This window comes from Pseudomonas sp. (genome assembly GCF_032058845.1).
Classification (GTDB): domain Bacteria; phylum Pseudomonadota; class Gammaproteobacteria; order Pseudomonadales; family Pseudomonadaceae; genus Aquipseudomonas.
The window spans coordinates 1-56543 of sequence record NZ_DAMCCR010000009.1 but is presented as its reverse complement, the minus strand read 5'-3'; the positions used below and the strand labels follow the sequence as shown (position 1 = coordinate 56543).

Genomic DNA, 56543 nt, shown 5'->3' with positions numbered 1-56543 from the left:
AGCACCTGGACATCGCCCACATCGTGTCGATCAGCGACGTGCCCAATGTGTGCGCCGTGGTGCCGGCACGCATGACCTACGACGACTCGCAGGGCCACCGCCACGTTTTGGAATACCGGGTCATGGGCAACGGCTGCTCCAACGGCTGACACGCTGCTGCAAAAGGCCGCCTGGCGGCCTTTCGGCTTTACCCTTTATTCGCGCCATATTCGCGCAACTTATTGGCAATCGTGGTGTGCGAAACACCCAGGCGCTTACCCAAGGCTCGACTGGTTGAATGTTCTGCCGAGAGCCGCTGCAATACCGCCTTTTCAAAGCGCCCGACAATATCGGCCAAACTTCCCTCCAGCGAAAACTCACCCAACGGCTGGCGCCCGCCATAGTCCGGCAAACGGATGTGCTCGGCTTTGACTGTGCTGCCGTCACATAATGAAACTGCCTGAAAGATAACGTTCTCAAGTTGCCGGACATTGCCCGGCCATTGATAGTGCGCCAACTTTTCCATGGTACTGGGCGCTATTTCAGGCAAGGCGCAACCAATCTGTCGGCTGGCCTGATCGAGAAAATGCCCGACCAGGCCGCCAAGCCCATCCATGCACTCACGCAGCGGCGGAATGTGCAGGGACAAAACGTTCAGCCGGTGGTACAGGTCCTGGCGGAATTCGCCACGGGCGCACAATTCCGACAGGTCCACCTGGGTCGCGCAGATCACCCGTACATCGAGGTACACCTCGTCATCGCTGCCCACCCGGCGAAAGCAGCCATCCTGCAGGAAGCGCAGCAGCTTGGCCTGCAGCCGGGCGCTCATCTCGTCGACGCCGTCGAGGAACAGCGTGCCACCGGCGGTCAGTTCCAGCAGGCCCAGCTTGCCTTCGGCACGCGCGCCCTCGAACGCACCCGGGCCATAACCGAACAGCTCGGTTTCGGCCATGGATTCGGGCAGGCCGGCGCAGTTGAGCGCCATCAGCGGTGACGCGCCGCGCGGGCTGGCCAGGTGGCAGGCACGGGCCAGCAGCTCCTTGCCCGTGCCGGTCTCGCCTTCGATCAGCAACGGCGCATCCAGAGGCGCCATGCGCCGGGCTTCGCGGACCACCGCCGCCATCAGCCGTGAGCTCTGGAAGATGCTGTCGAAGCCGCGCAGCTCCTGCTTGCGCACGTTGTAGATGCGCTCGCCGATGCGGTCGGCGCGGTGCAGGGTGAGCACCGCGCCCGCCAGCGCTTCGCTGTCATCATGTTCCGATTGCAGGGGGGCGATGTCGGCCAGGAACACATCGCCCTTGAGCTGGACGCGCAGGCCGTTGACCCGCGACTTGTGCGCCCGCACCAGGGCTGGCAGGTCGAAGTCCTCGACGTAGCGCGACAGCGGCAGGCCCGGCACCTCATCGACGCGCACCCCGAGCAGCTGTGCGGCGCTGCGGTTGGCCGCCACGATGCTGCCGGCCATGTCGATGGACAGCACCGGGAACTCCAGCGCACCGAGCAGCGCATTGAGCTCCATGTGCCGACGCTCGCTGGGCATCAGCCCGACACGCTTGACGCCAAACACCCCGCCAATGGCTTCGAACTTGGGGCGCAGGGCCTGGAACTGCAGGTTCATCAGGTTCGGGCAATGCAGGTAGATGGCGTTGCCATGGTCACCGCCGACCTCGCCACGCAGCACGTTGATGCCGTACTCGACCAGCAGGTTGAGGATGTCCCGCAGGATGCCGATGCGGTTCTGGCAGTGGACTTTGATACGCATGATTGCTCTCACTGCGTCGGGTAAACACCTGAGACGCGAAAAAGTTGTAAAGAAAAGCTGACAAATAGAGTCGACAAGGCGCCTTCAAGCCGATGATTTTCCGCTGCCGGCATCGACTTGTAAAACATACGTTACGAACAGCGATTTTCATGGCGCCTTGGCGCGTGCCCACCCGCGTGCAGCCTCTGCGAACCCACGCTACAACTGAGCACCATGGATGCAGCCCACAACAATAAAAGCCCTCACTCAGGAGAGCGCCATGAAACAAACCCGTTACCTGGCCCGTGAGCCCGATGCACAAGGGTTCATCGAGTACCCCGAATCAGAACACGAGGTCTGGAACACCCTGATCACTCGCCAGATGAACGTGATCGAGGGCCGCGCCTGCGATGCCTTCTTCGACGGCCTGGCGCAGCTGGCGCTGCCCACCGAGCGAATTCCCCAGCTGAGCGAGATCAACCACGTGCTGGCCGCCACCACGGGCTGGCAGGTTGCCCGGGTGCCCGCGCTGATTCCGTTCCAGACCTTCTTCGAGCTGCTGGCCAGCAAACGCTTCCCGGTCGCCACCTTCATTCGCACCCCTGAAGAGCTCGACTACCTGCAAGAGCCGGATATTTTCCACGAGATCTTTGGCCACTGCCCGCTGCTGACCAACCCCTGGTTCGCTGAATTCACCCATGCCTATGGCAAGCTTGGCCTGGCTGCGAGCAAGGAGCAGCGGGTGTACCTGGCGCGGCTGTACTGGATGACCATCGAATTCGGCTTGCTCGACACCCCGCAAGGCACGCGTATCTATGGCGGGGGCATTCTCTCGTCACCGAAAGAAACCGTGTACGCGCTGTCGGACGCGCCGGAGCATCAGGCGTTCGATCCGGTCGAAGCCATGCGCACACCGTATCGCATCGATATCCTGCAACCGGTGTACTTCAAGCTGCCAAGCCTCAAACGCCTGTTCGACCTGGCCCACGAAGACGTCATGAGCATGGTCACCCAGGCCACGCAGCTTGGCCTGCATGCGCCGAAATTCGCGCCCAGGGCGGCCTGAGCCGCTCATCCCTTTTTCTATTCAAGGAACTGTACTGATGACCACGCTGAACCAGACCCACTGCGTCGCCTGCAGCGCCGATGCGCCGAAAGTCAGTGAGCAAGAGCTGGCAGAACTGATTCGCGAGATTCCCGACTGGGGCATCGAGGTGCGCGACGGCCACATGGAGCTCGAGCGGGTGTTCCTGTTCAAGAACTTCAAGCATGCCCTGGCCTTTACCAACGCCGTGGGCGCTATCGCCGAGGCCGAGGGTCATCACCCGGGCCTGCTGACTGAATGGGGCAAAGTGACCGTGACCTGGTGGAGCCATTCGATCAAAGGGCTGCACCGCAATGACTTCATCATGTGCGCGCGTACGGATGAAGTGGCGAAAGGGGCCGAAGGCCGCAAATAGACCTGCCTGCACCCATCTCCGTAGAAGCGGCCGATCCGGCGCGCCTACCCGGACCGCGCTTGTGCAGCGACCGTTACGCGCAGCTTGACCCCGTAGGAGCGATCGGTCCGGCGCTCCGGTCAGCCGCGATGGGCGGCGTAGCCGAGCCTCGGGGGTGCGATCTGCTTTTACGCGCTGTTGCGCGGCGGCTGGGGCAGGCCGGCTGCGCCGGCCATCGCGACTAAAGTCGCTCCTACAGGCGTGATCTCTGTCTGCAGGCACTCTTTTCTGCAGGAGTCGCGAGGGGCGGTTCAGCCGCCCCCAGGCTAGGACTTGGTGACCCAACCGAGCTGTCCTTCCACGGCCTTAAATCCCGATTTCACACGAACTGTCACACACAGTCCTGTATCCTGCGCGAGCTGCGGTGTGCTTGGGGCGCACCGGAAGCTGCCTTTTCACTCACACTTGCGAGGAACCTCGAGATGCATGAAATCCCGAACTTTCCCTTCCCAAGCCTGAACCCCGAAGAGCCCACCGTGACCGTCCATGCCGAGCCGATGCCTGCCGTCGACCAGGACGAAAACGATTCCCCCTGCGCCGACCAGGACTGACCGCGCACCCACAGGCAGTGTGAAAACGGCTGAGTCGCAGACGTCGACCCCAGCGCGTTTTCACACCGTTTTGCCGCCCCCCGGCAGATCGACACGCCTCTGCCTGATTCCAGCACCACGCTGATCGGGGGCGACCACGCCGCAAACTCCCTGACGCCGTCATGTGCCGATCTCACGCCCTGCTTACCTGAACGAACAGGTCTCCCTACAGCGCACAGGTTCGCCCCCACCCTAGAGCGATCCAACCTGATACCCTGTCGCGCGCGCCGACTGGCGCGATGCCATCCTCTTCCTCTTCGATTTGCCCCGGGCTTACGCGCATCTGTGACGACTGCCCTCAAGGAGCCCACATGCTTTCGCGTTCCCCTCGCCTGCCGTTGAGCCTGCTCGCGCTGAGCATCGCCCTGCCCGCCAGCAGCCTGGCTGCGCAGGAGGTGATACTGGCGCCGGTGCAGATCTCGGAGGTGGCCGGCAGCGAGGGCTACCAGGTTCGCCAAGCGCAGGTGACCGGCCCCTACAGTGCACCGCTGATCGACACCCCCGCCTCGGTCAGCGTGTTCAGCCAGGCGCTGCTGCAGGACCGTCAGGCGCGTCAGCTCAGTGAAGTGCTGCACAGCGACGCCTCGGTGGGCGAAAGCTATGCGCCCATCGGTTACTACGAAAATTTCAATGTGCGCGGCTTTGCGCTGAATGCGGCCAGCAGCTATCGCCTGAACGGCCAGACCCTGGCCGGTGAACAGAACGTGGCCCTGGAAAACAAGCAACAGGTCGAATTGCTCAAGGGCTTGTCGGGCCTGTACAGCGGCGTGTCGGCACCCGGCGGGCTGATCAACTACGTGAGCAAGCGCCCGGAGGATGTGCGCAGCGTCAGCGTGGCCAGTAACGAACAGGGCGAGCGCTACCTGGCCACGGACCTGGGCGGCTGGTTCGGCAGCGAACGCCAGTTCGGCCTGCGCGCCAACCTTGCCCATGAAGACATCCGCAGCTATGTCGAGCATGCCGACGGCCGCCGTGATTTCGCCTCGTTGGCCTTCGACTGGCAGCTCAGCCCCGACGCCACCTTGCAGCTCGATGCCGAGTACCAGCAGCGCCAGCAGCGCTCAGTGCCGGGTTACCAATTGCTGGGTAACAGCGCCCTGCCCCATCACGTCGACCCGACCGATCGCCTGGCAGACCAGGACTGGGCCAAGCCCGTGCAGAGCGATTCGCTGAACCTCGGCGGGCGTTTCGAGTACCGCTTCAACGACGCCTGGACCGGGGCTTTGAGCGCGTCGCGCAGCCAGGTCGTGATCGATGACTACAGCGCCTTCGCCTGGGGCTGCTATGGCGCGGCGAGCTGCGAGAATTCCGCAGTACCGAATCACTTCAGCCCGGAAGGCGAATACGACATCTATGATTTCCGCAGCCCCGACGACACCCGCCGGGTGGTCGAGACCCAGGCCACGCTCAACGGCCGCTTTCAGGCCCTGGGCATCGAGCATGACCTGACCCTGGGCAGCAGCGCTCAGCGGCGCACGCTGGATCAGCGGCCGACCTACAACGAATTCGTCGGCAGCGGCATCATCGGCCGCGATGCGCCGCAGTGGCCGGCTGCCGATCTGCCCTTGAACAGCAGCGAGCGCCGACTCGACAGCCGCCAGTACGGGGTGTTCTTCAGCGACACCCTGACGTTCGACGCGCACTGGCAGAGCATTCTCGGCGCGCGCCAGGTGCGCCTGGACGAACGTACCTGGGGCGAAGACGGCACGGCCGGCCGACATACCCAGCGCTATGAGCTGCTGCCCAATGCCGCCCTGCTCTACAAGCCCGAGCCCGACACCACCTTCTACCTCAGCTATGCCAAAGGGCTGTCCACCGGCGGCACCGCGCCCTGGTACGCCAGCAACGCGTCGGAGATTCTCGCCCCGACCCTTTCGCACCAGCTCGAACTCGGCGTCAAGCACGACTGGCAAGGCGTCAGCTTCACGGCGGCAGTGTTCCAGTTGCGCCAAGCGAATCAGTACACCCGGCCCAACGGCGACGACAGCTTCACCTACGTGCAGGCCGGCCAGCAGAAGAACACCGGCCTGGAGCTCGGCGCCAGCGGCCAGGCCACCTCGCGCCTGCAACTGCACGCCAGCGCCGCAGCGATTCGCGCCCGCGTGAGCGGCAGTGACAGCCCCGAGTACGAGGGCCACCAGGCGCTCAACGTGCCCACCCTGCGGGCAGCCTTGCAGGCCGATTACAGCCTGCCCGTTCCCGGCCTGGCGCTGCTCGGCGGCGCGCGCTACAGCGCCAGCAAGTACGCCGACCGCTCGGGGGATGTGTCGGTGGGGGGGTTATACGGTGTTCGACGTCGGCAGCCGCTACCAGACCCGTATCAATGGCTATGACACGGTGCTGCGGCTGACCGTCGACAACCTGTTCGACAAGCGTTACTGGCGGGATGTGGGGGATTATTTCGGCGACAACTATCTGTTCCAGGGTGCGCCGCGCACTGCTCGGGTGTCGGCCTCGGTGAGTTTCTGATCGGAGGGCGGTTTGGCTCGCAGGATCGAGGCTGTTCGTGTCAGGTTCTGGTTCGTCGTTGGTGGATCAGGGGTCGAGGCCTTGGGTGCGCCGCCGCAACTCTGTTAGCTGTTCTGTCGGCTTGGTGAAACCCGGGGCTATGTGTTTCTGAGGATGTGGCCCGATTTTCTGTGATTCATGCAGCAGATTGATGGGCAGTCAGGCACCTTTTCGCCTTTACGGCGACTTACTTTTGCACGGGCGCAAAAGTAAGCAAAAGGCCCCGGGCTCCACCAGCCGGCCCTCCGCTGCGCTACGGGTGCCCTGCGTTCCGGGGCTCTACGGGGCTGCGCGGCCTACGGTTTGCTGCGCAAACCTACATCTCGCGACTTCGGCTACGCCTCAGCGGCGCTACGCGCCGGCCCCTTCGAGCCCCTGCACTTCGGCCGACTGAAGTCGCGATCTCGGGTGTGTGGGCTGGCCAGTCATGAAGAGCAAGAGCGAGAGCATCGGCTATGGCGAAGGCGACAGGATGCGTAGGCCACCGATGAACCCGCAATCGCTACTGGCTCTACACAAAAAACCACGCCTCCCCACCCTGCGTGGAGGTGGGGAGGCGTGAACGGTGCCGAACGCCGTCAGAACAGCACCGGTGTTGCTCGGTTTACGACGCGTTGATCCAGATGGTCTTCAGCTCCGTGTACTGATCGTGCGCCCAGATGGACTTGTCGCGACCACCGAAGCCCGACTCCTTGTAGCCACCGAACGGTGTGCTGACATCCCCTTCACCGAAGCAGTTGACCGTCACCACACCGGCGCGGATTTCCCGCGACAGGCGCAGCGCATTGCGCAGGCTGCCGGTGTAGGCCGATGCGGCGAGGCCGTACACCGTGTCGTTGGCTAGCTCGATCGCTTCATCGATCGTCTCGAAGCTGGTCACGCTCAGCACTGGGCCGAAGATTTCCTCGATGAACAGCTTGCTGTCGCGGGTCACGCCATCGACGATGGTCGGCTGCACGCGCAAGCCCTCTTCGGTCTGGCCGCCCTGCACCACGTTCAGCTTGTGCTCGGCGGCGTAGTCCAGGTACGACTTGACCTTCTCGAAGTGCGACTTGCTGACCATGGCCCCCAGACGGTTGTCCGGATCGAGCGGGTCGCCCAGTTTCCAGTCCTTCAGGTGCTGGCCGATCAGGCCCAGCAGCTCGTCCTTCACGTCCTTGTGCACGATCAGGCGCGAAGAGGCCGAGCAGTTCTCGCCCATGTTCCAGAACGCACCCGCGGTGACGAATTCGGCGACCTCGTTCAGGTCTTCGCAGTCGTTCATGACCACGGCCGGGTTCTTGCCACCCAGTTCCAGGACGATGCGCTTGAGGTTCGACTCGGCCGCATATTTGAGGAACAGGCGGCCGGTGTCGGTGGAGCCGGTGAAGCTGACCATCGGGATGTCCATGTGGCGGCCGATGGCCTCGCCCACTTCACGGCCACCGCCAGGCACCAGGTTGAACACGCCAGGTGGAATCCCGGCTTCATGGCCCAGCTCGGCCACGCGCAGGGCGCTCAAGGTGGTTTCCTTGGCCGGTTTGACCACGATCGAGCACCCGGCGGCCAGCGACGGCGCGATCTTCCAGGCCAGCATCAGCAGCGGGAAGTTCCACGGCAGCACCAGGCCGACCACGCCGATGGCTTCACGCACCACCATGGTCACGGCAGCGTTGCCGGTCGGGGCGGTGGCGTCGTAGATCTTGTCGATCAGCTCGGCGTGCCAACGAATGGTGTGGATGGTTTCCGGCACGTCGACGTTCTGGCACTCGCTGACCGGCTTGCCGCTGTCCAGCGCTTCGAGCACCGCCAGTTCATGGGCGTTGTCTTCGAGCAGCTGGGCGAACTTCTGCAGCACGTGCTTGCGGTCGTTGGGCTGCATCTTCGACCAGGTGCCGGCTTCGAACACGCGCTTGGCGGCGGCCACGGCGACGTCGACGTCCTGCACGTCGCAGGCGGCGACTTCGGCCAGCTGCTTGCCGGTGGCCGGGTTGGTGGTGACGAAGGTGCGGCCCGAAATCGCGTCGCGGAACTCACCGTCGATGAACGCCTTGGTAGGCATTTGCAGTTCGGCGGCGATGGCCGCGTATTGGTCCTTGCTCAGTAATTCAGCCATGGTCGAGCCTCCTTATTTGATGCCGGCGATGGTGGCTTTGAGGGTGCTGACCACGTCCTTGAGCGCCGCTTTCTCGGCGTCGTCCAGATCATGCAGCGGCTGACGTACACCACCGGTGCTCAGGCCATTGAGGGCGCAACCGTACTTGATCGACTGCACGAACTTGCCACCTTCGAGGAAATCCATCAGCGGCATCATGGCCGCCATGATCTTGCGGCCCTTGGCGAAGTCCTTCTCGACCACGCAGGCCTCGTACAGCGCCACGTGCTCGCGCGGGATGAAGTTGGAACCGGCGCAGACCCAGCTCTTGGCGCCCCAGGCGAAGAACTCCAGGGCCTGGTCGTCCCAACCGCACGACAGCTGGATGTGCGGGCGGTGAATGGCCAGGCGGTGCAGCTGCGCCATGTCGCCGGAGCTTTCCTTGATGGCGACGACGTTCTTGACGTCGCTGATGGCATCGAAGAACGCCTCGCCCATGCTCACGCCCATGCGGCCCGGGTAGTTGTAGAGCATGATCGGCAGACCGGCGGCGGCGTCCACGGCTTTGACGTGGTGCGCGATTTCTTCCTGGGTCGGCAGCGCGTAGGGCGGCGTGCCGACCAGCAGCGCATCGGCGCCGATTTCCTTGGCGTGCCCGGCAAAGGCCACGGCGTCTTCGGTGCGGATGCCACCGGTGCCGACGATCAGCGGCAGGCGGCCGTTCAGCACGTCCTTGGCCTGGGCGGCGAGCTCGAGGCGCTCCTGCGTGGTGTGGGCGTAGTACTCGCCGGTGGAGCCGCCAATGATGATGCCGTGGACCTTGGCTTCGACCAGGGACTCGAGCACCTGGGCAAAGGCCGCCTTGTCGATGGCGCCGTCAGCGGTCAGGGGGGTGATGGCCGGGGTGTAGATGCCTTCGAATTTCACAGTAGAGCCTCCAGGGGTGTGATCAGCGCGGTCTGGCCGCGCTGTAACGTCATGAGTGTCAGGCCAGGGACGCGGCCTGTTGCAGGTTCATCGAGCGGGTTTCAGGGGCGAGGAAGAAGGAAAACGCCAGGCCGACGAAGGTCACCACGGCCGCGGCGTACATGGTCGCGGCAATGCCGTAGCTGTCCAGGGCGATGGGCACCAGCCAGGTGCCGACAGCCGCGCCGATGCGTGACATGGACGTGCCGACGCCCACGGCGCAGGCGCGAATTTCCGTGGGAAAGAGTTCGTTGGGGTAGACCAGTTGCAGCACCTGAGCGCCACCGATGAACAGCGCATAGGCGCCGAACAAGGCCAGGATCAGCACTTCCGAGCCCGAGCTGAAAGCACCCAGCCCGAGCAGCGCAAGCCCAGACCAGAGAAAGCTGTGCAGCAAGGTGGTACGCCGGCCCAGGCCGTTGAGCAGGCGTGTGGCGATCACGCAGCCGACCACGAACAGGCAGGTAATGGCCACCGAGCCGATGGAGGCCCACTCACCCTTGAGGTTGAGCGCGCCCAGCACTTTCGGTGCAAAGGCATAGACCGCAAACACCGGAATGACCGAGCACATCCAGAACATGGTGACGAACAGCATGCGTTTGCCGTAGCCCGAATGCAGCAAGCTCATGAACGACAGGTTGCAGGTCTTGGGCGCCTCCGGGAGGTTGCGCAGGCCAAAGTCGGGGCCGTAGACCCGTTGAATCACCCGTTCAGCCTCGGCATTGCGTCCCTTGCTGATCAGCCAGCGGGGCGACTCCGGCGTGCCCAGGCGCAGCACGAACAGCACACCGCCCACCACCGCTGCACTGGCCAGGACCAGGCGCCAGGCATCTGGCCCGCCGACGTTGAGAATCGCCTCGCCGACCATGTACGCCATTGCCGCACCGGCGAACCACAGCACGGTCAGGGTGGCCAGCCGCGGACCGCGGTTTTTCTTCGGCAGGAATTCGACCAGCAGCGAGGTCGCGACCGGGTATTCGATGCCGACCGCAATGCCGATGGCAAAGCGCAGTAGAAACAGTGCCAGCGCCGACTCCACCCAGAACTGCGCGATGGACGAGACGATGAACAGAACCGGGCCGATGAAGAACACCCGTTTGCGGCCAAACCGGTCGGTCAGCCAACCCCCGAAGAACCCCCCGAAAAAGATTCCGATCAGGGCCGAGGCCGCAATCATGCCTTGCCAGAAACTGCTGAGGCCGAGACCCACCGACATCTGCGCCATGGCCACGCCGATGATGCTCAGCACATAGCCGTCAACGAACGAGCCGCCACCAGACCGCGCCGTGAGCAGTTGATGAAAGCGGTTAATCGGCACGTCTTCAATTGATACGTTCAAGCTTGTCATTCTTGTACCTGAAGTTGCTTTTGAAATGGATCGTGCGGGCCCTTGCACACAAGGCCTTCAAGCGGTTCAACCTCGAGCCGGTCCGCGCGGACCGGCAGGGTTGGGGAATCAGTGCGCCAGGTTGTGGCAACAGACGCGGGCGGCAATCAGGCAGGCCCGTCATCACGCCAGCCTGATCGTCGCGCTGGCAGTGGGCGGACACAGCCCCAGGGCAGGCTCAGCCTTCCAGGCCGGCCCGGTACTGGCCCCACTTCAGATTGATGTTCACCCCCACGCTCACCAGGGGGCGCGGTGGGTTGGCGCTGGGCCCCGCCGCGCGCAGCAGGAAATCGATCAGCTCGGACTGCTCGCCCGCCAGCCAGTCGGCCATGAATTTTCCGGTGGCCGTGCCCCGGGTGACGCCCAGACCGTTACAGCACAGCGCGCCATACACGTTCGGGCGCAGCGCGCCAAAGAAGCCCTGGTGATTGCGTGACAACGCCAGCGCTCCACCCCAGGTGTATTCGAACGGCAGGCCCGCGAGCATGGGGAAGCGCCGTTCGAAGGCATCACGGTGGCGCGGTGCGCAGCGGGCCAGGTACTTCTGCTTGGCGCGGCCGTCGGGGTTGAAGCTGAAGCTGTTGCGCACCAGGATGCGATTGTCGGGCGTGCGCCGTACCGTGGTGCCGAACGGGTCGGCCGGAATCACGCCCCAATACGGCTTGCCGCCCAGTCGGGCCTGCTCGGCTTCGGTCAGCGGCCGCGTCAAGCTGGCGTAGGTGAACACCGGCAACATGCGCCCCTTGAGGAAGCCGAAGCTCATGCCAAAGGCGTTGTTGGTGAGGATGACCTTGTCGGCGGTGATCGAGCCGCGGGCATGCTTGAGCACGGTCTTGTCGCCGTACTCCACCTCGGTGATCGCCGTGTTTTCATACAGGGTCACGTTGGCCGGCAGGCTGTCGGCCAGGCCCTTGACCAAGGCCGAAGGCTGGATCAGCGAAGTACCCGGGGTGAACAGCCCCTGGCGGTAGAAGCGCGTGCCGATCTGCTCGGCCAGTGGCTCGGCGGCAAGCATTTCATAGGGCTGACCGAGCTTGTCGAGGCCGCGACGGTACGCGTCGAGCACGGCGATTCCGCGAGGTTCGACGGCTGCCTGGTATTTGCCGCAGTGCTTCATCTGGCAATCGATGTCGAACTGCTCGACCAGCGCCTTGAGGTAGCTCTGCCCACTCACGCTCAGCCCCATGGACATCCTGGCAATGGCGATGTCGCCGATGTAGTCCTCGGCACCGATGTCATGGGGCAAGTCGATGGCGAAGCCGGCATTGCGGCCGGAGGTGCCAAAACCGACTTCCTGGGCATCGAGCAGCACGATGTCGTCGCCGGGAAAGTGTTCGGCCAGTTGCCGCGCTGCAGCCAGCCCGGTGTACCCGGCACCGACGATGACCCAACGTGCACTGCTGTGCCCGGCATGCGCCGGCTTGACCACACGGCCTTTGCTCAGGTGATACCAACCACAGGAATCATCATCACCGGGTAAATACGCTACTTTTGCCATTTTTTTTATTCCGCCTAAAACCATTCGCCCTGGATCATTCACAACTTCAGTCACTTCGACGGCGGTTGAAACCGCGATAAACTGCTATCCATCAACACGGCGCTCATGCGACGGCGGATATCCGTACAGCGCTTTATAGTTGCGACTGAAGTGATTGGGCGAAACAAACCCGCAGGCCAACGCAACATCAAGTACCTTGGCCCGGGTATTGCGCAGCAGGCGACGCGCCTTACTGATGCGTACTTGCAGATAGTAACTTTGCGGTGTTGTATCCAGATGCTGTTTGAACAAGCGCTGTATTTGTCGAGGCGAGACGCCGACAGACGCGGCCAGTTGCGCCAGCGCCATCGGTTTCTCGACATTGCGCTGCATCAACTTGAGCGCCTTGCGCGTCGTGTAGCAGTACGGCGCGTGGCTCGCAGGCGCCTGACGCACACTCGATGAAGGCGCGGCGCGGCGCTCGTCGAGCCGGTCTGCCACAGCAGCGCAATAAGGGAAATTCTGGCCGGCCAGCGGCGCGGTTCGTACAGATAACGTGTCATTGATCATCTTGCCACCACCGATTTGGCGACCCGCCGTTTAATACTGGCGTGGGTACTTGTCTTATTGTCGCAGCGCGGCGCTGGCGCTACAGGTTATAGCTATTATCTTCGATCAGCCGCCAGGCACAGTCCAACGACATTTGCCGGGGCCTATGGATAACATGGGGTTATCCGTTAATCAGCAAATGCACTGTTTCAAACAAGCGCCCGACGCTCACCGGGCGCTCGTCCGAATAACTATCTAACCGAGCGCTTATTGATCGGCCTTGGCCGCTGCACGCGATTCATCCAGCCACTTGTCGAACTGCTGACGGTGCGCCGCCACCCAGTCCTTGGCATGTTTGGTGATATCAGCCGGCTTCTTCTCACCGTTCTGCATCTTCAGGTTCTGCGCACTTTCATCCGCGGTACTGATCTGCATGACCGAGAGGAATTTCAGGGCCGCCGGATTCTCTTCGGCAAAGTCCTTGTTCAACACGGCCTTGACCTGATCGACGGCAAAGCCGAGGTTCTTGCCTTGGTAGAGGGTATCGACCGTGTTGTTGCCATCCGGCAGATCGGTCTTCGGCACTTCCAGCCACACCACGTCCTTGCCCTCGACCAGTACCGTGGCGATCCACTGCGGCACCCAGGTGAAGTAGAGGATCGGCTTGCCTTCCTTGTAGCGGGCGATGGTGTCGGCCATGAGGGCGAAGTAGGAGCCCTGGTTGACCTTGACCCTGTCCTTCAGGCCGTAGGCTTTCATGTGGTGGTCGATGATCAGCTCGCAGCCCCAGCCTGGGTTGCAGCCGGTCATGTCGGCCTTGCCGTCGCCGTCGGTGTCGAACAGCTTGGCGATTTCGGGCTTCTTCAGGTCGGAGAGGTTGGTGATGTGATAGGCGTCGGCGGTTTTCTTGTCGATCAGGTAGCCCTGCAGCACGCCGGGCATGATCGAGCCGGTCTTGACCATCACGCTGTCACCGCCGGCCTGCTGGTAGAACTTGTCGTGAAGCTTGTCCCACAGGTGCACGGTGAAGTCGGCGTCACCATTGGCCAGCGCCATCATCATCACGCCGTATTCGGTTTCCTTCGGCTCCTGGACCTTGTAGCCCAGCTCGCGCAGGCCTTCCATGGCGATCTCGCCACGGAAGCGCTCTTCGGCGATGGACGGGAAGATCGGCGTTACCTTGACACCTTCACCGGGCATTTGCGCCGATGCATGGCTGTACAGGGCGGTGGTGGCGAGCGAGAACGCTGCCAGACATTGCACGATACGGCGAGAGAACAGGGGGTGGGCCATCGTCACATACCTTTTATTGGAGTGGCATTTCACAGGACGTCGCTTGATTTCAATGTGCAGCGGTATTGCGTGGCGCGGGCGCCGAGGACAGCCGGGTGACCCGCAGGAACATGCCCAGCGGCCCGGTGTGGAACCAGCGCCGGCCAGGTTCGGCGGCCGAGCGATCGCCCATCGCCTGGGTCAGGCGGTCGAGGAAGATCGCCAGCAGTACCAGCCCTACCCCACCCACCGTGGCCAGGCCCATGTCGAGGCGGCCGATGCCGCGCAAGACCATCTGGCCGAGACCGCCGACCGAGATCATCGAGGCGATCACCACCATCGACAGCGAGAGCATGAGCGTCTGGTTGAGGCCGGCCATGATGGTCGGGGTGGCCAGGGGCAACTGCACGCGCATCAGCATCTGCCGTGGTGTGCAGCCGAAGGCGCGGGCGGCTTCGATCTTGTCTTCCGGCACCTGGCGGATGCCGAGATTGGTCAGGCGCACCAGCGGCGGCAGGGCGAAGACGATGGTGACCAGCACGCCAGGCACATTGCCGATCCCGAACAGCATCACCACCGGCACCAGGTAGACGAAGGCCGGCAGCGTCTGCATGGCATCGAGCATTGGCCGTACCAGTTGCTCGACGCGGTTGTGGCGGGCGCTGAGGATGCCCAGCGGAATACCGATCACCGCGCAGAAGAACACGGACGTCAGCACCAGTGACAAGGTGGTCATGGCCTCGGCCCACACGCCGATCAGGCCGAGCAGCGTCAGCGTGACGAAACACAGCCCGGCCATGCGCTTGCCGGCGAGCTGCCAGCCCAGCAACGTGCCGAGCAGGATGCCGAGGGTAGGCGGTACGCTGTGCAGGCCAAGATCGATGCCGTTGAGCACCTGGTCGATGGGCCAGCGAATGGCGCGGAACACTTCACGGAAATGGTGCACGAGGAAGTTGAGGATGCTCTGCACCCAGTCGCCCAGGGGAATGGTGAACGACTGGAACGGGTCAAGCAGGCTGAAATCGGACATGGCAATGGCCTCTTTGCAACGCCGCGGCGCACGCGCGCCGCCGACGCAGGACGAACATCGGCGGTGGGGTCAGGTGCGGCTCAGGGTCTGCAGCAGCTGGTTCTTCGACAACGTGCCTCTGAAGGCACCGTCGCGGTCGAGCACCGGTACCGGGTATGGCAGGTTGGCGGCGATCTCGAGCACTTCGTGCAGCGGCGTATCGAGGTACACCGGGCGCTGCTCGTGCTGGTTGAGATAACTGTCACGGGCCGCAGCTTCGCGGTCGAGCACGCCGATCAGACGGTCGTGATCGCCCAGCACATAGCCGTACTCGACGCCTTCGGCCAGTTGCGGCAGCGTGCCGTTGGCGCGGTAGGTGATCTGCGGTTCCAACCGCGCCACGTCCCCGGCCTTCAGCACGCGGGAGCTGTCGAAGTCCTTGAAGAAGGTGCGCACGTAGTCATTGGCCGGCTGGCTGATGAGCTCCTGCGGGGTGCCGATCTGCACCACTCGGCCGCCTTCCATGATCGCAATGCGGTGCCCGATGCGAATCGCTTCTTCGATGTCGTGGGAGATGAAGATGATGGTGCGTTTCTGCTCGGCCTGCAGGCGGATCAGCTCGCCCTGCATCTCACTGCGGATCAGCGGATCGAGCGCCGAGAAGGCCTCGTCCATCAGCAGGATCGACGGGTCGTTGGCCAGTGCCCGCGCCAGGCCGACGCGCTGCTGCATGCCGCCGGAAAGTTGATGCGGGAAGCTGTGCTCCTGCCCGGCCAGGCCGACCTGGGCCAGCGCTTCACGGGCCCGCTTGTGCCGCTCGGCCTCGCTGACGCCGGAGATTTCCAGGCCGAAGGCGGCGTTTTCCAGCACGCTCATGTGCGGCATCAGGGCGAAGGACTGGAACACCATGCCCATCTCCTTGCGCCGCACTTCCAGCAGGGCCTTGTCGCCCAGGCCGGTGATTTCCTGGCCGTTGAGAAAGATGCTGCCGGAGGTGGGTTCGATCAGGCGGTTGAACAAGCGCACCATGGTCGACTTGCCCGAGCCGGACAGGCCCATGATGACGAAGATTTCGCCGCGCTTGACCGAAAAGCTGGCGTCCATGACACCAATCACTTGCCCAGTCTTGGCAAACACGTCGTTCTTGCTCGCGCCACCGTTGAGCATGTCCATGGCAACCTTGGGCTGGCTACCGAAGACTTTATAGATGTTTTTGACACAGATGATTTCGTCTGGACCGCCCATGGCGTCCTCCTTGGCGTTAAGCACCGTGGTCACCGGAGTGCGGCATCTGAAGTGCTGGCAAGACGGATGGGCAGTACCAAGAGTCGACTGATCGCATGGGAGGTTCCAGTTGTTATTGTTGTGTGGCCGTCAGGGGCCCTCCCTTTAAAATCTATGCGCATCCTCGGCGGGGTTCCAACAACCTTTTCAAGGCTTGATGGATAACCTCGCGTTATAACGACGCACTAACCGACCTGACTGCGGCGTTTACGACGCGGGTTCTGGTGGGTTTTGAATAACCTGAGGTACGCTCTGCTTCACTGTTGACAACCCAGGAGCGCGCGATGGCCAGCAAGCCTGTCGAGCCAGACACGCTGTTACTGCGCATGCCCTCGCTCAGAGCCGTGAAAGCGTTCGTGGCCGCAGCCAAATACAAGAGTTTCACGCGCGCCGCTGAAGCACTGTGTGTATCGCAAGCGGCCATCAGCCGGCAGATTCGCGAACTTGAGCTGTTCCTGGATGCGCCGCTGTTCATGCGGGCGGGGCGTACGGTGGACTTGACGACCGCGGGCGCGATCTTCTTCGAGGCTGCGCAGTTGTCGTTCATCAACATTGCGCAAGCTGCCGACCGCATTCGTAATTCGCCATCGCGCAAACATGTCCTGACCCTCTGCTGCTCACCGGCCTTTTCCGCGCTGTGGCTGTCGCAGCATCTGTCGGATTTCAGAACGCAGAATCCCGATATCGAACTCAACCTGGTCACCACCCAGCACTTCGTGAACATGGAGCCGGGGGTCATTCCCGACATCATCATTTCCAAGGTCGCCGAGGTGGCGGCCGGCTACAAGTGCTACGCCCTGTTCCATGACCTGATCTATCCGGTGTGCGCGCCGGCGTTCGTGCAGGCACATCCGCAGGTGGCCACGCTGGAGGGGCTGCGCGATAGCACCCTGCTCGACCTCAGCCCCGTCGGCCGCTCGGGCGTGGCCGAACACGTGGACTGGGGCGTGTGGCTGGCGTTTCACGATGTCGACCTGGGAGACCGCGCGCGCGACTGCCCGCCGCTGTTTCACACCAACGACTACAACCTGATCATCAGCATGGTGCTCACCGGGCAAGGGATCGCGTTGGGGTGGGATCACCTGGTGGGCGGGCTGGTGGAGCGTGGGTTGCTGGTGCGCCCGGTGCCGGCGCAGGTCACCCTGCACAACAGCTGCCATTACCTGGCCTGCCGCGAAGACACCGGCTACGACGATGCCTGCGTACGGGTGCGCGATTGGGTGCTGGCAAAGTTCGCCCAGTCGGTGGCGTGAGCAGGGGTGGCTGACGGTCGCCTGGCCGTTGGCGTGTGGCTGCGCACTGCCGGGCTGCACTGCCTGAAATCCTGAATCGCACGCACACAAAAAACCCCTGAAGTGGTTGAACACGTCAGGGGTTTTTCGCTTACGAATGTGGCGGTGAAGAAGGGATTTGAACCCTTGATACGATTTCTCGTATACACACTTTCCAGGCGTGCTCCTTCGACCACTCGGACACTTCACCGTTTTCTCTTCAAGCCATTCAGCCTGTCGAGGCGCGCTAATTTAGTGGAAGGTCTTTCTTTTGGCAAGTTTTTTTTCAGATTTTTCATGCGCTTAAGCGGAACGCTGGCGCACAGGGCAATGCTGCCAATCCCGGGGCCGCTTTTCCCGGTGCAATCCTCGCAACCCCTGCGTACCGCGCAACCCAGGCCATCGATGACCAGGCAGTCAGCCTTGGTGCTTTACCTGCCCGGCGGCGCTGGTTAACGTCGGGGCCCTGCTACTACAAGGATGCCCCCATGAGCGAGTTGATCAGTTACCACGCCGAAGACGGTATTGCCCTTCTCACCTTGAACAACGGCAAGGTGAACGCCTTCTCGCCCGAGCTCATCACCACCTTCAACACCCTGCTCGACCGCGCCGAAGCCGAGCGGGTGGTGGTGGTGATCACCGGCCAGCCGGGGATTCTCTCAGGCGGATACGACCTCAAGGTCATGACCGCCGGCCCGGAACAGGCCGTGGCGCTGGTGAGTGCCGGCTCTGCCCTGACCCGTCGCCTGCTGGCCCACCCCTTCCCGGTGGTGGTCGCCTGCCCCGGCAACGCCGTGGCCAAGGGCGCGTTCCTGCTGCTGGCGGCCGATTACCGCATCGGCATCCAGGGCCCGTACAAGATCTGTCTGAACGAAGTGCAGATCGGCATGACCATGCACCATGCCGGCATCGCCCTGGCACGTGATCGGCTGAGCCGCGCGGCATTCCCGCGCGCCGTCATCAATGCCGAGGTGTTTGGCCCCGAGGCTGCGGTCGATGCAGGCTTTCTCGACCGTGTGGTGCCCGCCGAGCAGCTACGCGAGACCGCCTTCGCAGTGGCCGGTGAACTGAAAAAACTGAACATGCTCGCGCACAGGAACACCAAGCTGAAAGTACGCCAAGGGCTGCTGGACGCGCTGGATGAAGCGATTGCGCGCGACAAGAAGCATCTGGGCTGACTGCCCCGGGTGGTTGACGCGTCGCGGCGCGCTTTAGCGCAGATTCAGGCCTGACCGCAGGCCACAGGCCTGGTTTGAACGGAGTAACACGCAATCATGGGTCGAGTCGTCGCCGCGGCGGTTTACAGCGCTGGCAGGAAAGTCACCAACATCAACATCAACGAAGGCCGCGAGTGGGCGAAAAAGCCTGGGCACTTTGTCTGGATTGGCCTGGAAGAGCCGAACGCGCAGGTACTGGAAACCTTGCAGGGCCAGTTCGATCTGCACGAGCTGGCCATCGAGGACGCGCTGGAAAAACACAGCCGCCCCAAGCTTGAAACCTTTGGCGACGCGCTGTTCATCGTCACCTATTCGCCCATCCGCCAGAACGGCACGCTGGCCTTCATCGAAACGCACATCTTTGCCGGCTCAGGCTATGTGATCACTTGCCGTAACGGCGATTCGCAGTCTTATGCACAAGTGCGCCAACGCTGCGAGGCACGCCCGCTGCTGCTCGAACACGGCGAAGATTTCGTACTGTACGCCCTGCTCGACTTCGTCACCGAAAACTACCAGCCGGTCAGCGAAGCGATTCACGAAGAAATCCAGGACCTGGAGCAGAACGTGCTGACCAAGGCCCTGCAGGAATCGGACATCCAGCGCCTGCACAGGCTGCGCCGCGACGTGCTGCGCATGCGCCGCTACGTGGCGCCGATGGTGGAAATCGGCGAGGAACTGCAGCGCCTGAACTTCCCCTTCATCGACAAGAACATGCGCCCGTACTTTCGCGATGTGCAGATCCACGTCACCCGGCAGATGGAAGACCTCACCACCATTCGCGACCTCGCCAGCCAGACCATCGAGGTCGGCATGTGGCTCGAGTCTGCCCGGCAGAGCGTGACCCAGCGCAAGTTCGCCGCCTGGGCGGCGATCCTGGCATTTCCGACGGCCGTGGCCGGCATCTACGGGATGAACTTCAAGAACATGCCAGAGCTGGACTGGCACTACGGCTACTTTGCCGTGCTGGGGGTCATCGGCCTGGGCTGTGCGGGGCTGTTTGCCAGCTTCAAGCGCTCGGGCTGGCTCTAGGCCGTTGCTGCGCCGCTCGCGGCCAAGCGGCGCCGTGGCTCAGGAGGCCTTGCGCGCCCCCTGCTGAATGAACCTGAGCATCCACTCCCCGACCAGGTCGCCCTGGTGGTCGGTGGCCAGGCTGGCGATGGCGCGCGCATACACCTCATCGCCCAGGTGATCCTGGCGTGCATCGAGCAACGCACGCGAGTAGTCGCTGACGAATTCCGGATGGCCCTGAAAGCACAGAACCTGGTCGCCTATGTGGTAGGCCGCATTCGGGCAGAAATCGCTCGAAGCGATCACCGTGGCGCCTTCGGGCAGCCGGGTCACCTGGTCCTGGTGGCTGATGAGCAGCGTGAGCTCGGTAACCTGCGCATCCATCCACGGCGCATGTGCGGCGAGGCGATAGCGGTGCGTGCCCACTCCCCAGCCCTTGTCGGCCCGCTCGGCGTTGCCCCCGAGCGTAAGCGCCAGCAGCTGGTGACCGAAACACACGCCCAGCAACTTTTCGCCGCGCGCATAGAGTTTCAGCAAGTACGCCTTGAGGGTTTCGATCCACGGATCGGAGGCGAATGAGTCTGCCTTGCTGCCCGTTACCAGATAGGCATCGAAGCGCTCGTCGTCGCTCGGATAATGACCGTTCATCACGTTGTAGACGCGAAACTCGGCGGCGATGGTCTGACGAGAGAACAGCTGTTCGAACATCCTGCCGTAACCTTGGTACTGCGCCGTCAATTCGGGTCGCAGGACATCGGTCTCAAGGATGCAGATGCGTAACGACATAGCAGTAGTCCTGAACGACAAACAGAGAAAGGGGCGTAGAGCCTGACGCGAAAGACACGTACAAGCAAGTAGGCGGGACTGACGAACGGGCATGCTCACGTGCAACGTCGCGAAGATTCATTCAGCCGTCTAGATGGCGTGATTCAGCGTTGGCCGCCAATATCGTAGAACCGAAAGAAATCAAAAACCCTGCAGCTAGAACAAAGGGGTCTCAGAAATGTACACACTTCGCCCTAGTGTTGGCTATGTGCCCATACCGATGCACGCTACCAAGCGGCCTGCAGGCGCCGCCGGTTGCGCGCACGCTTGCGCAGTGCGCGATCATTTTTCAGGAATAACAACAAAAAGGCAGGCCGCCATGTTTCGACACGCCAAGTTTCGCCAAGCCGGGCTGATCGTTTTCGCGACGACATTGCTGCTGATTCTGCCGAACATGAGCCGCCTGTTCGGTTGAGTGCAGTGGTGCCCGTGGCCACAGGCAGCTAACCTGCCAGCCTTGATTGGTTGGAGGGTCCCCATGCGCCATTGGCTGGCAATGCTGTCGCTGCTGCTGTGTCTACCTGCGGGCGCTGCCCAATTGCGCCTGGAGGCCGGCGCGCAGTCCCAGACGTGGACCACTGCCCAGTTGCTCGCGCATCCGCAGGCACGCACCGTCGAGATTCCCGCCGACGTGTCCTATAGACGCGCCATGCACTACCGCGCAGTCCCTGTGGCGGCGTTGCTCGACAGCCTGCGTGATACCGATCATCTGCAGGCCGTGGCGTCTGACGGCTTCGCGGCCGAGATGCCCGCCGCCCCTCTATTGCAGCGCGGGCCTGCGCAGGCCTGGTTGGCCATCGAGGACCCGGCAGCGCCCTGGCCACCCCTGGCTGCAGGCAAGCCCAGCGCCGGGCCCTTCTACATCGTCTGGAGCGACCCGCAAGCCAGCGGCATCCGGCCGGAACAGTGGCCTTTCCGAGTGACCCACCTGCGCCGCCTGGCGCCTGTCGAGCAACGCTTTCCGATGATGCTCCCCGACCCCGCCCTGCCCGCCACAGCACCTGAGCGCCAGGGCTTCGCGTTGTTCCAGCAGAACTGCATGGCGTGCCACCGCCTAAATGGCGGCGGTGATGCGCAGGTCGGGCCTGACCTGAACCGGCCGCACAACCCTACCGACTATTTCCAGGCGAGCTGGCTGCGCCAACTGATTCGCGACCCACAGGCACTCAGGCAGTGGCCGCAGGGCAAGATGCCGGGCTTTAGCGAAGCGGTGCTCAATGAACAGGAGCTGGACGCGCTGCTGGCCTATCTGAAGCACATGGCCGGGCGCAAGTCCTGAGGCAAGGCTGCCGGGCCGGACGGCCCAGCAGTATCGAGGCTGTGCTGCTCAGGCGGTGAGACGTTCCTGGCGAACGCCCCAGCCTTTGACCTCGCCGCCCAATGGCGAGATGACCCGTTCGAACACCGCTTCGAAGTCACCGATGCCACAGTACGTGGCATACATGACCTTGCTCAGTTGCAGGTGCCAATCACCCTCCTCCAACTCGCACACCTGGGCATTGGTGGACTCGCCCCGAAAGGCGCCCGCAGCCTGCCAGGCGCACGCTTCATCGGGGAATGTGGCGTAGAACTCGATGGGATGGATACGGGTAAAGTCGAAGCCGCCTTCTTTCATCTGGCGAAGTACGGTGCTGCTGATGTCGTCATTCTGGCTCTTCATGAAACGTCCTCCTGCAATGCAATGGATAGACTTTTCGTGCGCGGGACACTTGCCCTGATGGGGCATACGGAGCTGATACAAGACGTCGAGGGGGGTACAACGGCGCAGGCTTGCAAAGGCCTGCGCTCGACAGGCAGCGTAGTGCCTGCCGGGGTTCTGCGCTAGCGGTTTTACGGCTTCTGGTGTTCGAGAATCTCAGTGATGGTGATCGAGCTGTGATCCTTGAGCTCGCGCGCGGTCGGTTCGACGCTGCGATCCTGGAAATCGTTGAGGTCCAGTTCGTTCACAACTGGCAATAGCTGCGCCCGAATGAACCGCGCGGCCTCTTCCTGAGTGGGCTGTTCGTCCGAGCAGTAAAGCAGCGTGGTCAGTTTGCCGGTCTTGTCGGCAAAGATGATGTCCCACTCTTTCATCAAATAGCCCTCTGCAAGTCAAAAAACAGCGGGGTGCTGTCTGAGGTAAATGACCTTGGGCACCCGCGGTTTGTTCAGTCCGTATGACGGGGCCGTGCGGGCCCCGTCATCGGGATTCACTGCGGTGTGCCGTGGACCACGCCGGCCGTGTTGTCGAGCAGGCTCTTGGTGGCGGTCTGGATGAACGCTTCCAGGGTCTTGAGCATCTGCGGCTGGTCCGGGCTCTCGATCAGCTCGCCCTTGGGCTCACGGCCCAGCTGGTAACGGTACATGCGCGGCGTCATGTCCTGCGACTCGATCAGCAGATGATCGCCGCGCAGCAGGCCTACCACCTGCTCGCTGCCCGACGGTTTGATCATGCCGATGCCTTGATCGCCTTCAGGCAGGTTGAGCAGGTCGCGGCCCCAGCACTGGTGACGGGTTTCACCGCCCAGGCGACCCATGATGGTCGGCACGATGTCGACCTGGGTGCCCACCGTGTGATCGACCTTGCCGAACTTCTCCTGAATGCCTGGCGCGATCAGCAGCAGCGGCACGTGGAACCGGCCGAGGTCGAACTCGGTGATCTGCTGGTTGTTGCCAAAGCCGTGGTCGCCAACGATCACGAACAGGGTTTCCTTGAAGTACGGCTCCTTGCGCGCCTTCTCGAAGAATTGCCCCAGCGCCCAGTCCGAATAGCGCATGGCGGTCAGGTGCTCGTCAAGACGACCCTGCCCGGTGACCGGTTCTACCGGCAGGTCCTTGGGCAGCGCGTAGGGGGTGTGGTTGGAGAGCGTTTGCAGCAGTGCATAGAACGGCTCCTTGCCCCCGCGTTTGGCGAGTTCTTCGGCGCCACGGTTGAACATGTCCTGGTCGGACACGCCCCAGGTGGGGTCGGAGAAGATCGGATCGACGAAGTCGTTACGGCCGATGAAGGTCGTCATGCCCTGGTTGCCGAAGAAGCCGGACTGGTTGTCCCAGGCAAAGTCACCGTTATAGACATAGACGTCGTCGTACTGGCGGGCGCTGAGCAGGGCCGGCAAGCCCGACAGCTTGTGGCCGCCTTCCGGCGTCTGCATCAGGTACTCGAACCCGGGCAGGTTGGGGAAGCAGGCCATGGTGGCGAACATGCCCTGGTGGGTGTGGGTGCCGTTGGAGAAGAAGCGATCGAAGAGCAGGCCTTCCTGGGCCAGCTTGTCGAAGTACGGCGTGATGTTGTGCGTGCTGCCCAGCGCACCGACCGAGTGGCCGGCGAAGCTTTCCATGAGGATCACCACGACGTTCTTGATCGGCAGGGTATTGGCCTGCGGCGGCACGAAGTCGCGGCGCACGGCGGCCTCGTCGGCATCGACCAGGGTGTCGTTGGCGGTCAGCAGCTGTTCACGCACGCTCTGCAGAGCGACCTGCGGGTCGAGGGTGGCTTTCCAGATGTTGGCGCGGTCTTCACCAAAGCGGCTCTTGGCAGCATCGATCAAGGTCAGCGTGCCGTTCAGGCCCAGCTGGTTGACGAAATTGGAATCGGTGGTGAACGCATCGCCCCAACGCATCGGCGGGCCCTGGCGCAGGGTGCCGCGGGCTGCGACCACGGCAACCAGCAGGATCACCATGAACACCGCCAGGCGGTTGTACCACGGCGTGGCGCGGCTCGCGCCGGTGGCGCCAGCGCCGCTGGCCTGCCCCCGGGTAAGCCGGTCTGCGCCCTTGAACAGCAGGCTCAGCAGCCAGGTGCCGAACAGCCAGGCGAGCAGGTAGCGCACCACGGGGAAGCCGTACCAGAGCATGCTCAGCACGGTCTTGGGGTCTTCCTTGACGTACTGGAAGACCAGACCGTTGAGGCGCTGGTGGAACTCGCGGTAGAAGTCCATCTCCATCAGGCCGAGGAACATCACCACGCTGGCGGTAAGGGTCAGCCAGGCGCGGAAAAAACCGCGCTGGGCCATGGCCCAGGTGCTGAGGGTCGCCAGCAGCAGCGGCACGCTGATGTAGGTGACCACGCGCAGGTCGAAACGAAGGCCGTTGAGAAAACCTTCGGCAACCGTGGCGTACGGTGTGTCACCGATCATGTCGCTGTTGTAGAGCAGCAGCGCCAGGCGCACCAGGCTCAACATCACCATGATGATCAGCGCACTGAGCAGGGTGTAGGCCAGGTGAGATTTCACGGTGGGGTTGAACGGAGCGCGCACGCCCCTTTGCTTCAAGGCATCCGGATAAGCCATGAACGAAGAAGTCCTAAAATGCGAGGTTGCGGAAAAGACCCAACGGGCGTGTGCAGCCAGCCACAGATGCCGGCGGCGGACCGAGGCGCCATTGTGCGGCGCGGATTTTCATTAATCCAGTGTGAAAATTATGTCACCTGAGCGTTGCTCATCTTGCCGATGTTGCGTCCGAAAGCTTCAGGCCACGGTTCGCAAGCCCCTTTCGGAGACGCAAAACGGGGCGTGCAACGCTCATGATTGCTCATGAGTGCTACACGCCCCGCTTCGCTGATGCGCTGACGGCGTTCCGCTGAACGCCGCGCAGGCCTGGGTCAGATGCGCGTATTGCCACGTGGGCCAGCGATGGCCCAGATGATCAGGCCCACGACAGGCAGGAACAGGATCAGCAGAATCCACAGGACCTTGGCAACACCGGACGCACCGCTCTTGACGACGTTGATGATTGCCCAGATGTCCAGGGCGAGGATGATCAGGCCAATCAGCCCATTGAAAGTCGAACCCATGTCACTGCTCCTGCATAGAGATATTGAAAAACCAGGCGCCGCGACCACACTGACTGCGCGCCTTACCTGAGTACGACCGCGCAAAGTGCCAGATGGCTCAATCCGCTTCGCTTGAGACTGGTTCGGGTGAATACTGCATCCCTCCTGACCCTAGCAGAGCAGGCTATCAGCGCCATAGAAGGGAATCCTTGGCCCGTACCGTCGGTCCATCATTAGACTCGCTTCACCTACCGCACGATGAGGTCCGCAATGCCCCCAGCCGACACCCCTGCCACGTACCCCGCCGCCCTGCTTACGGCCTGGCGCCACCAGGCGCGCAGCAGCCCGTGGCTCAGCGCCGGCCTGGGGGTGAGCTTGCTGGCGATCCTGATTCTGCTGGGCGCGAGCATCTACAACGCGATCAATGGTGAGCACGCCGACAACCTGCACCTGGCGCTGGTCGGCGGGCTGGCAGGGTTTGGTGCCACGGCGCTGGGCGCTGTGCTGGCGGTGATCCTGCGTGATGTCAGCAGCCGCAATCAGGACGTGATGCTCGGCTTCGCGGCGGGGATGATGCTGGCTGCCAGCTCTTTCTCGCTGATTCTGCCGGGCCTGGCGGCGGCCCGTGAGATCACCAGCAATGGCTCGGCCGCGGCCGCCATCGTGGTGGTGGGCATGGGCCTGGGCGTGCTGTTGATGCTGGGCCTTGACCGCTTCACCCCGCACGAGCACGAAAGCACCGGTCCGCTAGGCCCGGAGGCGGCGCGCATCAACCGCGTGTGGCTGTTTGTCCTGGCCATCACCCTGCATAACCTGCCAGAGGGCATGGCGATCGGCGTGAGCTTCACCAATGGCGACATGAGCGTGGGGCTGCCGCTGACCAGCGCCATTGCGATTCAGGACATTCCCGAAGGCCTGGCAGTGGCACTGGCGTTGCGCGCGACCGGGCTGTCGAGTCTGCGGGCAGCGTTGGTGGCGGTGGGCTCGGGCCTGATGGAGCCTTTGGGCGCAGTGATCGGCCTGGGCATTTCCACCGGCTTCGCGGCGGCCTACCCGATCAGCATGGGCCTGGCAGCAGGGGCGATGATCTTCGTGGTGTCCCACGAAGTGATTCCGGAAACCCACCGCAACGGCCACCAGACCTCGGCGACCATCGGCCTGATGGGCGGGTTCGCGGTGATGATGTTCCTGGATACGGCGCTGGGCTAAGTGGATGCCGGCCATCGCGGCTGACCGGAGCGCCGGACAGGCCGCTGCAACGGGATTGCGTGTTGCCTGAGGGTCACACGGTCCCTGCAGGAGCGAGCTTGCTCGCGATGGCCGGCAAAGCCGGCCCGATCCAGGCAGCGCGCAACAGCAGGTGAATGGGGATTGCAGCGTTGGGGCGGCCGCGCCGCCCATCGCGGCTGAAGCCGCTCCTACAGAGGCGTGTCGGGCTGGGGAAGTGCAGGAACGCGTGGTCGGAACGGCCGGTCCGGCGCTCCGGTTAGCCGCGATGGGCCGCGCAGCGGACCCAGTCGATGCCAGGCAAACAGCCCCACTCTCAGCGCCAGCTTTCCTTCACCGGCCGGCGCCGTGCGCTCAGGACCAGCCACCCCAGCCCACGCAGCAGGCTTTCCACCGCCAGCGCCAGCAATAGCCCCGCACCGATGCCCCAGCCGATGGCTTCGGGTACCAGCAGGATCTGATAGTTGTAACCCTTGAGGGTTTCTTCGCGCAGTTGCTCATCGGGCTGCACCAGGACATGCCAGGTGCGCACCCAGGCGTTGCCCTGGAGCGTCTGCCATTCGCTTTCCAGCGCCTGGTTGCGAATCAACAGGCTTTCGATGCTGTTGGCATCACTGTTGAACACTGGGTCATCGCTGCTGCGGTAGTGGCGCAGCAAGGCTTGCAGGTCGCCATTGAAGAAGCGCTCAGCGGTTTCCTTGAAGCCGCTGAGCGCCTCGCGCGATTCGAGCATGTGGGCTTCCACACGCTGGCTGTAGCTGGCGATGTAACCCGGCACCTGGATACCGGCCAACAGGGCCACGGTGAACAGCAGCAAGCGCAGGTAACTCAGGAACATGCCGGCACCTCCCCACTGCTGCCGTGCGCGGTGCACTCACCATGGCGCCACAAGGCCCATTGGCCGGGCTCGTAGCGATTCCAGGTTTCATTTTCCGTCAGCGCTTCGGTGGCGATCACGGTGACCACATCGTTGGGTGTGGTTTGCGTGAGGAAATCGACGATCAGGTCGACATCCTTCAGCCGCGCCGCGCCGAACGGGGCACGCCGGGTGATGTGCACCAACTTGGTGGAGCAGAAGCAGAACAGCCAGTCGCCGTTGCTCAACAGGCAGTTGAACACGCCCTGGCTGCGGTATTCGGCGCAGGCCTCGACCAGGACCGGCAGCAACTGCTCAACGGCAACGGGTTCGGGAAAGGCTTCGCGCACGCGGTTGAGCAGATCACAGAAGGCGGCTTCGCTGTCGGTGTCACCGACTGGCCGGTAGAAGGTCTTCTGCCCGCTGAAACCCTGCAACTGGCCATTGTGGGCAAAGCACCAGTTGCGCCCCCACAGTTCGCGCACGAACGGATGGGTGTTGGACAGGCAGACCTTGCCGACGTTGGCCTGGCGGATGTGGCCGATGACCACCTCGCTCTTGATCGGGTAGCGCTGCACCAGGTTGGCCACTTCCGACTCACTGCTTGCCGAAGGGTCCTGGAACAGGCGCAGGCCGCGGCCTTCATAGAAGCCGATGCCCCAGCCGTCGCGGTGCGGGCCGGTTCGCCCGCCACGCTGCATCAGCCCGGTAAAGCTGAACACGATGTCGGTGGGCACATTGGCGCTCATGCCGAGTAATTCACACATGCCCTGCCCTCCTGCTAGATCCTGGGTTCGACCCGGCCATTGAACGACGGCGCCGGTGCCGCTGGCGTACGCTCGCGGTAACGGTCGTTGAGGTCGGCCGCCATGGGCGCGGGTTCGAGCTGTTCATCTTCGACGCGGCGCCGCTCGGCAGCCGCTTCGGCCTGCTGGCGACGCGCACGTGCGCGGTTTTCCAGCGGCCAGCGCACCAGCACGAACACGGCGTAAAGCACGAAGGCAAAGAGGCCGTACATGGCCAGATCAGAGGCCGCGCGCCAGGCGTTGTTGCCCACCTTGAAGGCGAGATCCAGGGCACTGATGGCGATGGCGGGGGCGAAGCTGTCCTTGGCCGGGTCGACGATGGTCGGGCTGAGCAGCAGCACCGCCAGCACCACGCGCAACGGCTCGCGCAGCCAGCGCCACATCCAGCCCGTGAGCTTGAAGAAGACCAGCAGGCAGCCCAGTGCCGCGAAGGCGTACAGGCCCCAGGCGAGGAGGTAGTCGTGTTCGGTCATGGTGAGGATGCAAGCCAGGGGAAGAGTTGCCTATGATAACTGCTTTTCCGGGCGCAGGCGCCCCCCATGCCCGACAGCGCGACCGCTGCGTCGCGGCTGCCCCAGCCAAGAGAACCCTATGCCCGCAAGCATCCCGCCGCTGTCACCGCCTCTCGCCCAACAGCACGCCGGCGCCGACCCCTATGCCTGGCTGCAGGCGCGCGACACCCCTGAAGTCATGGCCTACCTGGAGGCCGAGAACCACTATCAGCAGGCCTGCCTGGCGCATCAGGCGCCGCTGCGCGATGCACTGTTCGAGCAGATCAAGGGGCGCATTCTCGAAACCGACCTGTCGCTGCCCTCGCCCTGGGGGCCGTACCTCTACTACACCCGCACCACGGCAGGCGACGAATATGCCCGGCACTACCGTTGCCCGCGTCCGGCAGATGGCAGCAACCAGGCGGACGAACAGGCCGAAACCCTGCTGCTCGACCCCAACGCCCTGGCCGCCGGCGGTTTCCTCTCGCTGGGCGCCTTCAGCATCAGCCCTGACCACCAGCGCCTGGCCTACAGCCTCGACACCAGCGGTGACGAAGACTACGCGCTGTACGTGAAAGACCTGGCCAGCGGCGCCGTCACGGCGCTGCCGTTCGACGACTGCGACGGCAGCATGACCTGGGCCAATGACAGCCAGACGCTGTTCTTCGGCGAGCTCGACGAGACCCACCGCCCCTGGCGCCTGCGCCGCTACACCCTGGGCGATACCGACGCGCCCACCGTGTTCGAGGAGCCCGATGGCCGCGTCTTCCTGCATTGCTACCGCACCAGCTCCGAACAGCAGCTGGTCCTGCTGCTCAACAGCAAGACCACCTGCGAAGCCTGGGTGCTTGACGCCAACACCCCTCTGGCCGACTTCACCTGCCTGGCACCGCGCCAAGAAGGCCATGAGTACTTCCCCGACCATGGCATGCTCGAAGGCCAGTGGCGCTGGTTCATCCGCAGCAACCAGGACGGCATCAACTTCGCCCTCTATCAGGCACCCGCCGAGCACGTGCCGCGCCCTGACCAGTGGCAGCTGCTGGTGCCGCGCCCTGACCAGTGGCAGCTGCTGGTGCCGCACCGTGACGCCGTCATGCTCGAAGACCTCAGCCTCAACGCCAGCGCTTTCACCCTGAGCCTGCGTGAAGGTGGCCTGCCGATCATCGAAGTGCACCCCGAAGGCCAGCCGGCCTACCGCGTGCAGTTGCCGGATGCGGCCTACAGCCTGTACGTGCAAGACAGTCTGGAATTCACCAGCCCCTGCGTTCGTCTGCGCTATGAGGCCCTGAACCGCCCGGCCCAGGTGCGGCAACTGGCGCTGGCCACGGGCGCGCAGACCGTGCTCAAGCAGACCCCGGTGCTGGGCACGTTCGATGCTGACGACTACGTCAGCGAGCGCCTCTGGGCCACCGCCCCCGACGGCACGCAGGTGCCCATCAGCCTGGTCCGCCGTCGCGCGGACCACGGCAGGTCGGTGCCGCTCTATCTGTACGGCTACGGCGCTTACGGGGAAAGCCTCGATCCGTGGTTCTCCCACGCCCGCCTGAGCCTGCTCGAACGCGGCGTGGCCTTTGCCATCGCCCACGTGCGTGGCGGTGGCGAACTGGGCGAGGCCTGGTACCGCGCCGGCAAGCAGGCGCACAAGCAGAACACCTTCGATGACTTCATCGCCTGCGCCGAGCACCTGATCAACACCGGCGTGACCACGGCCGAGCGCCTGGCGATCAGCGGCGGCAGCGCCGGTGGGCTGCTGATCGGCGCCGTGCTCAACCTGCGCCCCGAGCTGTTTCGCTGCGCGATCGCCGAGGTGCCGTTCGTCGATGTGCTGAACACCATGCTCGACCCCGACCTGCCACTGACCGTCACCGAGTACGACGAATGGGGCAATCCGCAAGAGCCCGAGGTCTACGCGCGGATCAAGGCCTACGCGCCCTACGAGAACGTCAAGGCGCAGGCGTATCCGGCGTTGCTGGTGGTGGCCGGCTACAACGACAGCCGTGTGCAGTACTGGGAGGCTGCCAAATGGGTCGCGCGTTTGCGCACGCACAAGACCGATGACAATTTGCTGCTGCTCAAGACTGAAATGGGCGCCGGGCATGGCGGCATGAGCGGGCGTTACCAGGGGCTGCGCGATGTCGCGCTGGAATATGGGTTCGTGCTGGAAAGTCTGGGCGTGGTGTAAACCGGGTATAGGCCGGGTACCGGTCGCGGCGCGGCAAGGTCGGACACGAAGAGGCGTCGGCATTCAGCCAGGCCTTGACCTCAATCCACGGCCCTCAGGACGAACGAGCAGCCACCGCGCCCGCTGGCTAGCGCCGAACCGGCACGCTCACCGGTGGCGTTTGCGCAGGCTTGGGCAGGGGCTGGTCCTTGGGTGGACCAGGATGCGGGATCGGCGGCAGCATCGGGCCACCGGGTGCCCCGTCACCGGCCTTGGGCGGGTTGCTCGGGGTGATCTGCGGATACGGCGATGGCGTCGCCGTACCCGGCGCGCCGGGCACGCTTACCGGAGCCTGGGGGAGCGGCGTTGCCGCCTCGGCCAGGGAGAGACCGGCCAGCAGGCCGACGGCAAGAATGGCGTACATGGCCAACCTCCTATCAGAAATCTGTCTACAGGCTACCTGCAAGTGATGTATCGCGCCTGTCCGGCGTGTCGCCAGGCAGGCTAGACTTCACCGCATAACCGTCATCCGCCTGATCAGAAAACAAAGGTACCACCATGAGCTCGGCCTCCACCTCTGCCGCCACCGCGCGGCTCGACCGCATTCTTGCCGACGCCAAGCGCGACAAGGACATGGGCTATCGCGACAAGGCCCTGAGAATGTATCCCCACGTCTGTGGTCGCTGCGCCCGTGAGTTCGCCGGCAAGCGCCTGTCCGAACTGACCGTGCACCATCGCGACCACAACCACGACAACAACCCCCAGGACGGCTCGAACTGGGAGCTGCTGTGTCTGTATTGCCACGACAACGAACACTCGCGCTACACCGACCAGCAGTATTTCAGTGACGGCTCCCTGAGTTCGCCCACCACCGCCAAGGCCACGCACAATCCCTTCGCCGCGTTGGGTGACCTTCTGAAAAAGTAGCGCGCGCAAGCGCCGTCAACCTGCGCGCCAGTCGATTGCTGCACGCTTTGCATGGCGCGGCAGTTCAGACAGGTGGCCCACTCGCTGCCTGCCTGCGTTTGCCTGGCGCATCGTTGTAAAGCGGTGCCGCCTGCCTCTCGGAACGCCGCGACCGTCACATTCAGCGTGAGCCATCTGCCACATCGGCTGAACGCTTCCCCTGCTGTGGCGGTCAGCTCGTATACCCCCTTTCAGGAGATCTTCCCAATGAGCGACAACCATTCGAACGACAAGAACGTCCAAGGTATCGAGCGCTTCGCCTCGCTGGCTGGCGGCGTGGTCATGATCGGCAGAGGCTTGAGCAAAGGTGGCTTCCTCGGCCTGGTGCATGTCGCAGTCGGCGGCCTGGCACTGGCACGTGGCGTCAAGGGCCACTGCGCGGCCAAGAGCTTCTTCGAAGAGCACCGCTCCGAGTACGACCGTCTGCGCTCGGGCCTGGAGCACGATTCCGCCGAGCTGGTCAAACTCAAGGCCAGCGCGGATGCCGCGACGCGCGGTGTGACCGTGACCGGCAAAGACCCTATCGCCGGCTGAGGCTTTGAAGCACTGCACGCGCACGGCTCGGCGCAAGGCGCGGGGCTGCTCGCGTGACGTGGGCTGCGACGCAGCTGAGGATCCCTGGCCGCGGTGCCGGATCGGGCCCCTTTGGATCGACGCGCGAGACCTTGGCAGCCCTGCGGGGTGCTGATTGCGCGGGCTGCCAAAACGATTGACTCCGGCGCGCGCCTGCCGGAGCGGCCGCTCAGCCAGCACGGAAGATCAGATGGTCTTCCCAGTCGTCCTCGTTCACCTCGTTTTCGCTGAGCATGCGCCCGGCGTAAGAGATACGTTGCTCGTGAACCTGGCTGCGATCTCCGCACACCAGTGGGTGCCAGGTGGGCAGGTCTTGCCCCTCGCTAACCAGGCGGTAGCCGCAGGTGCTCGGCAGCCATTTGAACTGATCGGCCTTGCCGGGGGTGAGCTGGATGCAGTCGGGCACAGCCTTGAAACGGCTGGGGTAGTCGCTGCACTGGCAGGTGTTCAGATCGAGCAGCTTGCAGGCGATGCGCGTGTAGTAGATGCCACCATCGTCTTCGTCTTCGAGCTTCTGCAGGCAGCACAGCCCGCAGCCGTCGCACAGCGATTCCCATTCGCCGGGGCTCAGTTGTTCGAGGGTCTTGCGCCGCCAGAAGGGCGCGCTTTCAGCGTTCATGACTCAGTGTTCCTGCAGTGGAGGTGGCGCCGTTGGACGCGGCGGCGCCAGTCTAGGGCGTGGCCCGGCGCATTGCCAGGCCGTTTGTCAGCGGCGGTTGTACGCGCTGGCGTGTAGCGCAGGTCTGCCGTTCAGTGCGCTGGCGGCAGACGGTAACGTGGGCGCCTGAGCCGTCGGTCGGCCATGGCAACGCGTACGCCGCAGCTCAATAACCGCGCTGAAAATTCACCTCACCGCGCAAGCCCTGCCCCGCTTGATACGCCTGCAGGTTATGCAGAAAAAGCTCGACCATTGCTGCCGGCGAAGTCGGTGCCGAGCTGTGGCCTGTCAGGATCAGCCCTGGCGCGTGCCAGAACGCATGCTCGGTCGGCAGAGGCTCCTCGCGGCAGACGTCGATCACCGCGCCCGCCAAGTGTCCGCACTCCAGGGCCTGCACCAGATCGGCATCGACCACCGCCACACCTCGTCCGGCATTGATGAACAGTGCGCCGGGCTTGAACCTGGCCAGTAGCTCAGCGTTGTACAGGTCATGAGTGGCCGGCGTGTCAGGCAACAGGTTGATCACGTAATCGGCCTGCGTCACCTGCTGCGCCAGTGCGCTCACGCCACTCACTTCAATGAAGGGCGCCTGGCTGCGAGCCTGGCTGGCGATGCCGCGCACCTGCACACCAAAGCTGACCAGGTACTCGGCCACCCGCTGGCCAATCTCGCCGCAGCCGACGATCAGCACGTCACGACCCGCCAGGCTCAGGCCAGGGCGCCCGTCCCAGCGACGCTGGACCTGGTTCATCATGCGAGACACCACGTGACGTTCGTGACTGAGCAGATACGTCAGCACGTACTCGGCCATGACCTGGCCGAATATGCCGACCGCGCGCGTGAGCAGGTAATCACGCGGCAGGTCAGGCGCCAACAGGGGCGTGACGCCCGCCCAGGTGGACTGCAACCAGGCAGGTTTGAACCCCTGACGCAACAGGTCGGCCAACAGATCCGGCTCGCCGAGCCAGACAGACGCCTGCCCGGCCATCGCTCGCAGCTCGGTGGGGTCGCTGCTGGCGAACACCTCTAGCTGAGGGTGCTGTTCGGCGAGCAGGCGGGTATAGACGGGATGATGGTGTTCTGCGATCACTACCTGCATGGCAAGCAAGCTCCTGACGGGGCAGCGTGCCCGGCGCTGGCGCCCGGCACGACGCTGGAAGGAAGGCGACCCTCTGACTCATGCCAGGCAGTTCATTCGGGTCGTAATCGTTGGGGCTGACCGGAGCGCCAGACCGGCCGCCCCCACACAGTTCGCGCACATCTGTGGGCCGATCCGGCGTTCCGGTCAGCCGCGATGGGCTGCAAAGCGGCCCCAATCGTTCAACTGACTGGCAACGCCCTCAGACCGGATCGTTACGGCGCAGCAGTTCTTCGGGCAGGTGTTCGATGTACTCATCTTCAGCCGGCGGCATCTGCAGGTGGTAGCCCTGTTCTTCGAGGTTGGCAAGCACCTTGTGGATGTCCTCACGGGCCAGCGTGCGCTCCGGGCTCAGGACTAGGTCGAAGGCGTGCCTGGGCGTGCCAAACGCCGGCAGCAGACCTTCAGGCACGCGCTCCAGGCCATCGGCCTTGAGTACATAAAGGTACATCTCGTTCTTGCGCGGGCTCTTGTAGATCGAGCAGATACGTTTCATGCAGATTCTCCGCTGCTCGCCAGATCGTCGAGCAGTGCTTGCCCCATGCGTTCACGGCGCCAGCCGCGCAGCGAGTCGGGCAATTGATAAGGGCCGCTGGGGTAACCGCTCTTGAGGAGAGCTTCCAGGGTTTTCTTGCGCAACATCAGCTCGGGGGCGATGCCCAGCCGCTCGCCCTCGGCCTGGCCGATGCTGCGCAAACGCTTGAGAATGCCCGAGGCTTCGATGGGCAAGGGTTCCGGCAGGGACGCTGGCCAGTCTTCGGACGGCACGCTGGCGGCTTGCTTGAGCAATTTCAGCAGCGTATCGCCATCCTGACGCAGGGTGCGCGGGTGGATATCGTCGATCTTGGCCAGCGCGGCCAGCGTCTCCGGCTGGCTCTTGGCCATGGGCCACAAGGACTGTTCACGCAGAATGCGACTGCGCGGCACATCACGCGCTCGCGCCTCGCGCTCACGCCAGGCGCACAGCTCGCGCAGCACCGCCAGTTGCTGACGTGACAGTTTCCAGGCCAGCTTCACATCGCGGAACAGGGTGAGTGGCGACACCTCGCGGCGCATCTGCGCCACCAGCTCGGCGCCATCTTCGAGCACCCAGGCGTATTTGTCGTCGAGCAGGCGCGGGCGCAATGCAGCGAACAGCTCGGCCAGGTGCACGGCGTCTTCGGCGGCGTAGCTCACCTGGGTGTCGGACAACGGCCGCTGCAGCCAGTCCGAACGGGTCTCGCCTTTGGGCAGGTCAATGCCAAGCACGTCCTGCACAAGTCGCGAGTAGCCCATGGAGAAGCCGATGTTCAGGTAACCGGCGGCCAGTTGCGTGTCGAACAGCGGTTGCGGCAGCTTGCCAGTCAGGCGCAGCAGCACTTCGAGGTCTTCGCTGCAGGCATGCAGCACCTTGACCACCTGGCTGTCTTCGAGCAGCGCGCCCAAGGGCGCCCAGTCACGGATCAACAGCGGATCGATGAGAAAGGCGCGTTGACCATCGCCGATCTGGATCAGGCCAGCCTTGGGATAGAAGGTGTCGACCCGCATGAATTCGGTGTCGACGGCCACGAAAGGCAGTTCGTGCCAGTGCCGGCAGTGCTCGGCCAAGCTCTGGTCGTCACGGATCCAGTGTATTTCTATGGCCACAAGGCTCTCCCACAAACAGTGGCGCGCAGTATATACGGCGCAGGCGCTGCGCGCGAAACGCAGGCGATGCCGGGCGCGCATGGAGGGTGGTAACAATGTCTGGCCATTCACCGCGCCAAGCGTGCCGTCGAGGGGTCGCAGCCGGCGGCGACAAGGGCTATCCTCAGGGCCTCAGTCATTACGCCCAACCGACCGAGGTGAAGAAATGCCAGTTCCGCACGATCTGCTCGCTGACCTGAACATGAGCACCGACGCCTTCCAGGCCCTGATAGACCAAAACCCCGACCTGCATGCACTGCACAAGGATTACAACGCCAAGGACAAACAGGTGCTCAACGCCGAACACAACGGCACCGGCGATGACACGATCAACACGCTGCGCAAGGAGCGGCTGCTGATCAAGGACAAGATCGAGCGTATCGTTCACCAGCCCAAGGCGTGAGCCGTCCCTTGTGAGTCTCGCGGGCCGCTGACGCTTCGGCGGCCCGCACATGGGCCGATCTTCAGCGGCTAGCCTTGGACGCCTGGCCTTGTACGGTCGCCGCCCACCGCGGCACGACGCTCCAGCCCCTAAGGCGCTAACTCGCCCAGCGCGGCCAGGCCTGCCTCCAGATCCTCGATCAGATCGCGGTGATCCTCCACCCCTACTGACAACCGCAGCAGGTTCTCGCTGATGCCCATCGCGCCCTTCTGTTCGGCGCTGAGTGAGCAATGCGACATGCTCCAGGAGTGATTGAGCATGCTTTCGACCCCGCCCAGGGAGTCGGCCAGCACGAACAACTGCAAAGCCTCTACCAAGCGATTCATGCCCGCGCGATCGCCTTTGACCTTCATTGCCACCACCGCCCCGCCGCTGCGCATCTGCCGTTGGCACAGGGCGAACTGCGGATGGCTTTCCAGGCCTGGGTAATACACCTGTTCAACCTGCGGGTGGTGCTCCAGAAAGCGCGCCACGTGCAAGGCGTTGGCGCACTGACGCTCCATGCGCACATCGAGCGTCTTCAGCCCGCGCAAGGCCAGGTAGCAGTCGAACGGCCCCTGCACCGCGCCGATGGCCATGCTGATCCGCCGCAGACGCTTGAGCAGCGCCTCGCTGCCAGCCACCACGATGCCGCCGGTGAGGTCGGAATGGCCGCCGATGTATTTGCTCGCCGAATGCATCACCAGGTCCACGCCCAAGGTAAGCGGGCGCTGGTTCCACGGGGAGCAGAAGGTGTTGTCGATGCAGGTGAGGATGCCGCGCGTCTGTGCCAGGTCGCACAAGGCCTTGATGTCGACCAGTTGCAGCAAGGGATTGGTCGGCGATTCAATCCAGATCAGTTGAGTCTCGGGGCGAATCGCTGCGCTGACAGCGCCGAGGTCGTTGAGGTCGACATAGGTGGTGGTCAGCCCTGACGTGTGGCTGCGAAAGTCTTCGAGGATGCGAAACGTGCCGCCATACACGCCGTTCATCACGATCACGTGGGCGTCCTTGGGCAGCAGCTCCAGCACGGTGGCTGTGGCATTCACGCCCGATGCGCAGGCGACCGCACCGACGCCCTCCTCCAGGGCCGCCACGGCGCTCTCGTAGGCATCGCGGGTGGGGTTGGCGACGCGGCTGTAGGCGTACGCGGGCGAGTCATCGAGGCTGCGCTTGGTGAAGCTGCTGGCGGTGAAGATCGGTGGGAAGATGGCATTGTCGGCGGCGCGGTAGTGCTCGCCGGCATGCAGGGTACGGGTGGCGAAATGGCGAGGTTTGTCAGACATGATCAAGGCCACTGGCAGGGAAAGACCGTCACTATGGCATAACCGCATCCGCCCGCCACGGGGACGCGCAAGGACGTGCATTTTGCCCCTGATGCCGTAGTCTTGGACGTTTCCCCCACCGCCAGCTATGACCCGGACCGCACCGCCATGGACAGCTTCGATCAGCACATTCTCACCCTGCTCCAACGCGATGCCTCGATGTCGCTCAAGGACCTCGCAGAAGCCGTCAACCTGTCGACTACCCCGTGCTGGAAACGGGTCAAGCGCCTGGAAGAAGACGGCTACATCCGCAGCCGGGTGGCACTGCTCGACCCGGAACGCCTGGGCCTTGGCCTGACGGTTTTCGTCCAGCTGAAAACCCAACACCACGACAGCCTGTGGCTGGACGCCTTCGCGGCCAAGGTGACGGCATTCGAGGAGGTCATGGAGTGCTATCGCATGGCCGGGGACTGGGACTACCTGCTGCGTGTGGTGGTGGCCGACATTGGCACGTATGACCGCTTCTACAAAAAACTGATCAATTGCACCGAGGGGCTCTCTAACGTCACCTCGAGCTTTGCCATGGAACAGATGAAATACACCACCGCCTACCCCGTCCGTCGCTGAAACACAGGCCGGTGGCGCACGATAGACAGGGCTGATCATCTGGTCGGCCAAAGCGATTTGACGCGGCTTGGCGCAGGTTATAGCGTGGAGCTCAACGCGGCATGAGAATCCCGCTCCACTCGTTCAACCCAGGCGCAGACGTGACCCAGCCAGCTCTGATCGACGGCTTCAATCGCAAGATCGACTACCTGCGGATGTCAGTGACCGACCGTTGCGATTTCCGCTGCGTGTATTGCATGGCTGAAGACATGCAGTTCCTGCCTCGCCAGCAGATCCTCACCCTCGAAGAGTTGTATCAGGTTGCAGAGCGTTTCGTGGCCCTGGGCACGCGCAAGATTCGCCTCACCGGCGGCGAGCCCCTGGTACGCCAAGGCATCGTCGGCTTGTGCCAGAGCATTGCTGCCCTGCCGGGTCTGCGCGAACTGTGCCTGACCAGCAACGGCTCACAGCTCGGTCGCCTGGCCCAACCGCTGTTCGATGCCGGTGTCACCCGCCTCAACATCAGCCTCGACAGCCTCGACCCCGAGCGCTTCCGCCAGCTCACCCGCACCGGTGACCTGGCCCAGGTGATCGCCGGCATCGATGCCGCACGGGCGGCTGGCTTTCGCCGCACCAAGCTCAACGCGGTGGTGCTCAAGGGCCGCAACGACCATGAAGTGGTCGATCTGGTGCGCTTCGCCATCGAGCGCGAGCTGGACATCTCCTTCATCGAAGAAATGCCGCTGGGCGTGATCAACGAGCATGAACGCGGCGAATCCTTCTGCTCCAGCGATGAGGTGCGCGCGCGCCTGGCCGAGCACTTCACCCTGGTCGAGTCGGCTGAATCCTCTGCCGGGCCTGCCCGCTACTGGCGCCTGGCCGAGGCGCCGCAGACCCGGGTAGGCTTCATCTCGCCGCACAGCCACAATTTCTGCGCCACTTGCAACCGCGTACGACTCACCGTTGAAGGTCGCCTGCTGCTGTGCCTGGGCAATGAACACTCGATGGACCTCAAGCAGGTCTTGCGCGCCCACCCTGGCGACAGCGCCCGGCTGGAAAAGGCCATTCGCGAAGCGGTGCACCTCAAGCCTTACCGCCACCATTTCGAAGTGGGCGGCGATGTGCAGATCGTGCGCTTCATGAACATGACCGGCGGCTGAAGCCGTCGACCGCCCACACCCCTTGATCGATCGCCTCTATTAATCGATAGCGAGCCGCGTCGGACTTGGTTAAGGTCGAGCGCTTATGCATGCGCAGGCTTTCTCATGGACATCAAGCAGCTCAAGTTCCTCATCGCGCTCGACCAGACCCGGCATTTCGGTCAGGCGGCGGCGCTGTGCCATGTCACACAACCCACGCTGTCGATGCGCCTGCGCAACCTTGAAGACGAGCTGGAGCTGACCCTGGTCAAGCGTGGCCAGCGCTTCGAGGGCTTCACCGAGGCCGGCGAGCGCATTCTCGCATGGGCGCGTACGCTGATGGCCGCCCACGACGGCCTGAACGCCGAAGCCGCCAATTGCCGCGGCCAGGTGGTGGGCAGCCTGCGTCTGGGCTCGGTGCCGCTGGCCAGTTTCAACCCCATGGCGCTGCTGCTGCCACTGCGCAAGCAGCACCCCGGGCTGCAGTTTCAGCTGTCTTCGCTGAGCTCCGAACAGATCATCGACGGCCTGAGCCGTAACCAGCTGGACCTGGGCATCTGCTACCTCGACCAGGTCGACACCCACTATTTTGAAGTCATCGAACTGGGCGTCACCTGCATGGGCCTGCTGTACGACACGCGACACTTTCAGTTCGACGGCCCGTTGCAGTGGGACGCCCTTGCCGGTGTTCCCCTGGGCTTGCCGAGCCGGGGCATGCACTACCGTCAGTCGTTGGACCTGAGCCTGCGCAGCCGTGGCCTGACGCCCAACACCGTGCTGGAAAGCGATTCCACCTTTCAGCTCATCCAGGCCATTGCGTGCGGCCTGTGCTGCGCGGTGATGCCGCTGGAGTTCGGCCTCGAAGACCTGGGCAAGCACCTGCGCATCCTGCCCCTGACCGATGCCCGGATTCGTGGCCAGGTCGGCATCGTGATGCGTCGCAGCGAACCCCGTTCGGTGATTGCCGAGCAGTGTTTCGCCCAGGCGCAGAAACTCTTCGCGGCCTGATCGAACCGTTACAAACTGCGTTAAACTCGCGCCTCTGCTGTCTGGAGTGACCTATGCGCGACGCCCTCAATAACGGCCTGATCGATTTCCTCAAGGCCTCCCCTACCCCGTTCCACGCCACCGCGAGCCTGGCCCAGCGCCTGGAAGCGGCGGGTTATCAACGCCTGGACGAGCGCGACAGTTGGGCCACGGTGCCTGGCGGGCGCTACTACGTCACCCGCAACGATTCGTCCCTGATCGCCATCAGCCTGGGCAAGCAGGCGCCTTTGCAGGGCGGCATCCGCATGGTCGGCGCGCACACCGACAGCCCGTGCCTGCGGGTCAAGCCGCAGCCTGAGCTGCAGCGCCAAGGCTTCCTGCAACTGGGCGTGGAAGTGTATGGCGGCGCGCTGCTGGCACCCTGGTTCGACCGCGACCTGTCGCTGGCCGGGCGTGTCACCTTCCGCCGCGACGGCAAGGTCGAGAGCCAGCTGATCGACTTCACCCTGCCGATCGCGATCATTCCCAACCTGGCGATTCACCTCAACCGCGGCGCCAACGACGGCTGGACCATCAACCCGCAAACCGAGCTGCCGCCGATCCTGGCCCAGGTAGCCGGTGACGAGCGCATCGACTTCCGTGCCCTGCTCACCGAGCAACTGGCCCGCGAGCACGAACTGATCGCCGACGTGGTGCTCGACTACGAGCTGAGCTTCTACGACACCCAGGGCGCTGCACTGATCGGCCTGAACGCTGACTTCATTGCCGCTGCCCGCCTGGACAACCTGCTGTCGTGCTACGCCGGCCTGCAGGCGCTGCTGGCCGCGGACAGCGAGCAGACCTGCGTGCTGGTCTGCACCGACCACGAGGAAATCGGCTCGGCCTCGGCCTGCGGCGCCGACGGCCCGATGCTCGAACAGACCCTGCAGCGCCTGATCGGCAACCACGATGACTACGTGCGCACGATCCAGCGCTCGCTGATGATCTCGGCCGACAACGCCCACGGCGTGCACCCCAACTACGCCGACAAGCACGACGGCAACCATGGGCCCAAGCTCAACGCCGGCCCGGTGATCAAGGTCAACAGCAACCAGCGTTACGCCACCAACAGCGAAACGGCGGGCTTCTTCCGCCACCTGTGCATGGCCGAAGAAGTGCCGGTGCAGAGCTTCGTGGTGCGCAGCGACATGGGTTGCGGCTCCACCATCGGCCCGATCACCGCCAGCCACCTGGGCGTGCGCACCGTCGACATCGGCCTGCCGACCTTCGCCATGCACTCGATCCGCGAGCTGTGCGGCAGCCATGACCTGGCCCATCTGGTGAAGGTCCTGACCGCCTTCTACGGCAGCGTCGAGCTGTCCTGAAGCGCTTTGCCACGCCGTTGCATTCAACTTTTTGCAACGCGTGGCATCCAAATCCCAGGTGCCGCTGTGCGAGGTTCGCCAGCGGCCTTCGTTTTTCTGGGAGGACTCATGAAGACCCGTACCCTGCTTACCCTCGGCTGCATTGCCGTCGCCCTCGTTGCCTGCAGCACGCAAAACAAGCGCTCGAGCCCGCCGCCAGCCACCATGCCGGTTGATCTGGAACGCTACCAAGGCACCTGGTACGAGCTGGCCCGGCTGCCGATGTTCTTCCAACGCAAGTGCGTGCAGTCCGAAGCGCATTACGGCCTGCGCCAGGATGGCCGCATCGACGTACTCAACCGCTGCCGCGACAAAGACGGCGACGTGAGCCAGGTCAACGGCATCGCCGAGCCGCAGGTGGCGGGCCGTACCGACAAACTCTGGGTGCGTTTCGACAACTGGTTCAGCCGTCTGGCCCCGGACCTGACCAAGGGCCACTACTGGGTGCTGTACCACGACGCCGACTACAACGTGGCCCTGGTGGGTGATCCGCAGCGCAAGTACCTGTGGCTGCTGTCACGCACGCCCGAGGTGAGCCAGGCGACCACGGATCAGTTGCTGAAGGTTGCGCATGAGCGTGGCTATGACACGTCGGCGCTGATCTGGCGCAAGTGAACGGAGGCTCGCCAAATGTCGAGACGTTCGGTGGTGAAATAGCCTGATGGGGCCACCCCTCTAAAGAGATATTCTGCCGCCTTATCGTGAGGGTGCGGCAGGTGTCGAGCGGGTGACTTATCGAGAACGTCAATGCCGGTCAGCAAAGTGATTAGGGCCGCTTCGCGCCCCATCGCGGCTAAAGCCGCTCCAACAAGGTTTTGCGCACTCTGTGGGAGCCAACTGTCTTTGACGAAGCGCTGACAAGCGGTCGGATCAGGCCTTTGTTGAAAGCAATGCGGTCCATGTGGGAGCGGCTTTAGCCGCGATGAGTCACTCTGGTGCTGAAAGCAAAAAACCACGGGCCGCGCTTGGCGACCCGTGGTTTTTCGTTCAGCACTGCTACCCCGGACGGCGGGCGAGCGCCTACAGTGCCAAATCGGGCGCCGTATTCACTCGGTGCCGCCGCACCCGACGAAGGCTGAGCGCCTTACAGCGCCATATCAGCGGCTGGATTGCTTTCCACCGGTTTGGCCGGCGCTGCGGGGGCAGTGACCTCACCCACGCTGGCGTCGATCACCGGCGGCTTGGCCAGTTGCAGGACTTCAGCGGTGTAGTTCCACTCTTTCTGCACGGCAGCGGCCGACTCGTTGAGCTTGGTGCCATAGCTCGGCACGATCTCGTGCAGCTTGGCTTGCCACTCAGGGGTCGCGACCTTCTCCTTGAAGATGGTTTCGAGCACGTTGAGCATGATTGGCGCGGCGGTCGAGGCACCTGGCGAGGCACCCAGCAGGCCGGCCAGGGTACGGTCCTTGGACGCGACCACCTCGGTGCCCAGCTTCAGCACGCCGCCGTGTTCGGCATCACGCTTGATGATCTGCACGCGTTGACCGGCCTGCCACAGGCGCCAGTCTTCTTTCTTGGCGTGTGGGAAGTAGGTCTGCAGCGCGGCAAAGCGGTCGTCGTCCGAGAGCATCAGCTGGCCAGCGAGGTACTCGACCAGCGGGTACTGATCGACACCAACCTTGGTCATCGGCCACACGTTGTGCAGCGTGGTGCTCTTGAGCAGGTCGAGGTACGAGCCGTTCTTGAGGAACTTGGTCGAGAAGGTGGCGAATGGCCCGAACAGGATCACGCGCTTGCCATCCAGCACGCGAGTGTCCAGGTGCGGGACCGACATGGGCGGCGCGCCAGTGGAAGCGATGCCGTACGCCTTGGCCATGTGCTGCATGGCCACGCTCGGGTTCTCGGTCACCAGGAACGAGCCACCCACCGGGAAGCCTGCATATTCCTTGGCTTCCTGGATGCCGGATTTCTGCAGCAGCTTCAGCGCGCCGCCGCCGGCACCGATGAACAGGAACTTGGCGTCGGTCGCGGTTTCGCTGCCGTCTTTGAGGTTCTTGTACTCGACGTGCCAGGAGCCATCATCGTTACGGGTGATGTCCTGCACTTCGCTGGACAGCTTCAGATCGAAGTTCTCGCGGGTCTGCAGGTGCTTGACGAACTGGCGGGTGATCTCGCCGAAGTTGACGTCGGTGCCGATCGGGGTCCAGGTCACGGCCAGCTTCTGGCTCGGATCACGGCCTTCCATCATCAGCGGGACCCACTTGGCGATCTGCGCGTGGTCCTCGGAGTACTGCATCGGACGGAACAGCGGGCTCGCCTGCAGCGCGTCATAGCGCTTTTTCAGGAACTTGATGTTGTCATCGCCCCACACGAAGCTCATGTGCGGGGTGGTGTTGATGAACGAGCGCGGGTTGTTCAGCACGCCCTGACGGACCTGCCACGACCAGAACTGGCGAGAGATCTGGAAGGCTTCGTTGATCTCGATGGCCTTGCTGATGTTGATGGTGCCGTCGGTGTTTTCCGGGGTGTAGTTCAGCTCGGCCAGTGCAGAGTGACCGGTACCGGCGTTGTTCCAGCCGTTGGAGCTTTCCTCGGCAACGCCGTCCAGGCGCTCGACCATTTCCATCGACCAGCTGGGCTCCAGCTCATTGAGCCAGACCGCCAGGGTGGAACTCATGATCCCGCCGCCCACCAGCAGCACGTCGACTTTCTTGGTTTCTGCGGCGTGCGCGTGCATGAAGCTCGCGGCAACAGCCAGACCCAGCAGGGTCTTGCCAGCTTTCTTGAACATTGATCAAATTCCAATCGTTAGCACGTAAGGACGGCGCAGGCCTGACCTCGCTTGTTTCTGTCCTTCAGCGCACGCTTTTTATTGATCATTGGAGTCAGCAGCCAGAGAAACAGCAACGCTTCGCCAAGGGTCAGAAAAACCCTACAAGGCTGAAACGTTTTTCCGATTGTAACCGAAATGTTGTCACAAACAAATTCCGCACGGAACCGTCAAGGCGACAGGTTGTCCCAGGCGGCGCATCGCCCCAGCTCAGGACCACGCCCTGTAGGAGCGGCTTTAGCCGCGATGGCCGGCGCAGCCGGCCTGATTCAGACGCCGCGAAACAGCAGGTAAATGGAGGTTGCAGCCTTGGGCCGGCTACGCCGCCCATCGCGGCTAAAGCCGCTCCCACACGGGTAGCGTTGCTGTCGACGAAGGCCTGAGCCGACCGTTTCTCAGCCCTTCGTGAAAGACAGTTGGCTCCCACAGGCGCGGGATAGCGCCAAGCCCTACCGAACGACCAGCCCTCACGAATCCTGCTGCCGCTGCTGATAGATCCAGTCCACGATGTCCCCTTGGGGCGCATACCCGCAGACCAGCTCACGCAGCAACTTGCGCACCCGCGGGCAGTTGTTGCTCTCCACGGCCGTCAGCAACTCGTTCAACTGCCCTTTGAGCACGCTCCAGGTCAGGGAATCCTCGTTCGCCGACATGATCATCGGGTGCCGTGTGGGCTCGACGTTATCGCCTATGAGCAGCTCTTCGAAGAGTTTTTCACCCGGGCGCAAGCCCGTGAACTCGATGGCGATGTCGCCCGTAGGGTTCTGCTCCGACTGCACGCTGAAGCCCGACAGGTGAATCATCTTCTCCGCCAGCTCGACGATCTTCACCGGCTTGCCCATGTCCAGCACGAAGACCTCGCCGCCCTGCCCCATGGACCCCGCCTGAATCACCAGCTGCGCCGCTTCGGAGATGGTCATGAAGTAACGGGTGATCTTCGGGTGAGTGACCGAGAGGGGCCCGCCCTCCTTGATCTGCTTGTGGAACAGCGGAATCACCGAACCCGACGAGCCCAGCACATTGCCGAAGCGAACCATGGTGAAGCGGGTCTTGTTGACCCGAGCCACGTTGTCGGCGTCTCCCAGCAGCACCGGCGCCGTTTCGCGGCTCAGCGCCTGGAGCGTCATTTCGGCCAGGCGTTTGGTGCTGCCCATGACATTGGTCGGGCGCACGGCCTTGTCGGTGGAGATGAGCACGAAGCTCGCCACACCGGCCTGCAACGCGGCCTGGGCGGTGCTGAGCGTGCCCATCACGTTGTTGAGCACACCCTCGGCGACGTTGTGCTCGACGATCGGCACGTGCTTGTAAGCCGCAGCGTGATAGACCGTGTCCACTCGCCAGGTCTTCATGATGTTCAACGTCAGTGCCTGGTTGCGCACCGAGCCGAGAATGGGGACCAGCCGAACCCGCAGGTGCTCACGCTCGATACGCGCTTCCAGCTCGCCAGCGATGCTGTAGAGATTGAATTCGGCGTGGTCGAAGAGGATCAGCAGCTTGGGCCTGAGCTCGAGAATCTGCCGGCAGAGTTCCGAGCCGATCGAGCCGCCAGCGCCGGTGACCAGCACCGATTGGTTGACGATGCAGCGCTCCAGCAGGTCGTGTTGCGCAGGCACCGCATCGCGCCCCAGCAGGTCGCCGATGTCCACCTCTTGAATGTCGTCGACCTTCACCCGGCCACTGGCGAGGTCCATGATGCCCGGCACACTGCGCACATGCAGCGCGAAGCATTCGAGATTACCGAGGATCTCGCGGCGCCGATCACGCGAGATCGACGGCAGGGCCAGGAGGATTTCGTCGGCGCCCGTTTCGTCGATCATGCGCTGGATGCGATCAGGCTTGTAGACCTGCAAGCCGGCGATCATCCGGTCGGCGATGCCAGGGTCGTCGTCGATGAACGCCACCGGGCGCATCATCTTGCCCATGCGCAGCGCTGCGAGCAGCTGATTGCCTGCAGTACCGGCGCCATAGATGGCCACCTTGGGCAAACTGTCTTCGCGTGTGGCGAAGGGCACATGCTGCGCGGTAGTAAACCAGTCGCCGATGAAGTACTGGCGCATGGCCAGGCGCAAGCCGCCGACGATCACCAGGCTCAACCACCAGTAGTTGAAGATGATCGAGCGAGGCACGACCTGCGGCGGCGCGCTGTACCAGAACACCACCAGTGTCAGCAGCAAGGAGGCCAGGCTCACGGCCTTGACGATGGCCAGCAACGCATCGTTACCGAAATAACGCATCACGGCCCGGTACATGCCAAAGCGGATGAACAGCGGGATCGAGACGATGGGCGCTGCGACGAACAGCCACGGGTGGCCGAGCAATGGGTTGTACATTTCGTCCATGCCCAGACGCACGACGAACGCCAGCCACAGGGCCAGCCAGACCAGAACCACATCGGTCGCCACCTGGATCAGGCGTTTTTTACGACGTGGCAGATTGACGAGGTAGGTGCGCAACTTGTCCATAGGTACCGGCCCGCAGGCGCGCTCTCTTCGATGTCGCATGCCTGGCAGTGGCCAGCGCATGCAGGTGGTTATCAATGTTCCGGCGTGCTCATGCGTCGCTGACGCAGAACAGGCCTCTACTCTGCTCGCCCCGCTCGAAACTTCAGTGCCAGCATGACCAACGGCACGTAGGCGATCAGCGTACCCAGCGCGCCATCGAGGCCCAGCCAGGTGACGCACAAGGCCACGGGCAACAGCCAGCACAGCGTCAACGCGCCAGCGCACAGGGTCACGGGCAGGTGCCGACCGGCGCGCCGCGCCGCGTGCTGATACGCATGGCTGCGATGGGCCTCATAGACCTTCTCGCCCGCCATCAGACGGCGCAACAGCGTCACCGTGGCATCGACGATGAAGAACCCGAGCACGATCACCCACGCCCAGAAGTAGTCCCCATGCAACCAGGCGCCCTGGAGTGACAGCCCACCCAGGGTCAAGCCGAGGAAACCACTGCCCGCATCGCCCATGAAGATTTTCGCCGGCGGAAAATTCCACACCAGAAACCCCAGCACTGCAGCGGCGAGCAGCAGCGGTGCCGCCATGGCGTGCACATGCCCACCCACGGCGTAGACCACGCACATGGCAGCGCACGCGGCCACGGCTTCCAGACCGGCAATGCCGTCGATGCCGTCCATGAAGTTGTACAGGTTCAGCAACCAGACCAGATAGACCGCAAGCAAGGGTAGCAATATCCCGGCTGAGCTTAGTGAAATTCCAGCGACCGTGAGCAGCGGTGCCCCACCCAGGCCCAACAGCAGCCCAAGCGCCGCCGCGAAATGCCCCAGCAAGCGCCAGCGGGCCGGAACATGCCGGTGGTCGTCGATGAAGCCGACAATGGCCACCAGCAGACCGGCGCCACCTAGCGCCAGCGCCTCGGCGCCCGTCACCCAGCCCTGCTGCCACAGCACCAGCAGCGCGGGCAGGAAGGTCAGGACGATCGCCACGCCACCGCCCCGGGGGGTCGGAACCGTGTGCGAGCTGCGCGCGTTGGGGATGTCCATCAGACTGCGCGCCAAAGCATAGCGACGGAGCACCGCCGTGAGCAGGAATGAAGCGATCGCCACGACGATCAGCAGCCAGGCGACAGTCATCGACGTTGCAGCTCCAGGAAATGACGGGCAGTGGCCTGCAGGGCCACATCGACCGGGACGGCAGGCTGCCAGCCCAGTCGCTGTTTGTTCTTTTCGATATCGACCTGCAACGAGCCCAGCAAGCGTTGGGCGACCGGTGTCTTGCCCAGCACGCGCGCCATCAGCGCCAGGCACGCCGGCGGAATCGGGATCAGCAGAGCACGTCGCCCCAATGCGCGCGACATCCGCCGTAGCAGACCGGTGGTGGACAGGTCCTCGCCGTCACTGACCAGGAACACCTGGTTGGCCGCACACGGATGTTCCACACACAGGGCAACGAAATCCACCAGGTTGGCCAGGCTCACCAGGCTGCGCCGGTTGTCGATGGCCCCCAGGGGCAAGGGCACGCCGCGTGCAAGCCAGCGCATCATGCTCGCCACGTTGGCGCCAACGCCTGGGCCATAGACCAGCACAGGCCGCACGATGACCACCTCCATACCGGTTTCCCGGGCCACCTGCAGCAAGCCTTGCTCGGCCTCGTGTTTCGACACCCCATAAGGGTCCACGGGCTGAGGCGGTTGATCGGCGGTAAACGCCTGGCCGGGCAGTGTCTGCTCGCCATTGACCTTGATCGAGCTGATGAACACAAAACGCCGTACGCCGGCCTGTGCCGCCTGGGTAGCCAGCGCCAAGGTGCCTGCGGTGTTGACCTGCCGGAACGCCTGGAGCGGGTCGGCCACGGCATCCTGCATGACATGCACGCGCGCAGCGGCGTGCACCACGCATTCGACACCCTTCAGTGCCGAGGCCCACTGTGCAGTCGGCCCGAGTGCCGGCGCCACACGCCTGGATGCCTTGGGCGGCAGGTCGGCGTCGGCTTGCCTGACCGCGGCGATTACCGGGCGTGGTTGTGACGTGAGCAAATGCTCGACCAGGGCACGTCCGACGAACCCGTTGGCGCCGGTGACCAGAATGGCACCTGTGGCCGGTGCGGCGTGATCGCTCATGAACGGCCGTCGAGCAGCGATTGGTACACCTGCACGTAGCTGTCGATCATCTGCTCGGCCGAAAACACCGACTCATAGCGCTGACGCGCTGCACGCCCCATCTCCGCGGCCCGCACCGGGTTGTTCCACAGTTCGAGCATGGCGCGGGCCAGCTCGCCAGGATCTCGAGGAGGCGTCACCAGCCCGGTCTGGCCGTGGAGGTTGATGAAGGTGGTGCCGGTGCCGATCTCGCACGAGATCATCGGCTTGCCGTACATGGCCGCTTCCAGCAGCGAGATGCCGAAGGCCTCGGAACGCAGGTGAGACGGGAAAACGAAGCCCTCGCACAGTTGCAGCAAGGCGACCTTGTCTGCGTCATCGACCCCGCCGACGAACTGCACGGTGTTGGCGCCGATGGCCTGGGCCTGGGCGCGCAACGCCTGCTCGAGGTGCCCGTGCCCGACGATGACCACGGGCAGATTCGCCCGCTTGGCCGCTTCGATCAGGCAATCGAGGCTCTTGTAATAGCGCAGTGCGCCTACGAACAGAAAGAACCGCGCCCCTACTCGCTCCCGCCAGTACGTACGCTTGGCCTCATCGACCACCGGATAGGTCGATTCCTCCAGGCCGAAGGGAATGATGTCGACCTTGCTTTTGAAGCGCTGCAGGACGTCGCTGCTCTGCGCGTAGTTCGGCGAAGAGACCACGATGCGATCGACACTGCTCAGGAAGCGATTCATCAAGGGTCGGTACAGCTTGAGCAGCATCTTCTGCTTGACGATGTCCGAGTGGTAACTGACCAGGGTGGGCTTGTTCAGGCGACTGGCAAAGTGCACCAGGTCCATGTAGGGCCAGGGGTAGTGGTAATGAATGATGTCAGCCTGGCTCGCCAGCTCGGCAAAATCCTTGAAAGCCGAGCGCGAGAAGCCGGTGGACGCCACATGCAGATCCAGGCGCGAGCGATGCGCCACGTGGTGCCCCACAGTCTCGCCACGGGCCGCGCCGCGTGTGCTCAATGACAGGACCTCGGCGCTCAGGCCACGAGCCACGCTGCCTTCGGCCAACTGGAAAATGACCTGTTCGACGCCACCCATGGTTTCCGGGTAGTACGTCTTGAAAAAATGCAGGACCTTGGTCATGGCTGGGCCACCGTGCGGCGATAGGTTTCGAGGGTGCCCAGCGCACAGCGTTGCCAGGAAAAACGTGCGGCATGGGCCAGGCCTGCACTCACCGCGCCACTGCGCCATGCAGTGTCTTCCAGGCCCTTGGCGAGCAACTGGGTCAAGGTCTCGACATCCAGGGGGTCACACATCAAGGCCGCGTCCCCAGCCACCTCCGGGAGAGACGAAGCATTGGAGCAGACCACCGGCACACCCGAGCTCATGGCCTCCAGCACGGGCAGACCGAAGCCTTCATACAGGCTTGGGAAGGTGAACAGGCGCGCGGCAGCGAACAGCAACGGCAGCTCATGCCCCGGTATGAACCCCAGATAGTACGCCCAGCCTTCACGGCGCGCGCTTTCCAGACGCTGGTGAATCGCCTCGCTCTGCCAGCCCTGGTAGCCGGTCAACACCAGAGGAAAACGTGTGCGCAGGGGCACTGGCAGGCGCTGGTAGGCATCGAGCAGCGTGGTGATGTTCTTGCGCGGCTCGATGGTCCCGACGAACAGGCTGTAGCCCCCAGGCTGCAAGCCGTAGCGGGCGAGCGTAGGGGCCAGCTGCGCCTCGTCACGCGGGTGGAATTCTGCGGAACTGGCCAGCGGCACCGCATCGATGCGCTCCAGTGGCCAGTTGAAATAGGCTGCCAACTCCTGGCGGGTGAACTCAGAGTCGGTGATCAGGCGGTCGGCGCGCTGTACCGTCTGCGTGAGCTCCTTGCGCAGGAAGCGGCCCAACTGAGGCGTATGGCACTGGGACCAGGTGAACGGTGACAGGTCATGAAAGGTCGCGACCCGCAGCCCCTCGAACGGCGGCAGGTAATAGTTGGGGCTGTGGTACAGGAAATCCGCGTGTCCCTTGAGTGCCCGGCTCTTGAGCCACGGCATCAAACGCCTGTAAGCCTCGATGGCGATCGGCAGCTTCTGCACGACGCGCTTGAGCCCGTGCCCGCCCCCCGACACGTTGCTCGCACTGGGCACGCTGGGCAGAAAGCGGCGACCTGCCATGTAGCGCAGGTCAGTGATTTCCGGGCTGGCAGCCAGATGCTGGGCCAGCTCGTAGGTATAGCGGCCGATCCCCGTCAGCGGGAAGCGAACAGGGTCAACGGACAGAACTACTTTCATTAACGGGCATCCAGCATCCAGGCCAAGGTGTCCTGCAACGCTGGAGTAGTCCAGCCAGGCACCAGCCTGCGTAACCGACTGTTGTCGCCCGTCAGCGTCTTGACCTCATTGGCCCGTACGAACGCAGGGTTCACGGTGACGTCGATGTGATGACCCGTGATCTGCTCGCACAACGCGATGACATCGCGCAGCGAATGCGCCACGCCAGAGCTGACATTGACCGTCTGGCCAATGGGCGCAGCCTCCAGCAGGCCACGGTAGGCCGCCACGACCGCACGTACATCGCTGAAATCGCGCCATACATCGAGGTTGCCCAACTCGATCACCGACGCCCGACGGCGGAAGTGCGAAACGATCTTGGACAACAGGAAATTCTCGCCCTGCCCGACCCCGGAATAATTGAAAGGCCGTGTGATGACGATGGGCAGGCGGTCTTGCCACAGGCGGGCCATGTACTCCATGCCCAGCTTGCTGACTGCATAATCGTTCGCCGGCGCTGGCGGCGTGGCCTCGCTGAGCATGCCGTCGGAAGCATTGCCGTAGACATTGGCGCTGCTGGCGAGCAGCACGCAGTCGGGCGTCTTGCCGCAGGCGGCGATGGCGTCGAGCAGGTTGCGCGTGCCGATCAGGTTGACCTGATAGAACGCATCGGCCACGCCATGGCCAACGAAGGCGAGCGCCGCCAGATGCACGACGACATCCGGCTGCAGGTCGGCCAGCAGTGTGCGCAGACTCACCGCATCGGTGAGGTCTGCCTGAACGTAACGCGGCTCATTGGAGGCCTGGCTGCCCGTACCGACGACTTCGTAGCCATGGGCTTCGAGTTCGGCAGCCATGTAGCGGCCGGTGAAACCCTGTATGCCGGTGATCAGTGCACGTTTGCTGGCCTGGGTCATCAGAACGAGAACCCTTGCTCGTTACGGCGCAGGTCGGCCTCGACCATCATGCGGCACAGATCTTCGAGCGAGGTTTTCGGCTCCCAGCCCAGTACGTCCTTGGCCTTGGCCGGGTTGCCGATCAGCAGGTCGACTTCGGTTGGGCGGTAGAACTTCGGATTGATCGAGACCAGCACTTTGCCGGTTGCGGCGCAGATGCCCTGCTCGGCTTCGGCTTCGCCTTTCCAGTTCAGGGTGATGTCGACGGCCTTGAAGGCCATGCTGACGAAGTCACGCACGGTTTCGGTGCGGTTGGTGGCCAGCACGAAGGTGTCCGGCTCGTCGGCTTGCAGCATGCGCCACATGCCTTCGACGTATTCCTTGGCGAAGCCCCAGTCGCGCTTGGCGTCGAGGTTGCCCAGCTCCAGGGTGTCCTGCAGGCCCAGCTTGATCTTGGCGACGGTGTCGGTGATCTTGCGGGTCACGAACTCACGGCCACGCAGCGGCGACTCATGGTTGAACAGGATGCCGCTGGTGGCGAAGATGCCGTACGACTCGCGGTAGTTGATGGTCATCCAGTGCGCGTACAGCTTGGCGACGCCGTAGGGGCTGCGCGGGTAGAACGGGGTGTCCTCGACCTGCGGAATGGCCTGGACCTTGCCGAACATTTCGGAGGTGGAGGCCTGGTAGAAGCGCACCTTCGGGTTGACGATGCGAATGGCTTCGAGCAGGTTGACAGCGCCCAGGCCGGTGATTTCGGCGGTGGTCAGGGGTTGCTCGAAAGACACGCCGACAAAGCTCTGCGCGGCGAGGTTGTAGACCTCGGTGGCGCCTGTGGTCTGCAGCAGGCGGATGCTGGCAGACAGGTCGGTCAGGTCGTACTCGACCAGGTGCAGGTTCGGATTGTTCTGGATGCCCAGTTCTTCAATACGCCAGAAGTTGACGGAGCTGGTACGGCGGTAGGTGCCATAGACGGTGTAGCCCTTCTCGAGCAGCAGTTCTGCCAGGTAGGCGCCGTCTTGACCAGTGATCCCAGTGACGATTGCTTTCATGCGAATTAACCAACTCCGTTAGTACGATAAAGTGCATTCAAGTGCCGATGGCAGGCCGCAGAGGGCTGCAAGGCACGCCGGCGTGAACTATGGGTGCGTGAGTATACATCTACCACCGCGCCGTGCTCGACGCAGATCACGTGGCCGGCAGACAAAACCGGCCTCTCGGCGAATGTTCAAGCAGGTGATAAGGACACTAGAGCAAGTTTTTGGTTCGCGGAGCGTAGGATAAAACCGATTTTGCCGGGGGCGAGGGATGGCGCTATGCCAACGCGCTGAATATTCCTACGGCTCAGCGAGCCAAATCCCACGCTCCGGTAAACCGTGACGCACGGCATCAGGTCGAATGGGGACAAGCGCGGATCTGGCGCGCCTGCCACGCAGCCGTGGCAGGTGACGCCAGCCTGGGTCAGCGCTTGGTGTCGGCCTTGGCCAGGTCACCACCGGGCAGCCCCTTGTCCGGCTCAGGGCTCAACCAGACATTCACGCTGTCGACACTCTCCTGATTCAGCTGCCCGCTCCAGCGGTTCAACATGAACAGGTTGGTGATGAAGTCATACTGCGACTTGAGCAAATCACGCCGGGCCTTGAATTCGCTCTGTACGCTGTTCAGCACGTCCACCGCGTTGACCACACCATAGGTGAAGGCCTTCTGCGCGGCGATGCTCGACTGCTGCGCCGAAGACAGCGCATTGCGGTTGGCGCGGATCTTCTCCACTGCCGCCTGGGCGGTGAGGTAGGAGGTTGTGGTCTCCTTGACCACCTGGCGGCGGACCCCTTCCAGGTCCTGCTCGGCCGCCAACTGGTCATCGTACAGCCCACGCACCCGCGCCGAGGTCGAACCTCCGCTGTACAGCGGCAGCGAAATCCCGACACTCGCCACATAGCTGTCGCTGCGCGGTGTCTGGGTGTTGTCGTAACCCACGTCACTGCGCTGGGCGCTGAGGTTCAACGAGACCTGCGGGTAATGCCCGCCCTTGCCTTCCCGCACCGCAGCGTCAGCCACTTCGGCACCGTGCTCGTAGGCCTTGAGCAACGGGTTGGTCGCGATGGCCTGGCTCACGTAATTTTCCAGCGGCCGCGGCGGTGCCTTCAGGGCGACATCGCTGCGCACCCGGCTCAAGCGCTCGGTGATCGGGCGCCCCACCAGCTCGGACAAGGCTTCGCGGCTCACCAGAACCTGATTGCGCGCCTCGACCTCCTGGGCGGCGAGGAAATCCACCCGCGCCTGGAGATCGAGCTTGTCGGTGATCTTGGCCATCTGCTGCTCGAACATCGACGTCACGCGATCGAGGTTCTTCTGCGTGGCGCGGCGCTCGGCCTGGACCAGTTCGAGCTCGTCATCGGCTGCCAGGGCCACGAAGTAGCGCTTGGCCAGCTCGACAGCGGCTTCGGCATGGGCATCCTCGGCCTGCTCACCGCGCTGGCGCGTCAGGCTCTTGGACTTCTGCCACGCTTCCCAGGCCGACTTGTTGTACAGGTACTGGGTGAGGGTCACGGAGTTGCTTTTGTTGTTGTAGATCTCGCGCGACGCCTCATCCTTGCGCAGGATACGGTTGCCATTGGCGTTGGCGGAAAGCTGCGGAAGCAACCCGCCCAACGCTGCGCGCTGGCCCTCGGAGGCCGACTTGGCACGCAGGTAGGCTGCCAGCACACGGGGATCTTCCAGGCGCGCCTCACGGTACAGCGCCCCCAGATCCAGTGCGTAGGTCAGGGCCGACACCTGCTTGGGCGGAACATCCTTGGGCACCACCGGCTCGGCGGCCATGGCCTGTGCGATGGTGAGACTCAGCACTACACCCGGTAACAAACGCAGCACAATCATTCCTCGATCATCGATTCAGCGAACATGTTGCGCGCTGGCTTGAGCAGGTACTGAAGCATGGTGCGATCGCCGGCATTGATCAGCACCTCGGCAGGCATGCCGGGCTGCAGCTTGCGGTTGGCGAGCTTTTTCATGCCGTCTTCGGTTACGTTGACGCGGACCAGGTAGTAAGGGTCACCCGAGCGCTCGTCCGTCAACCGATCTGCGGAGATGCGTGTCAATTTGCCTTCGATGACTGGCGTCGTTGCGTTATTGAAAGCGCTGAAACGGATATCTGCAGTTTTACCCAGCTCCAATCGATCAATATCAACAGGTGCTACTTTGGCCTCGACAACCAGGTCAGACGAAATAGGCACGATATCCATCAGCGGCGTACCGGGCTGAACCACACCTCCCACGGTATGCACCTTCATGTCTAACACCATGCCGCTTTCGGGGGCGCGAATGACCACACGCGAAAGCCGATCCTTCAATGCGGTTTCCTTCTCTTGCAGGTCGAAGACCTGAGCCTGCACCTGCGAGAGCTCATCCGCCACGTCGGCGGTGAATTTCTTGTCCAACTGCACGATCTGCAGCTCGGTCTCGCTGATCTGCAGCTTCGTCTTGGCAATGTTCGACTTATTGTCGGCCACCTCCGTACGCAGCATGTCGAGCTTACGTTGTGACTCCAGCAGACGCTGGTTATCTACAAAGCCCTGGGCCAGCAGATCTTTGAGCTGAACAATCTCACCACTGTAGGATTTCTCAAGCCCTTGTTTGGTACGGATCATCTCTCCCATACCGTCGATCTGCGCTTTGAGCTGGCGGATCTGCTCGCGATGCACTGAAATCTCACCCAAACGCGATGCCTTGCGGGACACGAATACTTGCTGCTCCCCGGCGAGTGCCTCTTGAGCACGGTCGGAATCGGTGCCGTTGAGTTTGACAGGCGGAATGGTGTCCAGTTGATCCCGCTCGGCTCGCAAGCGTGCTTCCTTGTAGCGCGCCACGATCAGCTGGTTACGCGTGGACTCATATTCGGCACTGAGCTGAGACTCGTCTAAAACGATGACAGGATCGCCCTTCTTGACGCTGTCGCCGTCGCGGACCAGCAGTTCCTTGACGATGCCGCCTTCGAGGTGCTGAACGGTTTTACGGTAGCTTTGGACGGTCACGACTCCCGACCCGTGTACGGCGTTGCTCAAGGGCGCAACTGCGGCCCATGTTCCGAAAATCCCGAAGGTCACCAGAACGATCGTCATGCCGATGCGGCGGATGCCTCGATCGGACGTGGGCATGTCATCGAAGTTGTGTTCAAACTGAGTTATGGCTTTGCTGGTCATCGATGAGGTCCTTTCACACGCCGTTCGGGTTTGCAGGGGACGACGCGGCGGGGTTGCCCCCGGCAGGTGCGGCGGGCGGGGTAGGCGGCGCACTGC

51 protein-coding genes, 1 tRNA gene and 1 pseudogene (1 of these 53 running past the window's edge) are annotated in these 56543 nt (G+C 63.4%); 19 read left to right on the top strand and 34 right to left on the bottom strand.

Annotation, left to right across the window (positions count from 1 at the left end):
• Nucleotides 1-149, top strand: the 3' portion of a protein-coding gene (locus RT028_RS03390) for a DUF2790 domain-containing protein (protein ID WP_312932454.1). Its footprint begins 115 nt before the window's first position; only the last 149 of its 264 coding nucleotides appear in the window; its start codon lies beyond the left edge, outside the window; it ends in the stop codon at nt 147-149.
• A gap of 38 nt (nt 150-187) precedes the next feature.
• On the opposite strand, the gene RT028_RS03385 is transcribed toward RT028_RS03390, so the two are convergent.
• Nucleotides 188-1741: a sigma-54-dependent transcriptional regulator gene (locus RT028_RS03385; protein WP_312932452.1), complete on the bottom strand. Its 1554-nt coding sequence runs from the start codon at nt 1739-1741 to the stop codon at nt 188-190.
• 259 nt (nt 1742-2000) lie between these two features.
• Between RT028_RS03385 and phhA the strand changes: the two genes are divergently transcribed.
• The 4 genes and pseudogenes from phhA (at nt 2001) to RT028_RS03365 (ending at nt 6278) form a co-directional block, all read left to right on the top strand.
• Entirely contained in the window at nt 2001-2786 is a 786-nt protein-coding gene (gene phhA, locus RT028_RS03380) for a phenylalanine 4-monooxygenase (RefSeq protein WP_312932451.1), read from the top strand.
• A gap of 37 nt (nt 2787-2823) precedes the next feature.
• Nucleotides 2824-3180, top strand: a complete 357-nt coding sequence (locus tag RT028_RS03375; protein WP_312932449.1) for a 4a-hydroxytetrahydrobiopterin dehydratase — start codon at nt 2824-2826, stop codon at nt 3178-3180.
• 461 nt (nt 3181-3641) lie between these two features.
• A complete protein-coding gene (locus RT028_RS03370) occupies nt 3642-3770 on the top strand; it encodes a hypothetical protein (RefSeq protein ID WP_312932447.1) in 129 nt (42 codons plus the stop codon).
• Nucleotides 3771-4120: 350 nt separating this feature from the next.
• Nucleotides 4121-6278, top strand: a pseudogene (locus RT028_RS03365) (TonB-dependent siderophore receptor).
• A 643-nt stretch (nt 6279-6921) separates the two neighbouring features.
• On the opposite strand, the gene RT028_RS03360 reads toward RT028_RS03365, so the two are convergent.
• The 8 genes from RT028_RS03360 to RT028_RS03325 all read right to left on the bottom strand — a co-directional run bounded on the left by RT028_RS03360 (nt 6922) and on the right by RT028_RS03325 (nt 16296).
• The gene (locus tag RT028_RS03360) at nt 6922-8412 is read right to left on the bottom strand and encodes an aldehyde dehydrogenase (protein ID WP_312932445.1); all 1491 of its coding nucleotides are present in this window, start codon (nt 8410-8412) and stop codon (nt 6922-6924) included.
• 12 nt (nt 8413-8424) lie between these two features.
• Complete coding sequence (locus tag RT028_RS03355) at nt 8425-9318, bottom strand: dihydrodipicolinate synthase family protein (RefSeq protein ID WP_312932443.1); 894 nt, start codon at nt 9316-9318, stop codon at nt 8425-8427.
• A 58-nt stretch (nt 9319-9376) separates the two neighbouring features.
• The gene (locus RT028_RS03350; protein ID WP_312932442.1) at nt 9377-10705 is read right to left on the bottom strand and encodes an MFS transporter; all 1329 of its coding nucleotides are present in this window, start codon (nt 10703-10705) and stop codon (nt 9377-9379) included.
• 217 nt (nt 10706-10922) lie between these two features.
• Nucleotides 10923-12242 carry an FAD-binding oxidoreductase gene (locus tag RT028_RS03345; RefSeq protein WP_312932440.1) on the bottom strand — a complete coding sequence of 440 codons (1320 nt, stop codon included), beginning with the start codon at nt 12240-12242 and terminating at the stop codon, nt 10923-10925.
• An 84-nt stretch (nt 12243-12326) separates the two neighbouring features.
• Nucleotides 12327-12791: a helix-turn-helix domain-containing protein gene (locus RT028_RS03340; protein ID WP_312932438.1), complete on the bottom strand. Its 465-nt coding sequence runs from the start codon at nt 12789-12791 to the stop codon at nt 12327-12329.
• Between the two features lie 246 nt (nt 12792-13037).
• Entirely contained in the window at nt 13038-14063 is a 1026-nt protein-coding gene (gene proX / locus RT028_RS03335) for a glycine betaine/L-proline ABC transporter substrate-binding protein ProX (RefSeq protein WP_312932436.1), read from the bottom strand.
• A gap of 49 nt (nt 14064-14112) precedes the next feature.
• A complete protein-coding gene (proW, locus tag RT028_RS03330; protein WP_312932434.1) occupies nt 14113-15072 on the bottom strand; it encodes a glycine betaine/L-proline ABC transporter permease ProW in 960 nt (319 codons plus the stop codon).
• Between the two features lie 69 nt (nt 15073-15141).
• Complete coding sequence (locus tag RT028_RS03325; RefSeq protein ID WP_312932432.1) at nt 15142-16296, bottom strand: glycine betaine/L-proline ABC transporter ATP-binding protein; 1155 nt, start codon at nt 16294-16296, stop codon at nt 15142-15144.
• Between the two features lie 323 nt (nt 16297-16619).
• Between RT028_RS03325 and RT028_RS03320 the strand changes: the two genes are divergently transcribed.
• Nucleotides 16620-17588: a LysR family transcriptional regulator gene (locus tag RT028_RS03320; protein WP_312932430.1), complete on the top strand. Its 969-nt coding sequence runs from the start codon at nt 16620-16622 to the stop codon at nt 17586-17588.
• 139 nt (nt 17589-17727) lie between these two features.
• Here the strand turns inward: RT028_RS03320 and RT028_RS03315 are convergent.
• Nucleotides 17728-17817, bottom strand: a tRNA-Ser gene (locus RT028_RS03315).
• A gap of 277 nt (nt 17818-18094) precedes the next feature.
• Between RT028_RS03315 and RT028_RS03310 the strand changes: the two genes are divergently transcribed.
• Both RT028_RS03310 and RT028_RS03305 read left to right on the top strand, forming a co-directional pair.
• Complete coding sequence (locus tag RT028_RS03310) at nt 18095-18784, top strand: crotonase/enoyl-CoA hydratase family protein (protein WP_312932429.1); 690 nt, start codon at nt 18095-18097, stop codon at nt 18782-18784.
• A 96-nt stretch (nt 18785-18880) separates the two neighbouring features.
• On the top strand, nt 18881-19852 hold the full coding sequence (locus RT028_RS03305; protein WP_312932427.1) for a magnesium and cobalt transport protein CorA: 972 nt from the start codon (nt 18881-18883) through the stop codon (nt 19850-19852).
• Between the two features lie 39 nt (nt 19853-19891).
• On the opposite strand, the gene RT028_RS03300 is transcribed toward RT028_RS03305, so the two are convergent.
• Nucleotides 19892-20617, bottom strand: coding sequence for an amidotransferase (locus RT028_RS03300; protein ID WP_312932420.1), 726 nt, complete (start codon nt 20615-20617; stop codon nt 19892-19894).
• A 517-nt stretch (nt 20618-21134) separates the two neighbouring features.
• Here RT028_RS03300 and RT028_RS03295 point away from each other — a divergent pair.
• A complete protein-coding gene (locus tag RT028_RS03295; protein ID WP_312932418.1) occupies nt 21135-21935 on the top strand; it encodes a cytochrome c in 801 nt (266 codons plus the stop codon).
• A gap of 48 nt (nt 21936-21983) precedes the next feature.
• On the opposite strand, the gene RT028_RS03290 is transcribed toward RT028_RS03295, so the two are convergent.
• The 4 genes from RT028_RS03290 to RT028_RS03275 form a co-directional block, all read right to left on the bottom strand.
• Nucleotides 21984-22316, bottom strand: coding sequence for a ribonuclease E inhibitor RraB (locus tag RT028_RS03290; RefSeq protein ID WP_312932416.1), 333 nt, complete (start codon nt 22314-22316; stop codon nt 21984-21986).
• Nucleotides 22317-22486: 170 nt separating this feature from the next.
• Nucleotides 22487-22729, bottom strand: coding sequence for a hypothetical protein (locus RT028_RS03285; protein WP_312932414.1), 243 nt, complete (start codon nt 22727-22729; stop codon nt 22487-22489).
• A 116-nt stretch (nt 22730-22845) separates the two neighbouring features.
• A complete protein-coding gene (locus RT028_RS03280) occupies nt 22846-24924 on the bottom strand; it encodes an LTA synthase family protein (RefSeq protein WP_312932412.1) in 2079 nt (692 codons plus the stop codon).
• Nucleotides 24925-25235: 311 nt separating this feature from the next.
• Nucleotides 25236-25427: a PLD nuclease N-terminal domain-containing protein gene (locus RT028_RS03275; protein ID WP_312932410.1), complete on the bottom strand. Its 192-nt coding sequence runs from the start codon at nt 25425-25427 to the stop codon at nt 25236-25238.
• Nucleotides 25428-25676: 249 nt separating this feature from the next.
• Between RT028_RS03275 and RT028_RS03270 the strand changes: the two genes are divergently transcribed.
• The gene (locus RT028_RS03270; protein WP_312932408.1) at nt 25677-26615 is read left to right on the top strand and encodes a ZIP family metal transporter; all 939 of its coding nucleotides are present in this window, start codon (nt 25677-25679) and stop codon (nt 26613-26615) included.
• 334 nt (nt 26616-26949) lie between these two features.
• Here RT028_RS03270 and RT028_RS03265 read toward each other — a convergent pair whose 3' ends face one another.
• The 3 genes from RT028_RS03265 to RT028_RS03255 are packed head-to-tail and all read right to left on the bottom strand — an operon-like array spanning nt 26950 to nt 28768.
• Entirely contained in the window at nt 26950-27471 is a 522-nt protein-coding gene (locus tag RT028_RS03265) for a DUF2937 family protein (protein WP_312932406.1), read from the bottom strand.
• Nucleotides 27462-28256: a class II glutamine amidotransferase gene (locus tag RT028_RS03260; RefSeq protein WP_312932404.1), complete on the bottom strand. Its 795-nt coding sequence runs from the start codon at nt 28254-28256 to the stop codon at nt 27462-27464. The genes RT028_RS03265 and RT028_RS03260 overlap by 10 nt, the downstream gene beginning before the upstream one ends.
• A 14-nt stretch (nt 28257-28270) precedes the next feature.
• Complete coding sequence (locus tag RT028_RS03255; protein ID WP_312932402.1) at nt 28271-28768, bottom strand: MFS transporter; 498 nt, start codon at nt 28766-28768, stop codon at nt 28271-28273.
• Nucleotides 28769-28898: 130 nt separating this feature from the next.
• Here RT028_RS03255 and RT028_RS03250 point away from each other — a divergent pair, with 130 nt between their 5' ends.
• Nucleotides 28899-30968 carry a S9 family peptidase gene (locus tag RT028_RS03250; protein ID WP_312932481.1) on the top strand — a complete coding sequence of 690 codons (2070 nt, stop codon included), beginning with the start codon at nt 28899-28901 and terminating at the stop codon, nt 30966-30968.
• A 127-nt stretch (nt 30969-31095) separates the two neighbouring features.
• Here the strand turns inward: RT028_RS03250 and RT028_RS03245 are convergent, their stop codons facing one another.
• Nucleotides 31096-31371 (bottom strand): hypothetical protein, encoded by a 276-nt coding sequence (locus tag RT028_RS03245; protein WP_312932400.1) that lies wholly within the window; start codon nt 31369-31371, stop codon nt 31096-31098.
• A 134-nt stretch (nt 31372-31505) separates the two neighbouring features.
• Here RT028_RS03245 and RT028_RS03240 point away from each other — a divergent pair, with 134 nt between their 5' ends.
• Both RT028_RS03240 and RT028_RS03235 read left to right on the top strand, forming a co-directional pair.
• Entirely contained in the window at nt 31506-31874 is a 369-nt protein-coding gene (locus RT028_RS03240; protein WP_312932398.1) for a YajD family HNH nuclease, read from the top strand.
• Between the two features lie 246 nt (nt 31875-32120).
• Nucleotides 32121-32447 (top strand): DUF2892 domain-containing protein, encoded by a 327-nt coding sequence (locus RT028_RS03235; protein WP_312932396.1) that lies wholly within the window; start codon nt 32121-32123, stop codon nt 32445-32447.
• 208 nt (nt 32448-32655) lie between these two features.
• Here the strand turns inward: RT028_RS03235 and RT028_RS03230 are convergent, their stop codons facing one another.
• The 4 genes from RT028_RS03230 to rnd all read right to left on the bottom strand — a co-directional run bounded on the left by RT028_RS03230 (nt 32656) and on the right by rnd (nt 35908).
• Nucleotides 32656-33105: a YcgN family cysteine cluster protein gene (locus RT028_RS03230; RefSeq protein WP_312932394.1), complete on the bottom strand. Its 450-nt coding sequence runs from the start codon at nt 33103-33105 to the stop codon at nt 32656-32658.
• Nucleotides 33106-33310: 205 nt separating this feature from the next.
• Nucleotides 33311-34243 carry a D-2-hydroxyacid dehydrogenase gene (locus RT028_RS03225; protein WP_312932392.1) on the bottom strand — a complete coding sequence of 311 codons (933 nt, stop codon included), beginning with the start codon at nt 34241-34243 and terminating at the stop codon, nt 33311-33313.
• Between the two features lie 241 nt (nt 34244-34484).
• Nucleotides 34485-34778 (bottom strand): YcgL domain-containing protein, encoded by a 294-nt coding sequence (locus RT028_RS03220; RefSeq protein ID WP_312932390.1) that lies wholly within the window; start codon nt 34776-34778, stop codon nt 34485-34487.
• Nucleotides 34775-35908: a ribonuclease D gene (gene rnd / locus RT028_RS03215; RefSeq protein ID WP_312932388.1), complete on the bottom strand. Its 1134-nt coding sequence runs from the start codon at nt 35906-35908 to the stop codon at nt 34775-34777. The genes RT028_RS03220 and rnd overlap by 4 nt, the downstream gene beginning before the upstream one ends.
• A 205-nt stretch (nt 35909-36113) precedes the next feature.
• On the opposite strand from rnd, the gene RT028_RS03210 reads away from it, so the two are divergent.
• On the top strand, nt 36114-36350 hold the full coding sequence (locus RT028_RS03210; protein WP_312932386.1) for a YdcH family protein: 237 nt from the start codon (nt 36114-36116) through the stop codon (nt 36348-36350).
• Between the two features lie 128 nt (nt 36351-36478).
• Here RT028_RS03210 and RT028_RS03205 read toward each other — a convergent pair whose 3' ends face one another.
• Nucleotides 36479-37666, bottom strand: coding sequence for a trans-sulfuration enzyme family protein (locus tag RT028_RS03205; RefSeq protein WP_312932479.1), 1188 nt, complete (start codon nt 37664-37666; stop codon nt 36479-36481).
• 135 nt (nt 37667-37801) lie between these two features.
• Here RT028_RS03205 and RT028_RS03200 point away from each other — a divergent pair, with 135 nt between their 5' ends.
• The 5 genes from RT028_RS03200 to RT028_RS03180 all read left to right on the top strand — a co-directional run bounded on the left by RT028_RS03200 (nt 37802) and on the right by RT028_RS03180 (nt 42383).
• On the top strand, nt 37802-38260 hold the full coding sequence (locus RT028_RS03200) for an Lrp/AsnC family transcriptional regulator (RefSeq protein WP_312932477.1): 459 nt from the start codon (nt 37802-37804) through the stop codon (nt 38258-38260).
• A gap of 101 nt (nt 38261-38361) precedes the next feature.
• On the top strand, nt 38362-39399 hold the full coding sequence (gene moaA / locus RT028_RS03195; RefSeq protein ID WP_312932384.1) for a GTP 3',8-cyclase MoaA: 1038 nt from the start codon (nt 38362-38364) through the stop codon (nt 39397-39399).
• 105 nt (nt 39400-39504) lie between these two features.
• Entirely contained in the window at nt 39505-40386 is an 882-nt protein-coding gene (locus RT028_RS03190) for a LysR family transcriptional regulator (RefSeq protein WP_312932382.1), read from the top strand.
• Between the two features lie 53 nt (nt 40387-40439).
• On the top strand, nt 40440-41729 hold the full coding sequence (locus RT028_RS03185) for a M18 family aminopeptidase (RefSeq protein WP_312932380.1): 1290 nt from the start codon (nt 40440-40442) through the stop codon (nt 41727-41729).
• A 108-nt stretch (nt 41730-41837) separates the two neighbouring features.
• Nucleotides 41838-42383, top strand: a complete 546-nt coding sequence (locus RT028_RS03180; RefSeq protein ID WP_312932378.1) for a lipocalin family protein — start codon at nt 41838-41840, stop codon at nt 42381-42383.
• A gap of 469 nt (nt 42384-42852) precedes the next feature.
• Here RT028_RS03180 and mqo read toward each other — a convergent pair whose 3' ends face one another.
• The 10 genes from mqo to RT028_RS03130 form a co-directional block, all read right to left on the bottom strand.
• Nucleotides 42853-44499: a malate dehydrogenase (quinone) gene (mqo, locus tag RT028_RS03175; protein ID WP_312932376.1), complete on the bottom strand. Its 1647-nt coding sequence runs from the start codon at nt 44497-44499 to the stop codon at nt 42853-42855.
• A gap of 506 nt (nt 44500-45005) precedes the next feature.
• On the bottom strand, nt 45006-47000 hold the full coding sequence (locus tag RT028_RS03170) for a nucleoside-diphosphate sugar epimerase/dehydratase (protein WP_312932374.1): 1995 nt from the start codon (nt 46998-47000) through the stop codon (nt 45006-45008).
• A gap of 116 nt (nt 47001-47116) precedes the next feature.
• Nucleotides 47117-48127 (bottom strand): glycosyltransferase family 4 protein, encoded by a 1011-nt coding sequence (locus RT028_RS03165; RefSeq protein ID WP_312932372.1) that lies wholly within the window; start codon nt 48125-48127, stop codon nt 47117-47119.
• Entirely contained in the window at nt 48124-49113 is a 990-nt protein-coding gene (locus tag RT028_RS03160; RefSeq protein WP_312932370.1) for an SDR family oxidoreductase, read from the bottom strand. The genes RT028_RS03165 and RT028_RS03160 overlap by 4 nt, the downstream gene beginning before the upstream one ends.
• Nucleotides 49110-50231 (bottom strand): glycosyltransferase family 4 protein, encoded by a 1122-nt coding sequence (locus tag RT028_RS03155; protein WP_312932368.1) that lies wholly within the window; start codon nt 50229-50231, stop codon nt 49110-49112. Before RT028_RS03155 ends, RT028_RS03160 begins: the two co-directional genes overlap by 4 nt.
• Nucleotides 50228-51373: a glycosyltransferase family 1 protein gene (locus RT028_RS03150; RefSeq protein WP_312932366.1), complete on the bottom strand. Its 1146-nt coding sequence runs from the start codon at nt 51371-51373 to the stop codon at nt 50228-50230. The genes RT028_RS03155 and RT028_RS03150 overlap by 4 nt, the downstream gene beginning before the upstream one ends.
• The gene (locus RT028_RS03145; protein ID WP_312932364.1) at nt 51373-52269 is read right to left on the bottom strand and encodes a GDP-mannose 4,6-dehydratase; all 897 of its coding nucleotides are present in this window, start codon (nt 52267-52269) and stop codon (nt 51373-51375) included. Before RT028_RS03145 ends, RT028_RS03150 begins: the two co-directional genes overlap by 1 nt.
• The gene (gene gmd / locus RT028_RS03140; RefSeq protein ID WP_312932361.1) at nt 52269-53300 is read right to left on the bottom strand and encodes a GDP-mannose 4,6-dehydratase; all 1032 of its coding nucleotides are present in this window, start codon (nt 53298-53300) and stop codon (nt 52269-52271) included. Before gmd ends, RT028_RS03145 begins: the two co-directional genes overlap by 1 nt.
• Nucleotides 53301-53709: 409 nt before the next feature.
• The gene (locus RT028_RS03135) at nt 53710-55125 is read right to left on the bottom strand and encodes a TolC family outer membrane protein (protein ID WP_312932359.1); all 1416 of its coding nucleotides are present in this window, start codon (nt 55123-55125) and stop codon (nt 53710-53712) included.
• Nucleotides 55122-56447 (bottom strand): HlyD family type I secretion periplasmic adaptor subunit, encoded by a 1326-nt coding sequence (locus tag RT028_RS03130; RefSeq protein ID WP_312932357.1) that lies wholly within the window; start codon nt 56445-56447, stop codon nt 55122-55124. The genes RT028_RS03135 and RT028_RS03130 overlap by 4 nt, the downstream gene beginning before the upstream one ends.
• Nucleotides 56448-56543: the final 96 nt, after the last annotated feature.

Excerpts from the sequence above, each read along its gene's own strand:
- RT028_RS03385 (WP_312932452.1), bottom strand. The coding sequence starts at position 1,741 with ATGCGTATCAAAGTCCACTGCCAGAACCGCATCGGCATCCTGCGGGAC.
- phhA (WP_312932451.1), top strand. The coding sequence starts at position 2,001 with ATGAAACAAACCCGTTACCTGGCCCGTGAGCCCGATGCACAAGGGTTC.
- RT028_RS03375 (WP_312932449.1), top strand. The coding sequence starts at position 2,824 with ATGACCACGCTGAACCAGACCCACTGCGTCGCCTGCAGCGCCGATGCG.
- RT028_RS03370 (WP_312932447.1), top strand. The coding sequence starts at position 3,642 with ATGCATGAAATCCCGAACTTTCCCTTCCCAAGCCTGAACCCCGAAGAG.
- RT028_RS03360 (WP_312932445.1), bottom strand. The coding sequence starts at position 8,412 with ATGGCTGAATTACTGAGCAAGGACCAATACGCGGCCATCGCCGCCGAA.
- RT028_RS03350 (WP_312932442.1), bottom strand. The coding sequence starts at position 10,705 with ATGACAAGCTTGAACGTATCAATTGAAGACGTGCCGATTAACCGCTTT.
- RT028_RS03345 (WP_312932440.1), bottom strand. The coding sequence starts at position 12,242 with ATGGCAAAAGTAGCGTATTTACCCGGTGATGATGATTCCTGTGGTTGG.
- RT028_RS03340 (WP_312932438.1), bottom strand. The coding sequence starts at position 12,791 with ATGATCAATGACACGTTATCTGTACGAACCGCGCCGCTGGCCGGCCAG.
- proX (WP_312932436.1), bottom strand. The coding sequence starts at position 14,063 with ATGGCCCACCCCCTGTTCTCTCGCCGTATCGTGCAATGTCTGGCAGCG.
- proW (WP_312932434.1), bottom strand. The coding sequence starts at position 15,072 with ATGTCCGATTTCAGCCTGCTTGACCCGTTCCAGTCGTTCACCATTCCC.
- RT028_RS03325 (WP_312932432.1), bottom strand. The coding sequence starts at position 16,296 with ATGGGCGGTCCAGACGAAATCATCTGTGTCAAAAACATCTATAAAGTC.
- RT028_RS03320 (WP_312932430.1), top strand. The coding sequence starts at position 16,620 with ATGGCCAGCAAGCCTGTCGAGCCAGACACGCTGTTACTGCGCATGCCC.
- RT028_RS03310 (WP_312932429.1), top strand. The coding sequence starts at position 18,095 with ATGAGCGAGTTGATCAGTTACCACGCCGAAGACGGTATTGCCCTTCTC.
- RT028_RS03305 (WP_312932427.1), top strand. The coding sequence starts at position 18,881 with ATGGGTCGAGTCGTCGCCGCGGCGGTTTACAGCGCTGGCAGGAAAGTC.
- RT028_RS03300 (WP_312932420.1), bottom strand. The coding sequence starts at position 20,617 with ATGTCGTTACGCATCTGCATCCTTGAGACCGATGTCCTGCGACCCGAA.
- RT028_RS03295 (WP_312932418.1), top strand. The coding sequence starts at position 21,135 with ATGCGCCATTGGCTGGCAATGCTGTCGCTGCTGCTGTGTCTACCTGCG.
- RT028_RS03290 (WP_312932416.1), bottom strand. The coding sequence starts at position 22,316 with ATGAAGAGCCAGAATGACGACATCAGCAGCACCGTACTTCGCCAGATG.
- RT028_RS03285 (WP_312932414.1), bottom strand. The coding sequence starts at position 22,729 with ATGAAAGAGTGGGACATCATCTTTGCCGACAAGACCGGCAAACTGACC.
- RT028_RS03280 (WP_312932412.1), bottom strand. The coding sequence starts at position 24,924 with ATGGCTTATCCGGATGCCTTGAAGCAAAGGGGCGTGCGCGCTCCGTTC.
- RT028_RS03275 (WP_312932410.1), bottom strand. The coding sequence starts at position 25,427 with ATGGGTTCGACTTTCAATGGGCTGATTGGCCTGATCATCCTCGCCCTG.
- RT028_RS03270 (WP_312932408.1), top strand. The coding sequence starts at position 25,677 with ATGCCCCCAGCCGACACCCCTGCCACGTACCCCGCCGCCCTGCTTACG.
- RT028_RS03265 (WP_312932406.1), bottom strand. The coding sequence starts at position 27,471 with ATGTTCCTGAGTTACCTGCGCTTGCTGCTGTTCACCGTGGCCCTGTTG.
- RT028_RS03260 (WP_312932404.1), bottom strand. The coding sequence starts at position 28,256 with ATGTGTGAATTACTCGGCATGAGCGCCAATGTGCCCACCGACATCGTG.
- RT028_RS03255 (WP_312932402.1), bottom strand. The coding sequence starts at position 28,768 with ATGACCGAACACGACTACCTCCTCGCCTGGGGCCTGTACGCCTTCGCG.
- RT028_RS03245 (WP_312932400.1), bottom strand. The coding sequence starts at position 31,371 with ATGTACGCCATTCTTGCCGTCGGCCTGCTGGCCGGTCTCTCCCTGGCC.
- RT028_RS03240 (WP_312932398.1), top strand. The coding sequence starts at position 31,506 with ATGAGCTCGGCCTCCACCTCTGCCGCCACCGCGCGGCTCGACCGCATT.
- RT028_RS03235 (WP_312932396.1), top strand. The coding sequence starts at position 32,121 with ATGAGCGACAACCATTCGAACGACAAGAACGTCCAAGGTATCGAGCGC.
- RT028_RS03230 (WP_312932394.1), bottom strand. The coding sequence starts at position 33,105 with ATGAACGCTGAAAGCGCGCCCTTCTGGCGGCGCAAGACCCTCGAACAA.
- RT028_RS03225 (WP_312932392.1), bottom strand. The coding sequence starts at position 34,243 with ATGCAGGTAGTGATCGCAGAACACCATCATCCCGTCTATACCCGCCTG.
- RT028_RS03220 (WP_312932390.1), bottom strand. The coding sequence starts at position 34,778 with ATGAAACGTATCTGCTCGATCTACAAGAGCCCGCGCAAGAACGAGATG.
- RT028_RS03210 (WP_312932386.1), top strand. The coding sequence starts at position 36,114 with ATGCCAGTTCCGCACGATCTGCTCGCTGACCTGAACATGAGCACCGAC.
- RT028_RS03200 (WP_312932477.1), top strand. The coding sequence starts at position 37,802 with ATGGACAGCTTCGATCAGCACATTCTCACCCTGCTCCAACGCGATGCC.
- moaA (WP_312932384.1), top strand. The coding sequence starts at position 38,362 with ATGAGAATCCCGCTCCACTCGTTCAACCCAGGCGCAGACGTGACCCAG.
- RT028_RS03190 (WP_312932382.1), top strand. The coding sequence starts at position 39,505 with ATGGACATCAAGCAGCTCAAGTTCCTCATCGCGCTCGACCAGACCCGG.
- RT028_RS03185 (WP_312932380.1), top strand. The coding sequence starts at position 40,440 with ATGCGCGACGCCCTCAATAACGGCCTGATCGATTTCCTCAAGGCCTCC.
- RT028_RS03180 (WP_312932378.1), top strand. The coding sequence starts at position 41,838 with ATGAAGACCCGTACCCTGCTTACCCTCGGCTGCATTGCCGTCGCCCTC.
- mqo (WP_312932376.1), bottom strand. The coding sequence starts at position 44,499 with ATGTTCAAGAAAGCTGGCAAGACCCTGCTGGGTCTGGCTGTTGCCGCG.
- RT028_RS03170 (WP_312932374.1), bottom strand. The coding sequence starts at position 47,000 with ATGGACAAGTTGCGCACCTACCTCGTCAATCTGCCACGTCGTAAAAAA.
- RT028_RS03165 (WP_312932372.1), bottom strand. The coding sequence starts at position 48,127 with ATGACTGTCGCCTGGCTGCTGATCGTCGTGGCGATCGCTTCATTCCTG.
- RT028_RS03160 (WP_312932370.1), bottom strand. The coding sequence starts at position 49,113 with ATGAGCGATCACGCCGCACCGGCCACAGGTGCCATTCTGGTCACCGGC.
- RT028_RS03155 (WP_312932368.1), bottom strand. The coding sequence starts at position 50,231 with ATGACCAAGGTCCTGCATTTTTTCAAGACGTACTACCCGGAAACCATG.
- RT028_RS03150 (WP_312932366.1), bottom strand. The coding sequence starts at position 51,373 with ATGAAAGTAGTTCTGTCCGTTGACCCTGTTCGCTTCCCGCTGACGGGG.
- RT028_RS03145 (WP_312932364.1), bottom strand. The coding sequence starts at position 52,269 with ATGACCCAGGCCAGCAAACGTGCACTGATCACCGGCATACAGGGTTTC.
- gmd (WP_312932361.1), bottom strand. The coding sequence starts at position 53,300 with ATGAAAGCAATCGTCACTGGGATCACTGGTCAAGACGGCGCCTACCTG.
- RT028_RS03135 (WP_312932359.1), bottom strand. The coding sequence starts at position 55,125 with ATGATTGTGCTGCGTTTGTTACCGGGTGTAGTGCTGAGTCTCACCATC.
- RT028_RS03130 (WP_312932357.1), bottom strand. The coding sequence starts at position 56,447 with ATGACCAGCAAAGCCATAACTCAGTTTGAACACAACTTCGATGACATG.